The sequence below is a fragment of the Pseudomonas fluorescens genome, assembly GCF_002022275.1.
Classification (GTDB): domain Bacteria; phylum Pseudomonadota; class Gammaproteobacteria; order Pseudomonadales; family Pseudomonadaceae; genus Aquipseudomonas; species Aquipseudomonas fluorescens_AJ.
In genome coordinates, this window is record NZ_MSDF01000062.1 from 1 (window position 1) to 56,812 (window position 56,812).

Annotated in this window: 48 protein-coding genes and 2 pseudogenes (1 of these 50 cut by a window edge); 21 read left to right on the forward strand and 29 right to left on the reverse strand. The window is 60.1% G+C overall.

Annotation, left to right across the window (positions count from 1 at the left end):
• Positions 1-504 precede the first annotated feature (504 nt).
• The 7 genes from BFW87_RS30250 to BFW87_RS32115 form a co-directional block, all read right to left on the reverse strand.
• Complete coding sequence (locus BFW87_RS30250) at positions 505-885, reverse strand: hypothetical protein (RefSeq protein WP_078743378.1); 381 nt, start codon at positions 883-885, stop codon at positions 505-507.
• 13 nt (positions 886-898) lie between these two features.
• Positions 899-2,179 carry a type II and III secretion system protein family protein gene (locus BFW87_RS30255; protein WP_078743379.1) on the reverse strand — a complete coding sequence of 427 codons (1,281 nt, stop codon included), beginning with the start codon at positions 2,177-2,179 and terminating at the stop codon, positions 899-901.
• The gene (sctV, locus tag BFW87_RS30260; protein WP_078743380.1) at positions 2,176-4,314 is read right to left on the reverse strand and encodes a type III secretion system export apparatus subunit SctV; all 2,139 of its coding nucleotides are present in this window, start codon (positions 4,312-4,314) and stop codon (positions 2,176-2,178) included. The genes BFW87_RS30255 and sctV overlap by 4 nt, the downstream gene beginning before the upstream one ends.
• Positions 4,311-4,646: a tetratricopeptide repeat protein gene (locus BFW87_RS30265; RefSeq protein ID WP_078743381.1), complete on the reverse strand. Its 336-nt coding sequence runs from the start codon at positions 4,644-4,646 to the stop codon at positions 4,311-4,313. The genes sctV and BFW87_RS30265 overlap by 4 nt, the downstream gene beginning before the upstream one ends.
• Complete coding sequence (locus BFW87_RS30270) at positions 4,646-5,002, reverse strand: hypothetical protein (protein WP_078743382.1); 357 nt, start codon at positions 5,000-5,002, stop codon at positions 4,646-4,648. Before BFW87_RS30270 ends, BFW87_RS30265 begins: the two co-directional genes overlap by 1 nt.
• 27 nt (positions 5,003-5,029) lie before the next feature.
• On the reverse strand, positions 5,030-5,917 hold the full coding sequence (locus BFW87_RS30275; RefSeq protein WP_078743383.1) for a SctD/MshK family protein: 888 nt from the start codon (positions 5,915-5,917) through the stop codon (positions 5,030-5,032).
• Between the two features lie 142 nt (positions 5,918-6,059).
• On the reverse strand, positions 6,060-6,221 hold the full coding sequence (locus tag BFW87_RS32115; protein ID WP_016969018.1) for a hypothetical protein: 162 nt from the start codon (positions 6,219-6,221) through the stop codon (positions 6,060-6,062).
• 676 nt (positions 6,222-6,897) lie between these two features.
• Between BFW87_RS32115 and BFW87_RS30280 the strand changes: the two genes are divergently transcribed.
• Together BFW87_RS30280 and BFW87_RS30285 are read left to right on the forward strand one after the other, a co-directional pair.
• A complete protein-coding gene (locus tag BFW87_RS30280) occupies positions 6,898-7,374 on the forward strand; it encodes a winged helix-turn-helix domain-containing protein (RefSeq protein ID WP_078743384.1) in 477 nt (158 codons plus the stop codon).
• A gap of 21 nt (positions 7,375-7,395) precedes the next feature.
• Positions 7,396-7,625: pseudogene (locus BFW87_RS30285) on the forward strand (superoxide dismutase family protein); the annotation flags it as partial.
• A gap of 121 nt (positions 7,626-7,746) precedes the next feature.
• On the opposite strand, the gene BFW87_RS30290 reads toward BFW87_RS30285, so the two are convergent.
• Positions 7,747-8,622, reverse strand: a complete 876-nt coding sequence (locus tag BFW87_RS30290) for a Dyp-type peroxidase (RefSeq protein WP_078743385.1) — start codon at positions 8,620-8,622, stop codon at positions 7,747-7,749.
• A 127-nt stretch (positions 8,623-8,749) separates the two neighbouring features.
• Here BFW87_RS30290 and BFW87_RS30295 point away from each other — a divergent pair, with 127 nt between their 5' ends.
• Positions 8,750-10,366, forward strand: a complete 1,617-nt coding sequence (locus BFW87_RS30295; protein ID WP_078743386.1) for an NADP-dependent glyceraldehyde-3-phosphate dehydrogenase — start codon at positions 8,750-8,752, stop codon at positions 10,364-10,366.
• A 153-nt stretch (positions 10,367-10,519) separates the two neighbouring features.
• Complete coding sequence (locus BFW87_RS30300; RefSeq protein WP_078743387.1) at positions 10,520-11,611, forward strand: FUSC family protein; 1,092 nt, start codon at positions 10,520-10,522, stop codon at positions 11,609-11,611.
• 31 nt (positions 11,612-11,642) lie between these two features.
• Here BFW87_RS30300 and BFW87_RS32120 read toward each other — a convergent pair whose 3' ends face one another.
• On the reverse strand, positions 11,643-15,302 hold the full coding sequence (locus BFW87_RS32120) for a hypothetical protein (protein WP_176159850.1): 3,660 nt from the start codon (positions 15,300-15,302) through the stop codon (positions 11,643-11,645).
• A 516-nt stretch (positions 15,303-15,818) separates the two neighbouring features.
• Positions 15,819-16,568 carry a TetR/AcrR family transcriptional regulator gene (locus BFW87_RS30310; protein ID WP_078743389.1) on the reverse strand — a complete coding sequence of 250 codons (750 nt, stop codon included), beginning with the start codon at positions 16,566-16,568 and terminating at the stop codon, positions 15,819-15,821.
• Positions 16,569-16,926: 358 nt separating this feature from the next.
• Between BFW87_RS30310 and BFW87_RS30315 the strand changes: the two genes are divergently transcribed.
• The 4 genes from BFW87_RS30315 to BFW87_RS30330 are packed head-to-tail and all read left to right on the forward strand — an operon-like array spanning position 16,927 to position 21,535.
• Complete coding sequence (locus BFW87_RS30315; RefSeq protein WP_078743390.1) at positions 16,927-17,634, forward strand: ABC transporter ATP-binding protein; 708 nt, start codon at positions 16,927-16,929, stop codon at positions 17,632-17,634.
• Positions 17,631-18,830, forward strand: coding sequence for an ABC transporter permease (locus BFW87_RS30320; protein WP_078743391.1), 1,200 nt, complete (start codon positions 17,631-17,633; stop codon positions 18,828-18,830). The genes BFW87_RS30315 and BFW87_RS30320 overlap by 4 nt, the downstream gene beginning before the upstream one ends.
• Positions 18,823-20,304, forward strand: a complete 1,482-nt coding sequence (locus BFW87_RS30325; RefSeq protein ID WP_078743392.1) for a TolC family protein — start codon at positions 18,823-18,825, stop codon at positions 20,302-20,304. Before BFW87_RS30320 ends, BFW87_RS30325 begins: the two co-directional genes overlap by 8 nt.
• Positions 20,294-21,535 (forward strand): efflux RND transporter periplasmic adaptor subunit, encoded by a 1,242-nt coding sequence (locus tag BFW87_RS30330; protein ID WP_078743393.1) that lies wholly within the window; start codon positions 20,294-20,296, stop codon positions 21,533-21,535. The genes BFW87_RS30325 and BFW87_RS30330 overlap by 11 nt, the downstream gene beginning before the upstream one ends.
• Positions 21,536-21,638: 103 nt before the next feature.
• Here the strand turns inward: BFW87_RS30330 and BFW87_RS30335 are convergent, their stop codons facing one another.
• The 6 genes and pseudogenes from BFW87_RS30335 to BFW87_RS30360 form a co-directional block, all read right to left on the reverse strand.
• Positions 21,639-23,033, reverse strand: coding sequence for an FAD/NAD(P)-binding protein (locus tag BFW87_RS30335; protein WP_078743394.1), 1,395 nt, complete (start codon positions 23,031-23,033; stop codon positions 21,639-21,641).
• Between the two features lie 143 nt (positions 23,034-23,176).
• Positions 23,177-23,833 (reverse strand): annotated as a pseudogene (locus BFW87_RS30340) (hypothetical protein); the annotation flags it as partial.
• Positions 23,834-24,016: 183 nt separating this feature from the next.
• On the reverse strand, positions 24,017-25,396 hold the full coding sequence (locus BFW87_RS30345; protein WP_078743396.1) for an LLM class flavin-dependent oxidoreductase: 1,380 nt from the start codon (positions 25,394-25,396) through the stop codon (positions 24,017-24,019).
• Complete coding sequence (locus BFW87_RS30350) at positions 25,396-25,722, reverse strand: acyl-CoA dehydrogenase (protein WP_078743397.1); 327 nt, start codon at positions 25,720-25,722, stop codon at positions 25,396-25,398. Before BFW87_RS30350 ends, BFW87_RS30345 begins: the two co-directional genes overlap by 1 nt.
• Positions 25,723-25,734: 12 nt before the next feature.
• Positions 25,735-26,931: an SfnB family sulfur acquisition oxidoreductase gene (locus tag BFW87_RS30355; RefSeq protein ID WP_078743398.1), complete on the reverse strand. Its 1,197-nt coding sequence runs from the start codon at positions 26,929-26,931 to the stop codon at positions 25,735-25,737.
• A gap of 154 nt (positions 26,932-27,085) precedes the next feature.
• Positions 27,086-27,649: a helix-turn-helix domain-containing protein gene (locus tag BFW87_RS30360; protein ID WP_078743399.1), complete on the reverse strand. Its 564-nt coding sequence runs from the start codon at positions 27,647-27,649 to the stop codon at positions 27,086-27,088.
• 92 nt (positions 27,650-27,741) lie between these two features.
• On the opposite strand from BFW87_RS30360, the gene BFW87_RS30365 reads away from it, so the two are divergent.
• The 7 genes from BFW87_RS30365 (at position 27,742) to BFW87_RS30395 (ending at position 34,915) form a co-directional block, all read left to right on the forward strand.
• A complete protein-coding gene (locus tag BFW87_RS30365) occupies positions 27,742-28,668 on the forward strand; it encodes a DMT family transporter (protein WP_078743400.1) in 927 nt (308 codons plus the stop codon).
• 207 nt (positions 28,669-28,875) lie between these two features.
• Positions 28,876-31,797: a monovalent cation/H+ antiporter subunit A gene (locus BFW87_RS30370; RefSeq protein ID WP_078743401.1), complete on the forward strand. Its 2,922-nt coding sequence runs from the start codon at positions 28,876-28,878 to the stop codon at positions 31,795-31,797.
• Positions 31,797-32,141, forward strand: a complete 345-nt coding sequence (locus BFW87_RS30375; protein WP_003192163.1) for a Na+/H+ antiporter subunit C — start codon at positions 31,797-31,799, stop codon at positions 32,139-32,141. Before BFW87_RS30370 ends, BFW87_RS30375 begins: the two co-directional genes overlap by 1 nt.
• On the forward strand, positions 32,138-33,820 hold the full coding sequence (locus BFW87_RS30380; RefSeq protein WP_078743402.1) for a monovalent cation/H+ antiporter subunit D: 1,683 nt from the start codon (positions 32,138-32,140) through the stop codon (positions 33,818-33,820). The genes BFW87_RS30375 and BFW87_RS30380 overlap by 4 nt, the downstream gene beginning before the upstream one ends.
• A complete protein-coding gene (locus BFW87_RS30385) occupies positions 33,817-34,305 on the forward strand; it encodes a Na+/H+ antiporter subunit E (protein WP_078743403.1) in 489 nt (162 codons plus the stop codon). Before BFW87_RS30380 ends, BFW87_RS30385 begins: the two co-directional genes overlap by 4 nt.
• Entirely contained in the window at positions 34,302-34,580 is a 279-nt protein-coding gene (locus tag BFW87_RS30390) for a K+/H+ antiporter subunit F (RefSeq protein WP_017527140.1), read from the forward strand. The genes BFW87_RS30385 and BFW87_RS30390 overlap by 4 nt, the downstream gene beginning before the upstream one ends.
• Positions 34,577-34,915, forward strand: a complete 339-nt coding sequence (locus BFW87_RS30395; RefSeq protein WP_016969635.1) for a Na+/H+ antiporter subunit G — start codon at positions 34,577-34,579, stop codon at positions 34,913-34,915. Before BFW87_RS30390 ends, BFW87_RS30395 begins: the two co-directional genes overlap by 4 nt.
• Before the next feature lie 124 nt (positions 34,916-35,039).
• Here BFW87_RS30395 and BFW87_RS30400 read toward each other — a convergent pair whose 3' ends face one another.
• Positions 35,040-35,498, reverse strand: a complete 459-nt coding sequence (locus tag BFW87_RS30400) for an HIT family protein (protein WP_078743404.1) — start codon at positions 35,496-35,498, stop codon at positions 35,040-35,042.
• Positions 35,499-35,703: 205 nt separating this feature from the next.
• Entirely contained in the window at positions 35,704-36,306 is a 603-nt protein-coding gene (locus BFW87_RS32425) for a hypothetical protein (RefSeq protein ID WP_254865977.1), read from the reverse strand.
• 700 nt (positions 36,307-37,006) lie between these two features.
• On the opposite strand from BFW87_RS32425, the gene BFW87_RS30410 reads away from it, so the two are divergent.
• The gene (locus tag BFW87_RS30410) at positions 37,007-37,336 is read left to right on the forward strand and encodes a winged helix-turn-helix transcriptional regulator (protein ID WP_078743406.1); all 330 of its coding nucleotides are present in this window, start codon (positions 37,007-37,009) and stop codon (positions 37,334-37,336) included.
• On the opposite strand, the gene BFW87_RS30415 is transcribed toward BFW87_RS30410, so the two are convergent.
• On the reverse strand, positions 37,333-38,115 hold the full coding sequence (locus BFW87_RS30415; protein ID WP_078743407.1) for an SDR family oxidoreductase: 783 nt from the start codon (positions 38,113-38,115) through the stop codon (positions 37,333-37,335). The two genes, BFW87_RS30410 and BFW87_RS30415, sit on opposite strands and share 4 nt — an antisense overlap.
• Positions 38,112-38,438 (reverse strand): nuclear transport factor 2 family protein, encoded by a 327-nt coding sequence (locus tag BFW87_RS30420; RefSeq protein ID WP_078743408.1) that lies wholly within the window; start codon positions 38,436-38,438, stop codon positions 38,112-38,114. Before BFW87_RS30420 ends, BFW87_RS30415 begins: the two co-directional genes overlap by 4 nt.
• 598 nt (positions 38,439-39,036) lie before the next feature.
• Between BFW87_RS30420 and BFW87_RS30425 the strand changes: the two genes are divergently transcribed.
• The gene (locus BFW87_RS30425) at positions 39,037-39,360 is read left to right on the forward strand and encodes a DUF6124 family protein (protein ID WP_078743409.1); all 324 of its coding nucleotides are present in this window, start codon (positions 39,037-39,039) and stop codon (positions 39,358-39,360) included.
• Between the two features lie 190 nt (positions 39,361-39,550).
• Here the strand turns inward: BFW87_RS30425 and cysS are convergent, their stop codons facing one another.
• A complete protein-coding gene (cysS, locus tag BFW87_RS30430; protein WP_078743410.1) occupies positions 39,551-40,939 on the reverse strand; it encodes a cysteine--tRNA ligase in 1,389 nt (462 codons plus the stop codon).
• Between the two features lie 19 nt (positions 40,940-40,958).
• The gene (locus tag BFW87_RS30435) at positions 40,959-42,659 is read right to left on the reverse strand and encodes a glutamine--tRNA ligase/YqeY domain fusion protein (RefSeq protein WP_078743411.1); all 1,701 of its coding nucleotides are present in this window, start codon (positions 42,657-42,659) and stop codon (positions 40,959-40,961) included.
• A gap of 247 nt (positions 42,660-42,906) precedes the next feature.
• On the opposite strand from BFW87_RS30435, the gene BFW87_RS30440 reads away from it, so the two are divergent.
• Together BFW87_RS30440 and lpxH are read left to right on the forward strand one after the other, a co-directional pair.
• Positions 42,907-43,410, forward strand: coding sequence for a peptidylprolyl isomerase (locus BFW87_RS30440; RefSeq protein ID WP_016977438.1), 504 nt, complete (start codon positions 42,907-42,909; stop codon positions 43,408-43,410).
• Complete coding sequence (gene lpxH, locus BFW87_RS30445) at positions 43,407-44,144, forward strand: UDP-2,3-diacylglucosamine diphosphatase (RefSeq protein WP_078743412.1); 738 nt, start codon at positions 43,407-43,409, stop codon at positions 44,142-44,144. Before BFW87_RS30440 ends, lpxH begins: the two co-directional genes overlap by 4 nt.
• A gap of 129 nt (positions 44,145-44,273) precedes the next feature.
• Here the strand turns inward: lpxH and BFW87_RS30450 are convergent, their stop codons facing one another.
• From BFW87_RS30450 to BFW87_RS30480, 7 genes are all read right to left on the reverse strand, one after another.
• Positions 44,274-45,803 carry a DHA2 family efflux MFS transporter permease subunit gene (locus tag BFW87_RS30450; protein ID WP_078743413.1) on the reverse strand — a complete coding sequence of 510 codons (1,530 nt, stop codon included), beginning with the start codon at positions 45,801-45,803 and terminating at the stop codon, positions 44,274-44,276.
• On the reverse strand, positions 45,803-47,020 hold the full coding sequence (locus tag BFW87_RS30455; protein ID WP_078743414.1) for an efflux RND transporter periplasmic adaptor subunit: 1,218 nt from the start codon (positions 47,018-47,020) through the stop codon (positions 45,803-45,805). Before BFW87_RS30455 ends, BFW87_RS30450 begins: the two co-directional genes overlap by 1 nt.
• A gap of 15 nt (positions 47,021-47,035) precedes the next feature.
• Positions 47,036-48,493: an efflux transporter outer membrane subunit gene (locus BFW87_RS30460; protein WP_078743415.1), complete on the reverse strand. Its 1,458-nt coding sequence runs from the start codon at positions 48,491-48,493 to the stop codon at positions 47,036-47,038.
• The gene (locus tag BFW87_RS30465; RefSeq protein ID WP_078743416.1) at positions 48,490-48,963 is read right to left on the reverse strand and encodes a MarR family winged helix-turn-helix transcriptional regulator; all 474 of its coding nucleotides are present in this window, start codon (positions 48,961-48,963) and stop codon (positions 48,490-48,492) included. The genes BFW87_RS30460 and BFW87_RS30465 overlap by 4 nt, the downstream gene beginning before the upstream one ends.
• 341 nt (positions 48,964-49,304) lie before the next feature.
• Complete coding sequence (locus BFW87_RS30470; protein ID WP_078743417.1) at positions 49,305-52,976, reverse strand: translocation/assembly module TamB domain-containing protein; 3,672 nt, start codon at positions 52,974-52,976, stop codon at positions 49,305-49,307.
• Positions 52,976-54,703: an autotransporter assembly complex protein TamA gene (locus BFW87_RS30475; RefSeq protein WP_078743418.1), complete on the reverse strand. Its 1,728-nt coding sequence runs from the start codon at positions 54,701-54,703 to the stop codon at positions 52,976-52,978. The genes BFW87_RS30470 and BFW87_RS30475 overlap by 1 nt, the downstream gene beginning before the upstream one ends.
• A gap of 64 nt (positions 54,704-54,767) precedes the next feature.
• Positions 54,768-55,418: a GNAT family N-acetyltransferase gene (locus BFW87_RS30480; RefSeq protein WP_078743419.1), complete on the reverse strand. Its 651-nt coding sequence runs from the start codon at positions 55,416-55,418 to the stop codon at positions 54,768-54,770.
• Between the two features lie 170 nt (positions 55,419-55,588).
• Between BFW87_RS30480 and xthA the strand changes: the two genes are divergently transcribed.
• Together xthA and BFW87_RS30490 are read left to right on the forward strand one after the other, a co-directional pair.
• Positions 55,589-56,401, forward strand: coding sequence for an exodeoxyribonuclease III (gene xthA / locus BFW87_RS30485; protein ID WP_078743420.1), 813 nt, complete (start codon positions 55,589-55,591; stop codon positions 56,399-56,401).
• A gap of 188 nt (positions 56,402-56,589) precedes the next feature.
• On the forward strand, positions 56,590-56,812 hold the beginning of the coding sequence (locus BFW87_RS30490; RefSeq protein WP_078743421.1) for a substrate-binding domain-containing protein. 1,109 nt of this gene lie beyond the right edge of the window; the window shows 223 of its 1,332 coding nt (coding positions 1-223); its start codon is at positions 56,590-56,592; its stop codon lies off the right edge, out of view.

The following is a 56,812-nucleotide window of genomic DNA, read 5'->3' on the forward strand; positions in this document are numbered from 1 at the left end:
CCGGGTTAGCCGCGCTGGGCCAAGGATGGCCCATCGCGGCGGCCCACGGATTCAAGCCGGAGTGAGGGCATGCCGAGCCTAGGCGAGGCACCGAGTGGTGGGGCGAAGGCCTTTTGGTTACTTTTGGGCCTTTCCAAAAGTGACCCGCTGTAAGAGCGGAACCATACTCAGCCGTTACCCCAGCAATGGATATGTACTCCAACCAAAAACCTTTAGCGCCTAACACATAGCTTTCGCGAGCAAGCCCGCTCCCACAGTTTGAATGGGGAGTGTCAGGGAGATATGGGTTGGCTGGGAGGGCGCCATCGCAGGCAAGCCAGCTCCCACAGTTTGAATGGGGGGTGTCAGGGAGATTTGGGTTGGCCGGGAGCCAGCTGCCACATTGATCGTTCCCACGCTCTGCGTGGGAATGCAGCCCGGGACGCTCCGCGTCCCAAAGCGTAACGCGGAGCGTCACAGGAGGCATTCCCACGCGGAGCGTGGGAACGATCAAGTCAGGCCCGGTCATTGCTGACCTCCAGTAGCGCCAGCCTTGGCCTCTTGCTGATCCTTACGCCGCTGCAACTGCTCCCGATCAAACCCCTCGATATACACCTGCGCCGCCCGCCCAACCGGTGCGGCCATGGCAGGTCCGGTGGCGCGGCCCTGAGTCAGGTCCTGCTTACGCTCCACCATCTGCATCAAATTCAAATTATTCGCACACCCCAACGGCAACGTCGGTTTGAAATCCTCATCCAACCCGATCGTGTCAGTCGCCGGCGGCTGCTGACACTGAGTCGGCAAACCATCCGCGCGGTACTCGGGTGAGTAATACACCGGCGCCAAGTGAGTCTGGCAGCCCATCAGCGCCAGGGGCAACAGCATCAACACACGCAAAACAGTCATCGCAGGCCCCTCCTCAATTCATGTAGAAACCGAACGCCCCGCCGCTGCGCGGTCCGGTGGCCGCTGCGGTAACCGGCGGTGCGTCCAGAGGCGTGGCGAGGGTGCGACCGCGCACCGGCTCCACGAGATACGGCGTGATCAAAATCACCAATTCGGTTTCATTGCGCTGGAAACGCTTGGAGCGAAACAGGTTGCCCAGGATCGGCAAGTCACCCAGCAAGGGCAGCTTCTCGATGTCCTGGCTGCTCTCACGCTGGAACAGGCCGGCAATGGCAAACGTCTGCCCGCTGCCGACTTCCACCCGGGTATCGGCGCGGCGCACGCTGAACGACGGCACATGGAAGTTGCCGAAATCGACGGTGCCGCCACTGACCACACTGCTGACTTCCGGACGCACTTGCAGGGCAATACGGCCGTTGGGCAGCAAGGTCGGGTTGAACAGCAGCGACACACCGAAGGACTTGTATTCAATGCCCACCAGGTCACGGTTCACCGGTACCGGAATCGCCACTTCACCACCGGCGAGAAAGCTCGCGGTCTGGCCGGTCATGGCGGTGATATTCGGCTCGGCCAGAATCTGCAGCACACCGTTGGCCTGCAATGCGTCAAGCATGCCGTCGATGTTCACATTGCCCGAACCTGTACCCGCCGTGGCCAGGCCCCCGGCAGTCGCCGCCGCCAGGCCGCCGCCGGTGATCAGGCCAAAGGAAAACGTGCCGTTGTTGAACATCGCATTCCAGTTCACGCCGTAATGCAGCAGCTCTGAACGCGACACCTCGGCAAAGCGCACGCGCAGGTTCACCTGGGCAGAACCTGCGTATTCAGTGGTGTTGATCGCGCTTTGAAAGCCCTGGCCCTGAGGGTTGAGCAGCGCGTTAAGGTCTGTCGCTTCAGCCACCGAACCGACGGTGCCCTTGGCGATCAAGCGGTTACCGGCGCCCGTGATCTGCGCGCGGTTGCCCGGGTGCAGTTCCTGCATGGGCGCGGTGACGCCTTGGGTACCGCTGCTGACGGCCAGGTTCAGGCTCGCCAATTGTTTACCGTTTTCACCCAGGGCAATCAGGCTGGTATTGCCCGGTGCCTTGCCAAAAATGTAGAGCGTGCCCGGCGACACCACTTGCAGGTCGGCCACGTTGGGCTCGGCCACCAGCACCGACTCCACCGGCGCAACGAAATGCAGAATGCGCCCTTCACCGGACGCCAGATTAATCGAGCCACCCGCACCCGCGGCAATTTCCTGAGCCTGGCACACACTCGCAAACACACTCAGCAACAGCATACAAAAACGCATCATGAGGCAGACGCCAGGGGGGTGACGGAAGCCGCGGCAGGCGCGCGGCGGTTAGAGATATCGGTAAGGCTTATCGTCACCAGCGCTTGCAGATTGTACTCGGTGGCGAGCTCGCGGAAGGACAGCACGGCCAGCTCGAGCTCGCCACGCAATACCAGGCGGCGCAGGCTGCGGCGCAGTTCCGGGTGCACCAGCAGCACCGCGCTGTTCGCCTCGCGAGTGTTCTCGCAGGCCTGGCGCAGTTGAACGAGCAAGGCGCGGCTGACTTCTTCAGGGATCAATTCACGTTGGGGTTCCTGGCGACGCAGTGAGGCGCGCAATTGGTCTTCCAGACCCGGGGCCAATACCAGCGCGCCGATCACCCGATTGCGGTCGGCGTATTGATGGCTGATCTGCCGCGCCAGCGCCGCACGCAAGTGTTCGGCCAAACGACCGGCATCCGTCTCGCGGGCGCCCCACTCCACCATCGCTTCGAGCAACGCGCGCTGGTTGCGGATCGACACGCCTTCGCCCACCAACAGGCGCAAGGTTTCGGCGACGCGTTGCAGCGGCACCAGGCGCAGGGCTTCTTTGACCAGTTCGCCGTAAGTGGCTTCGGTACGCTCCAGCAGCAAGCGGGTTTCCTGAATGCCGAGGAAGTCAGCGGCATAACGGCGCAGGCTGCGTTCCAGCACGCCACGCAGGACTTCGTCGGGCAGCAGGAAACCGATGCCGGCGTTGCGCAAGGTCTCTTCGTGCTGGCGTTCGATCCAGTGGGCGTTGCGGCCATTGAGCGGCGAATCAGCCTGAAGGGTCGCGATGTCGAGCAGTTGCACATGCACCGGGTCATCCTGCAACAGCAGGCAGTTGACCGGCATCTCGCCTTCGCTCACCGGCACGCCTTCCAGTGACACGCGAAAACCGCCCGGCGGAGCCTTGGTTTCCATGTAAATGCCCGGCACCGGCACGTCCACGCCCAGCTCAGTGCGGATGTCGTGACACAAGGCTTCAATACGTTGGCGCAGCAACTGGCGCGGTGCACTGTGCGACAGGCTGTTGCCGATGGTCAGCAGCACACGGGTGTCGGGCAGCAGGTTGTCATCCAGTTCAGCCTGGACTTCCACCACTGGCTCCGGCAACTCGGCCAGCACTTCCATCTCGCCCTGGGGCAGACCGTTACGGCGGCGATACATCACAAACGCTGCGCCGCCAAAGGCCAAAGACAAACCGAGGAACACCCAGGTCGGAAAGCCCGGCAACAGGCTCACGCCGATCATGATCAAGGCGGTCAAACCCAGCGCGCGGTAGCTGGCGCCCAGTTGCTTGATGATCTCGCTGCCCAAGTCGCCGGCTTCACCGTCGCTGTTGACCCGGGTGACCACGGTACCCGCCGCCACCGAAATCAGCAGCGCCGGGATCTGTGCGATCAGGCCGTCACCCACGGTCAGCAACGAGTAGGTGTGCACCGCCACGCCGAACGGCATGTCACGCTCGATCATGCCGATCATCATGCCGCCGAGCAGGTTGACCGCCAGAATCACCAGACCGGCGATGGCGTCACCCTTCACAAATTTCATCGCGCCGTCCATCGCGCCGAACATCTGGCTTTCACGCTCCAGGCGCGACCGGCGACGACGGGCTTCGGCCTGGTCGATATCGCCGTTGCGCAGGTCGTTGTCGATGCTCATCTGTTTGCCGGGCATCGCGTCCAGGGTGAACCGCGCGGCCACTTCCGCCACGCGCTCGGCGCCCTTGGTGATCACCACGAACTGCGCCACGGTGATGATCAGGAACACCACCATGCCCACCACCACTTGGCCGGCGATCACGAAATCACCGAAGGCCTTGACGATATGGCCGGCGTCGCCGTGCAGCAGGATCAGACGGGTGGTGGTGATCGACAAGGACAAGCGAAACAGCGTGCTCAGCAGGATCAGCGGCGGCAGCGCGGAGAACTCCACGGAATGGCCGATGTAGAACGCGACGATCAGAATCAGGATGCTCAAGGCGATATTGAGGCCGATCAGCGCATCCACCAGGTAGGTGGGCAGCGGGATGATCATCATCACAATCGCCATCAGCATGAACGCGACGATGATCACGTCAGTGCGCTGCGCGGCCATGCGCGCGAGGTTGTTCAAGCGATTCATTGCACTCATGCGCTGGCCCTGCGTGCGGCCAGGTAGCGTTTGAAGCACTGGCGCGCTTCGTCCTTGCGCTCGCCGTACCACAGCGCGCGGGCGCGCAACAGCAACAGGCTGGCGGACTCGCCTTCCAACGCCACCAGGCGGTCCAGCGCACCGAGGGCGCGGGTCGCGTCGCCGCTGTCGGTGAAGGCCAGCACCAGTGAGCGCAACAACACGCCGTCACGCGGCGCAACACTGACGGCGATCAGCAACATCACCAGGGCGCGCTGGGACTGGCCGTTACGCCGGTACAGCTCGCCAATGCCCTTGAGCAGTTGCACGGCGTCGTCGTTATCGCGGGCCATCAGGCATGTACCTCCGAGCGTTGCTGTTCGAGGTTGCGGCGTACTTCGATCTCTTCGCTGATCAAGGCTTGCGCCAGTTCCTTGATTTCCGGCTCGGCGTCCAGCGTCGGCAGGATGTGTTCCATCACGTGTTCCAGCAGCTCCAGGGAACGGGCGCTGCCAAACAGCAGCGAATCAACGCCGGCGGCGCTGGTGAGTTCCTCCAGGTCACTGCGCAGCGAGCGGCGGGTCTGGGTCTTGCGGGTTTTCAGGACCGCTTCGAAGGCGGTCGCCTGGCGCGAGTTGACCGGGCGAATGGCTTCGACCGGCGCGCTGCGCACATCACTGGGAATTAACGGGCGGGGTTCGACTTTCATCCCAGGGCCTTAGCTAAAAAAGCGTGGTCATAGCGTGAAGGTAAAGCGCTCCTCGCCCCTGGCGAGAATCACTTGGTTATTCTCGATGCGCTCCAGCACCCAGTTGTCCGCCAGCGCTGCGCCGGGGTACAAGCGCTTGCCGCTGTCGTTGATCACATAAGGGTTGGTGCCAAACCAGACGGCCTGAAAACGCACACGCGGCCGCGCCGCATCAGCGCGTACCGTGACTTTCGGATTGAGCACGATTTGCTGCCCGTAGCGCTGATCAAAGGCCTGTTGCAACGCTACCCACTGCGGTTTTTGCGAATGTTCGAAGGTTCCGGTGGCGCTGAGTTGGCCGTTAAGATTGCTGACTTTGATGTCATCCAGATGAGCCACTTGAAGCTGCTGCTCAAACCAGGCCCTGGCTTGTTCACGGGAAGGTTTTTTAACCGCAGGCACTTCAACCACGCTGCCCGCTGAAGCCAACGGCGCTTCACCGCGAAAGGCCAACGCGCCTGCACAGAGAAACAATAAGGCGCCCGCCACAATCCACGGCGTCAGTTTGCGCGGTGCGGCGGCGGGTTTTTCTGCACCTTCAGGCAGCGCCAGGCTCACGCCCGCTGTGCCGATGCGTAGTTGCAACGGCAGGCGCGCGCGATGCCCGCTGCCTTGAGGAATACGCACATTGGCGCTCAGCAGCACATCACCGCCCAAGGCCTCGACCGCCACCTGGCCGCCTTCGAAAAACCGCAGGCGCAGGTGCAGGCCGGCAATGCCGGGATCGCTGAGTACCAGGTCGGCCGCGAGGTCCGCGCCGATGGTGTAGACGGGCTGATCGAGCACCAGGGAACTGCCCTGGTGCAAACCGCCGGTCACAGTCAGGGTCGGTGCGCCAATACCGGCGACCGGGCCCAAGGAAATCAAGGCTGTCATATTCGGGTTTGCCCCCTTGAGAATCACAGGCCGCATGCACGCCTGCGTGGATCAACAACGGTGCAACGTGTGTTAAGCAGTGTTTTTTTCAAGCGACAAGCGATGGGTAAACGGGCAGCGCCGGCGCCGCCCGTTTGGCAAATCAGTTCTGCGGACGCTGTTTGGTAGCGTCGAGCTCAGCTTTTTTCGCGGTGCTGATTTCGGTGATCTTGGCCGACTTCTCGATAGCCATGTTGAAGGTCGCTTCCATCTTCGCGATAGCGTCGTCGGCGCCGCCTGCTTTTACTGGTGGGACATCAGCCATGTTCATCTCCTTGCATCGATAGGGAAGTTATTCAGTTGCGCAACAGCAAACTGAAAGTATGCAAACCGGTGAATGCCCAAAACGTCAGACAGTGAGCTTTCGAACCGCCGTTGGTTTGCATGGGTTCCATACTACTCACGATCAAAACGCCTTCGCTGTGAAAGCTTGTGAAACGTTTCAGATACGCGGTGTGAAAGGTTTGGCTCAACCTGGCATTGAGAAAAACTCATCCCTTTGGCAGCGTTGAACTTTTGCCAAAAAATCCAAACACGCCAACACCCAGTGTTTACGGGGCCTACCTGCCAGACCAAAACGAGGCAGTCGGCCCTTCACCTCGGTTTTAGCGCGTGTGGGCACGCCCCTTCAGCGTTTTTTTCGGGTGTGCTTCACATTTTTCGCTAATAGCCCTTTGCCCAACTTTCCAGATATTTCCATTTGTAACAAAAGCGACTTGATCATCGCGTTTGATAGCTCGGCGCGCGGGACCTTAGTGCCTGCGCACAACTAACATGGCATGACTGATTAGTACAGTTGCACTAATAGCCGAAATGTTTAGTTAGCAGCGCCTTATATATGAAAGCACTTGGTTTTGATCAGCAGCATCCCGACTCTCTGGCAGCCCGGCGCAAAAAGGAGCCGCGCCAGGCTGTTTTCCAACGCGAAAAGGTTTAATGACATGACGTACTCGACTCGCAGCCACCTTACCGATGACGCTTCTTTCAAGATTCACTTCGGCCCGTTCCAACTGCTGCCCCAACGTCAACTGCTGCTCAAGCACGGGCAACCCGTGCCCCTGGGCAACCGCGCCCTGACCTTGCTGATCGCCCTCGCCTCGCGGCCGGGCGAATTGCTGGCGAAAACCGAATTGCTCGACCTCGCCTGGCCGAAACTGGTGGTGGAAGAATGCAACCTGCGCACGCAGATCAAGACCCTGCGCCGCGCCCTGGGCGACGATGAGTCGTCATTCATCGCCACGGCCGCCGGCCAGGGCTACCGGTTTGTCGCACCCACCTGGGTCGAGCACGCGCCGGAGCCTCAAGTGAAAGAGCCGGTGGTACTCGGCGTGTATGGCTGCAGCTACTGCCGCGGTGCAGGGATGATGCCACTGTTCAAGCCCATGCCGCTCGCGTGGACAGATAGGCAAAACAGCTGATCTGCCTGGGTTATTCGGGGAAAAGCCGGCAAGCACCTGGGCCCTTATGCAGACGGCCACCTGGGCGACCTGCTCGCGCTGTAGGTGAGCATGGACAGCACTTCCAGCAACCCGCTGCTGGCGCCGCGCTTGAAAACCATCGCCCAGATAAAAGGCCGTGCGCTGATGATCCATGCCGGTGGCGACAACCATTCCGACATGCCAAAACCCTTGGGTGGCGGGGTGAGCGGTTGGTGTGCGGGGTGATCTAAACCACTTTTATCAGGCAACAGAGATCAAATGTGGGAGCGGGCTTGCTCGCGAAGGCGGTGTATCAGTTGATAAAACTCTGACTGATACACCGCCTTCGCGAGCAAGCCCGCTCCCACAGTTTTAGATTTGCGGTGTAACGTCAATCGCACTCAGGTCCAAATGCCCATCCTTCACCGGCGGGCACCAGTAATACCCACCGGTCAACGGCTTGCTGATGCGGTACAAGCCATCGACAATCCCGTCTTCCAACCCGCTCATGCGCCGCAACTGCGCTTCAAACGCGTCGAACGAATGGCCAAACGCAAGAAACATCAACCCCGCCTGGCCGTTCTCGGCCCACGGCATGGAGCGGCGTACCACAAACGCTTCAGGCGTGAAGCTTTCCTGGGCCGTGCGCTTGGTATGGGCGGATTCGGGGGCGTCGTCCAGTTCTTCGTTGTCGCCATGGCGACGGCCGATGATGTGGTCGCGCTCTTGCGCCGGCAATGCAGCGAAGCCATCGAGGTCGTGCTGCCATTGCTGGATCGCGGCGAAGCTGGCGCCGCTGTCGGTCAATGCGGCCTCAACGGCGGCATCGTCGTGGGGGTTTTCGGTGCCGTCTTCGTAGTCAGTGAGGTCGAAACCGGTCTTGTAACGGAAGCCTTCGGTCATCTGTACCAGGCGGAACGCCGGGGCCAAGGCCTTTTCAAACGCGCGACTGCGTAACAGCAACTCACCGCGGTCCACACCGTGCAACCACACCCACAACGCCTGTTGGGTCGATGGGTTATGCGCGCCCGGTCCGCTGACGGCGGGGAACGTGCGCAGCCCGGCAACCTGGGCACCCAGCGCGTTTACCAGCGGCTCACCGAAACCGACCACTGCGGCCGAATCCGTCAACTGCACCAGCGCGTCCAGCGCGGCGGGCACGGCTGCGAGGGAATCGACGGCGAAAAACAGGTGGCGTGCCTGCAACGGCACCGGTGCGGCGAGAATGCCCGGCTGGTACTGACTCATGTGAACTCCTTCTGAAAAGCCGCGCAGTTTAACCGCAGGCGTACAATAAAGCGCGCAAGCCTTGCCATAGAGCCTGTTGTTGGGTGACTCTCTAGTCATGTTTTGCAACTATTCCAGGGGTAGCAACATGACCACCAGTAACCTGCTCTCACAGCTGTTTCCCGCCTCCGCCGCCGAGGTGCCCGCGCAATTCCAGCTGGGAGCGCCAATTGAACAGCGTGATTACCTGGTCGACGGTCAGTTGCAAGTGTGGAACGGCCCATTGGCCAAGGTGCAAAGCCCGGTGCAGTTTGGCGACGAGCGCGTGCATATCGGCAGCACGCCGCTGCTGGATGCCGAAACCGCCCTCACCGCCCTCGACGCCGCCGTGCGTGCCTACGACCGTGGCCAGGGTGAATGGCCGACGATGCGCGTGGCCGATCGAATCCAGCACGTGGAAGCCTTTTTGCGGCGCATGCGCGAACAGCGCGAGGCCGTGGTCAAGCTGCTGATGTGGGAAATCGGTAAAAACCTCAAAGACTCCCAAAAAGAATTCGACCGCACCTGCGACTACATCACCGACACCATCAATGCCCTGAAAGAACTCGACCGCCGCTCCAGCCGTTTCGAGCTGGAACAGGACACCCTCGGCCAAATCCGCCGCGTGCCGCTGGGCGTGGCACTGTGCATGGGCCCCTACAACTACCCGCTGAACGAAACCTTCACCACGCTGATCCCCGCGCTGATCATGGGCAACACGGTGGTGTTCAAGCCGGCCAAACTCGGCGTGCTGTTGATTCGCCCGTTGCTGGAAGCCTTCCGCGACAGCTTCCCGGCCGGCGTGATCAACGTGATTTACGGCAGCGGCCGCGAGACCGTCAGCGCGCTGATGGCCAGCGGCAAAATCGATATCTTTGCGTTTATCGGCACCAACAAGGCCGCCAGCGACCTTAAAAAACTGCACCCAAAACCCCACCGCCTGCGCGCCGCACTCGGCCTGGATGCAAAAAACCCCGGCATCGTGCTGCCCGAAGTCGACCTGGACAATGCCGTGAGCGAGGCCGTCACCGGCTCGCTGTCGTTCAACGGCCAGCGCTGCACCGCGTTGAAGATCCTGTTTGTGCATGAAGACGTGGTCGACAGCTTCATCGACAAATTCAACAAAAAGCTCGCGACGCTCAAGCCCGGCATGCCTTGGGAAGACGGCGTGGCGCTGACGCCGCTGCCGGAAGTCGGCAAGGTGGATTACCTCAACGGGCTGGTGGCCGACGCCGCGCTGTATGGCGCAGAGGTGGTGAATGACAATGGCGGCAGCAGCCGTGGCTCGTTCTTCTACCCGGCGGTGCTGTACCCGGTGAACCCGCAAATGCGCGTGTACCACGAAGAGCAGTTCGGCCCGGTGGTGCCGATCGTGCCGTACCGCGACCTCGAGACGGTGATCGAGTACGTGCTGGATTCGGATTTCGGCCAGCAGTTGAGCATCTTCGGTACCAACGCCGTGGAAGTCGGCCGACTGGTGGACACCTTCGCCAACCAGGTCGGGCGCATCAACATCAACGCCCAGTGCCAGCGCGGGCCGGACACGTTCCCCTTCAACGGGCGCAAAAACTCGGCCGAGGGCACGCTGTCGGTGCATGACGCCTTGCGCGTGTTTTCGATCCGCACCCTGGTGGCGACCAAGTTCCAGGAGAGCAACAAGGCGCTGGTCAGTGACATTCTGCGAAACCGCGATTCAAGCTTTTTGACCACGGACTACATTTTCTAAAGACACTGGAGATCAAAAATGTGGGAGCGGGCTTGCTCGCGAATACGGTGTATCAGTTGATGAATTTGTTAACTGATCCACCGCATTCGCGAGCAAGCCCGCTCCCACACTTGGACCAAGTTAACCCTAACTACCGAGGCCCTTTTAAAAACGATGAACCTGCCCCTCTTCGCCCGGCGCCTGCTGCGCCCTCTGCTTGACCCCTACCGCCGCTACCGCCACGCCAAGCTGATCCACGCCGTGCGCGTGTCCATCGGCCTGCTCGCGACCATCCTGCTCACCACCGGCATCAACCTGCCCCACGGTGAATGGGCCTCGGTGACCATGCTCATCGTGATCGGCGGCTTGCAGCACCACGGCAATATCGGCAAAAAAGCCGTGGAACGCGCCTACGGCACCCTGATCGGCGCCAGCGTCGGGCTGGCGATCGTCGCGCAACAGGCCTGGCTCGGCCAGCCACTGGTGACCTATCTGCTGATGTCCATCGTGTGCGGGTTCTTCTCGTATCACGCCATCGGCAAGGGCGGCTACATCGCGCTGCTGTCGGCGATCACCGTATTTATCGTCGCCGGTCACGGTGACAATCCGATATCCGACGGCTTGTGGCGCACTGTCGACATCCTGATCGGCATCGTATTGGCCCTGGCGTTCTCCTTCGCTCTGCCGCTGTATGCCGTGTACTCGTGGCGCTACAACCTGGCCAGTGCGTTGCGCGATTGCGCGGCCATCTACAGCCGCATCATCAGCGGCCAGTCGGTGACCGATGACGAACACCTCAAACTGCTCAGCCGCCTGAACGCGGCGATGCTGCAACTGCGTTCGTTGATGCCGTCGGTGTCCAAGGAAGTGAAGATTTCCATGAATGAGCTGGATGCGATTCAGCGGCATTTGAGGATGTGTATCAGCACGTTGGAGATTTTGGGCAATACGCGGCCCAATCCTCAGGATGAGCAGGCGATGGCGCGGATGCAGATGCTGTTGAAGGCGGAGCATCGGCAGATTCGGGTGCAACTGGTGGGGATGGCGCGGGCGTTGAAGTCGGGGGTTACTGAAAGGCTGGAACGTAGTGCGGCGACTGTGGCGGATGAGAGTGGGTTGGAGGCGCCGGTGCAGAGTGCGATGGATGGATATCGGATGTTGACGGTGCAGTTGGTGGGGAATGTGGAGGGGATGCGGGGAAAGTTGGCGGACACTTCCGAGCACTGGAAAATTTCAGCGAATAGAAAAGGACAGTTTAACGGCTAAATAAACTGTCCCAGTAACCGGCCTGACGTAATCAGGTTACCCGTAGAACCTGAATTGCATGTATGAAGAAATCATTACCTATACCCGATGCAGTATTATTATAAATTACGATCGGAACTGGACCGGTCGACGGGACCGCAAATCTAGCGCTCAGGGAACTCCATACCTGCTTCGGCAATGTAAGTGCACCGTGGACTAAGACATTATTCACATATATGGACAGGACAGGATCAAATTGATTATACGGCGCACCCGCAGTGGTATTAAGCACCGAAGTCGTTATATAGTACGTATGGCCTGGAGTCAAATCAAAATAGCCTATGAGTATAGCTCCCGCATATGACTCGCCCCTACCATAGTATGTCGTATTCATGTACAACCCCGTGGCGGTCAAAAAGGAATCAGCGGCGCCGGAACCTTTAACCCAAGTCGACAAACCATTGACAAGTTTAATATCCGACGGCACAAAAGAGTCACTAACTACATAGGGCGTCTGCGACAGCAATACCGCTCGCCCCCTATTAGGGCTACCATCATAGGCCAAATAAATATTCAAATAACCCCACGTATTCTTCGGCGCGGCTGTCAACGCGCTGCGAGGAAAGCCAAACCCTGCTATACCATTCGCCTCCACCACCGGCGGAATTGCATAGCCTGCCAATATCGGTATAGTCCTTCCACTGACTGCGAACTCCACCCACACTGTTTGCCCTGTTTTCGCCATAAGCCATTTAGACATCGAATATTTTGTATCCCCAACAATGCGATTCAAATCCAGAGTAGTCTGAGGGCTTTGATTATTGACAATTGCCACTGGATTTCTGACAAAGGCGATCGCACCTACATATACCGTCAAGACATTGGATTGCGTTACTTTTCCATTGCGTGTCAGCGCGTAACGGGCCTGCATCCAGCCCCCTACACAGTTGTGTATTATTTTGTGCGGCGTGAAGTTAAACAGTAATTTCCCGCTTACATTACCAGCCGCTGACAGTTGAGTCGAAACACCACTCTGGGTAGTAACCGTCATCACCACCACATCTGTGGCCAGCATTCCCGGGACCGTCAACGCGAAATTTAAGTTAAATTCAAATGGGGTTGGTTCTATCGTCACTATCTGCGTGGCATGAGCATTTTGAAGTACTGGAAAGCTTAGAGTCTGCGGTAACTGCGCGACAGTATAAGTCCTATCTCCAAACGGAGTCGCGGTCTGCAAAAGAGGGATACCAGGGTAACTTAGGCTGCCGGACAGCTTAATCACTGAACCATCTTTGATTTTGCTAACCGACGTCAATGGCCAATTAATAGAGATATCCTTCCCGACCTCACTGGCTTTGATCTCTCGGGCGATCGCGAGTTGTTCAGTAATTAATACGCCAGTATTTGACGTGTAAATCACATTCAGCCAAAAAAACTGCCCGGCAAGCGCAAATAGCCATGCGGGAACTATTACGTTCACGCTCGTCATTTGGTATAAGGGCAATTCAGAACCGCCTTTGAATCCGCCAACATAAAGAGCTGGCAATTGAATAGGCTTCAGATAAAGAGGTACGGGTTCGAAATCGTACCGGAACGGCCCCCGCTTAAGCCAACCTTTCAACAAGAAGTTATTACCCCCAGGCCTTAACCCCTTTGCAAACACATCAATCGGAACTTGTTCCTTAATCAAGGTTGATCCAGAGCCAACCGCCACCACTTTGGTAAATTGGGCGATACCATACGCCCCTTCTAAGTTAAAAGTAAATTCATCACCTTTCAACGCCTTCGAGAGCGTTGCCTGCAGTTCACCGCCGTTAAGCACAACGGTTGGGTCGATTGACGCTTGGGTAGCTTGGAGGAGCTTCAACGTTTTAAGCTCCACCGGCTCGCCAACACTGAAAATCAAAACCTCCGAGTGGCGAGTTATTGGTAATGCACCCTTAGTAACCACGGCGTAACGAGCAGACACTATTTTATTGACATTCCCCAAAACAACGTCTTCAGGAATAGGAATTTCCAAGTCAGCCAGTTTCAACCCGGCGGTCGAAGCGTCAATTTCAAAACTGTATTTATAAGAGAATTTTGGGCTGGATCCTTCTATGCTAATTTGCACCTCGTCCTTGGGCACCGTGCCCGACCACAGAATTTTTGCAATCAAACCATAACCAGTAAGCTCGGCCGAGTCCAAGTTAAAATTAGTATAGTTCGGCTTAACCAGATCAATATATAACGCAGGTAGCTCTGCCTCACCTTCACCGATTCTGGCAGCCTCTATCTCGGATGTCCGAGGTGGTTTCAGGTTTCCTTGATCAACTTCATAAAGCGCCTCTAAATCGCCCTTACCCTCTAACACCTTCAAGGACTTACTGGTAAAAATCCGTTTATTCTGTTGCGTAGCGGCCAATTGTTTTGACGAGACTACATAAGCCCCGTTGTTATTGCCTTTTGTGCGAAAAATAGCTGTTGCAAGGTTTTTGGCAGCAAAAGGCTGGTACGTTGGAAAGCCAAATTCCACATCTTTATCATGAGGTATCAACCCGCCTGTGAGAGGTTTTATCAGCGGCTTCGGCATCATCTTCTGCTGGCCGATTACGTAGATCAAGTTACTATAAGATTCACCCACCTCTTTTCCGCTGCCAGATATTACCTTGTAGAAAAAACGTACTTTTCCAGGCCCGACTTTATCATTAAAAAAATTACGCTCGAGAAAAATAGACTCACCACCCTGGTTCTTGTCAGGTGTTGCTCCGAGGGTCAGGACTTCAGTGACTCCACCGTCTGGAGTGATTTCGGCATACAGCTGACACGTATGGCGTGGACTGGGAAACGGTTTCGGGAAACGAACAGGATAGACCTTCACAGAGAAATCAAGTGTCGCTTCGTAATCAAGATCGATTTCGAATACCTCGTCTTCATCTGGGCCTTGCGTCACCACAGGCTGGGGAAGTTTGCCAGCTCCCAACTCGCTGAAGAGAGAATAAGGCTTGGAATATTTATACCGGCTCTCGGGTTCGTCGCCCATCACATTGCGCATTTTCATACGAATGCCGAAAGCCCCAGACCTGGTAATCTTGTCAATGATTTCGGGGGGGATTTGCACTCGATAAGCTTCTTTACTGGATGCCTGTTCCGGGCTCACGATATGTGTAAAAGGATTCCCATCAACTTCAATTATATTTTCATCATTCTGACGTATATTGACATACGGGTAGATCCACCACCAAAGCTCTGCAGCATTAGCCGGTGTAATGATTCCGCCTTCCGGTATACCGTCAAGCCATCCTAACAGCCCGCTGTGATAAGGCTCATTTTCGTTAGGATCATTTCCTGAAGGAATTGTCGTTAGAACCTGAACTTCTTCAATGTCCGAGCGGCTCTCCTGACCTGAAAACCTTACAACTCGGGTGAAGTATTTTACAACTTTGTCTATATTATCATCTCCCTGAAAAGCAAGATGATAAAAGGGCAAGTCCTCAGTCACAACACCAGAGGCTTTTGGTTGAGTAAGGTCCTCAAAGCGCATGGCGTAATAATCAAGATTTTTCTTATTAGTCCAACTTGATACGCCCCAGTATGACCAAGGCACTAAGGCTCGACGTCCCAAACCTTTTTTTGCTGGTTCCGGATATTTTTTCGTGGTCAGGTCTATGAATCCAGTTACTGGGTAAGCCGGGTCATCGAGCTTGTCAAAGTCATCAGGAGGAGTAGACATATCCATCACCTTACTGGGTTCAGGCGCGCGGGAATGGCGCGACGGGCAAGGTAAATAAGGCGCTTGGGGCGATAGTTGAATCTACTGTCAGAATTGACAGTGGCGACGAGTGGTAGCAATACGAGGCACATCAGACGCCTATGCAGATAATGGCGAATCTCCCATCACCCACCCTTTTTCCTACATTTTTTTCACGATTTATTCACATGCCGAGCCGTAGGGTGAAGCCTCATCCGTTACAAACGTTGCACATCAAGCCCGCCGCCCCAGCGGGCTTTTTTTTGGCTGGGGTTTAATGCCGACGAGGATGCTCAAAGCGCCCTCAGTGGCGAGCGGGCTTTTGTGGCGAGCGGGCTTGCCCGCGTTGGGCTGCGCAGCAGCCCCCGTGGCAGGAACAGTGGTGTTTATCGAGAGCTTTTGGGGGGCTGGTTTTGGGGCTGCTTCGCAGCCCAACGCGGGCAAGCCCGCTCGCCACAAGGGAGCCCTCTGGTCAGGGGGATTGGGGCAAGCCTTTAATCACGCCTTGGCGGTCGCGGGAGTGGAAGTTTTTTCGCGGATGGCGCGCTGAGTGTCCAGCACCTTGGCCAACGCGGTTTCCGCTTCCGGGCTTTGTTGCGGTACGCGAATCGCCGCCGACACCAGGGTGATCAACTTGGCCATCACTTCAGCATCCGTCGCCGGCCTGCCCAGGCTCATGGAGTTCATCAGCAAGCGCAGTTCCGTCCCCGCCATGACCCCGGATATCGCCTTGAGCGCAAATTGCAGGCGCACCCCCAGCTCATTGCGCGGCAAATCCGGCAGGGCCAGGGCAAACGCTTCGAAGAAGCGTTGAAACACCGGCTGGTAATGCACCTTGAGGTATTCCTGGATAAACGGTGAGGTGTCGCTGTACACGCGGCCGAGGAAACGGATGAAGGAGCGCCCTTCCCCGCTGGCCGGGTCGCTGCGTTCCAGGCCCATGGCCGGGGCGAACAGCACGCCGAGCAAGGTGTCGCAATCGAGTGGCGCGTCGGACTCGGCTTCGCAGCGCGCGAGCAATTCCAGGCGCTGCTCGTTGAGCGGCTCCAAGCGTTGCATCAGCAGGGTTTTCATCAGGGAGTCCTTGTCCCCAAAGTGGTAGTTCACGGCGGCCAGGTTCACCTGGGCACGCTCGGTAATCTGCCGGAGCAGCACGGCGTCGTAGCCGTATTTGATGAAGAGAGCCTCTGTCGCATCCAGCAGTCGAGTCTTGGTAACGTTTGGAGCGCTGAGTTTCTTCGCGACCATAAAAAGTTCCACGGGGGAAATATTGTTTTAAAAAATAATTTGATTTTTTATACCGGGGCGGCCTGTTGAAAGCAAGTAGTGACACAGCGCCATATGATCAAAACCCCGTATAACCGGGCGTGTGGAGGCCGGCCAAAGGCTTTTTCAAACGCCTGAACCGCACCGGTGGAGATTCGTTTCAAAGGGTAAAACCGCTCTACATCCACGGCTGGCGAAGCGCAGTGAACGCGGGTACTATTCAAACAATATTTTAAAAACAAGAAATAAAACCAGTCCGTGACGCGTACCCGCTAGCTCCCGAACTTGTTACAAAGCTTTACCGGGGCATGAGGGCAGCGTCGAGACTGCAGGCGTAGTCATGATGACAGACACCCCCGCGCACCCAGGCTTGATCTCCCTGCAAGGCATCGGCAAAAGCTATCAGTTGGCCGGGCAACACCTGCCCATTTTCAATGACGTGTGCCTGACCATCAGCCGAGGCGACAGCTGCGGCATTCTCGGCGCGTCCGGCTCCGGCAAAAGTACCCTGCTGAACATTCTCGGCCTGCTGGACTTGCCCAGTGGCGGCCAGTACCACTTCGCCGGGCACGACATTTTCAATGCCACCCCGGATGAGTTGGCGGCGATCCGTAATCAGCAGATCGGCTTCGTGTTCCAGAGCTTCAACCTGTTGCCGCGCCTCAGCGCGCTGGACAATGTTGCGTTGCCGCTCAGTTATCGCGGGGTGTCGCGCCATGAATCGGTGGAGCAGGCACAACGCATGCTCCAACAGGTAGGCCTGGCCGAGCGCGCCCACCACCGCCCTGCCGACCTGTCCGGCGGCCAGCGCCAACGCGTGGCGATTGCGCGCGCCCTGGTGGGCCGACCGTCGGTCATCCTGGCCGACGAACCCACCGGCAACCTCGACAGCACGACCGCCCAGGACATCATGGATTTGCTGCTGGCGCTGAACCGTGAGCAGTCGGTCACGCTGATTATCGTCACCCACGACCCGCACATTGCCGAGCGCCTGGAGCGCAAGATTCTGGTGCGCAATGGTGTGGTGCAAGAGGCCGGGCGCCTATGAGCCTGCGGGTCGAACAGAGCCTGAGCCAGTTGCTGCATGAAGCCTTCGTCAGCCTGCGCACCCTGGGCAAACGTTCGGTGCTGGCGCTGTTGGGCATTGTAATCGGCAGCTCATCGGTGGTGGCGCTGATTAACATCGGCCATAACGCGGCGGTGGATGCCGCGATGATTTTCAAGGACATGGGCACCGACACCCTGGTCGCCCAGTTCCCGCCCAAGGGCAACAGCACCGCACCGATGCGCGCCAGCCTCGACCTTGAGGCAGTGCGCCGGGCGGTGCCGGGCATCGCGCATATCGGCGCACTCACGCAGTTCAGCGGGCCCATCGTGTTCAATGGCCGCACGGTCAACGCCACCTTTGTGGGCAGCACCCCGGACCTCAAAAGCGCCATGCGTCTGGCCGTGCGCGAGGGGCGTTTTTTATCGCCGTTTGATGCCAACGACACCTACGGCGTGATCGGCGACCAGATCGCCCAGGCCCTCGGCTCGCCCGGCGCCCCGCTGAAACTGGGCGACCGCGTGCGCATCAACGATTACCTGTTCCTGATCGTCGGCATCCTGCACAGCCAGCCCCGGGCCATGCTGATGCCGGTGCAAGCCAACGATTCGCTGTTTATCCCGGCGCAGGGCATGCGCCGCATCTACCCGACTCCGCAGATCGGCAACGTGGTGATCCGCGCGGCGCCGGGCGAGGACATGGAACGCATTGCCCGCGAGGCCGCCAACGCCTTGGGCCAGCAACTGATCGAGCATGATGTCGACATCCAGGTGCCCCAGCAAATGATCGATGGCATGACCCGGCAAAGCCGTACCTTCGCTTATCTGTTATTGGCGTTGGGTGCGATCTCCCTGGTGGGCGGCGGTGTCGGGGTGATGAACGTGATGTTGATGAACGTGTCGGAACGCCGCCGTGAAATCGGCATCCGCATGGCCTTGGGCGCGCGCCAGCGGGATATCCGCAACCTGTTTTTGCTCGAAGCCGTCACCCTCACCGCCGTCGGCGCGCTGTGTGGCGCGGTGCTGGGCATGACCGCCGCGTGGCTTTATGCGTGGCTGTCGGGCTGGGCGTTTGCGTTGGCGGCCGCCGCCCTGCCGTTGGGCGTGGGCAGCACCTTGCTGGTGGGCTTGTTCTTCGGCATCTACCCGGCGGTCTCGGCCTCGCGGCTGCAACCGGTGGAGGCCTTGCGCGATGAATAAATGGCTCGTGTGGCTCGCGCTGGTGAGCCTGCCTGTGGCGGCGGCGGACGTGGTGATCAACCCGTCGGCGCCGAGCACCACGCGCAGCGGCTACGACCGGGGCGTGTCGTTCAACGCCCAGGCCACCACCCTGACGCTGGGCGACGCGGTGTACCTGGGTTTGCGTAACAACCCGGCGATCCGCAGCGCCTACCTGCAACGCGTGGCGCAAAAATTTGACCTGCGGGTGGCCGAAGACGTGTTCAACCCCAAGCTGACGCTCAACAGCTATTACCGCAACAGCCGAGGCTCGGCCGATAACTCACGCAATGCCAACCTCGCGCCCAACGCGACCTTGCTCGGCGAATACGGTACCCGCCTGAGCATGGCCTGGACCCAACAACTGAACAACGCCGACCGCGCCGGCCGCTACCGCAGCGACGGCCTCGACCTGGCGCTGATCCAGCCGCTGATGCGCGGCGCCGGGTGGGACGCCACCACCGCGCCGCTGCGCCTGTCGCGTTTGTCGGAGCAGGCCAACCGCTTGAACCTCAAGGCCACTGTGGCGCAGACCATCAGCCAGATCATCGCCACCTACCGCGAGTTGCTGCGCGCTCAGGAGCAGTTGAGCATCGTGCAGGATGCGCTCAAGCGCTCCGGCACCTTGCTGGAGGTGAACAAGGCGCTGATCGCCTCGGGGCGCATGGCCGAGTTCGAAATCGTGCAGACCGAGGCCGACATCGCCACCCAGCAACTCGGCGTGGAAGAAGCCCAAAACCAACTGGACACCAGCCGCCTGGCGCTGCTGCGCCTGCTGGCCCTGGACTTGTCAACGCCCATCCGCGCCAGCGAGGCACTGGAGGCCAAGCCGATGACAATCGACAAGCGCCAGGCCTTCAACCTGGCGCAAACCCAACAGCCGGAATACCTCGCCGCCCTGCTCGGCAGCCAGCAGGCCGACCTTAACCTGGTGATCGCCAAGGACTCCGGCCGCTGGCAGGTGGACCTGGTGGCCGGCGCCAACCAGATCCGCGATGCCTACAGCAACAACGACAACGGCAACAACAATAACCGCACGTGGAACAGCTATGCCGGGGTGCAGGTGCAGATTCCCATCGGCGACATCAGCACGCGCCAGGCCGAAGTGCGCGCGCGGGTAAATGTGGAGGATCAGGAGGTGCGGATCACCGATGCGCGCCAGGAGCTGGAACGCAACGTCAACGACGTGGTGCGCGACCTCGGCACGCGCTGGCGCCAGTATGAAATTTCCCAGCGCGCCGTGGAGCTGTCGCGGCGCAAGATCGAGATCGAGCGGGAAAAACTCAGCGCCGGGCGCTCCACCAACTTTCAGGTGCTGAGTTTCGAGACTGACTTGCGCAACGCCGAAAACGCACAGCTGAACGCGCTGATCGCTTATTTGAACGCCCAGACCCAGCTCGACTTGACCCTGGGCATGACGCTGGAAAGTTGGGAAATCGCCCTCAATGACTACTAATAGAAAATACCTGTTGGGTGCCTTGCTGGTCGTGCTGCTGGCGGGCGCGGCTATCACCCTGCGCAGCCCCGCCACCGGCCAGGCGCCTGCGGCCGAGCAATGGCTGGCGGTGAAACTCGACCCGTTGGTGCATCAGATCGGCTTGGTGGGCAAGATCGAGCCGGAAAGCACCTTGATCCTCACCGCGCCGTTTGACGGCAATGTATTGGCCAATCTGGTGGAGCAAGGCCAGCGGGTCGACGCCGGGCAGGTATTGCTGCGCATGGACCCGGCCACCCTTGAAATACAACTGCGCGACGCCCTGTCCGCCCAGCTCAAGGCCCGGCGCACCGTGCAGGAGATGCAGGACTGGGACAGCGGCCCCACGGTCAGCCGTGCACGCCGCAGCCTGCGCACCACGGAGATGACCGCCGGCAACACCCAGCGCAAACTCACCGAAAGTGAAAACCTGTTCAAACGCGGGATCATCCCGCGCAATGAACTCGATGACCTCAAGCAACAGACCCAGCAGCAACAGCTCGACCTCGCCGCTGCACGCAGCGAGCTGCAACAGGCGCTGGATCAGGGCAAAGGCGAGTACCGCCAGATCGCCGAGATGGAGCTGACCAACACCACCGTGAAATACGACGCGCTGCGCACATTGCTCGACGGCAAGGAGGTCAAGGCACCGTTCTCCGGCATCGTGGTGCCTGCGCCCGGCGGTAACGTATCGCCGGCCGCGGGCAACACCAGTACGCCGGTGCAGGCAGGCAGTAAAGTGAGCCAGGGCCAGGTGTTGTTCGGGCTGGCAAATATCGAGCGGCTGAAAATTGTCGCCAGGGTCTCGGAGCTGGACATCAACCAGTTGCATCAGGGCCAGGCGGTGGAAGTGATGGGTGATGGCTTTGATGGCGAACGCTTGCACGGCTCTGTCAACGTGGTCAGCGGCCTGGCGATTGCCAGCGACAGCCAGGGCAGCGCGCAATTTCCGGTGACCCTGTCGATCCCCACGCTCACGCCGCAGCAGTTGCAGCGGGTACGGCTGGGGATGAGCGCGCGGTTGACCATCGTGACGTACAACAATGAGCAGGCGATGGTGGTGCCCGCGCAAGCGATCAGTGGGGGTGAGGTGGAGTACCGAGAGGCGATGGATAAAGCCGTGGAACGGATAAAGGTGACAACCGGGCAATCGACGCCGCAGGGCGTCGAAGTCTTCGGCCTCAAACCCGGCTTTGTGAAAATTGGAGGTTGAAACACCAATCCCCTGTGGGAGCTGGCTTGCCCGCGATAGCGGTGGGGCAGCCATTATTGTGTTAGCTGACAGTCCGCCATCGCAGGCAAGCCAGCTCCCACAGTTAGAGGTGTGTGAGTTTGGCGGCGAGTGCCTTGGCTTGCAGCGCCACATCCGTGACAGCAGTACTTTCCCACCACACCCCGCGCAACGGCGGGCCCATGGCAAACAGTCGCCCGCTCACCTGACCTTGAGCATCAACGACCGCCCCCGACTTATCCGCCGCAATCCCCAACGCCAACGGCCCAGGCCTGATCAACCCGCGCTTGAGCAACTGCTGCGGCAACGGTTTGGCCACACGGCGCCAGTCATATTCAATACCGCTGGAGTTGATCAGCGCCGCGCCCGACACCTCAACCACCGCCTGCTCGCCGCGATGCCGCAAACGGATACTCACCCCCTCCTGCGAGGGCACCAAGCCCTTGAACGACGCCGCCTGAATCCGCAGCCGCCCTTCCCCGTGCAGCCGCGCGACCAACTGCGCGCTCAACGGCGGCGAGCGGTGGTGATGGCTTTCCCACCAGGGCCGGACATGGCGCACGAACTGGCGTTTTTCGGCTTCACTGGCCTGGCTCCACAAGCGCCCGATGTGCGCGCGCACGGTGTCCAGCGGTGCTTGCCAATCGATGCCTTGTTCCTGCGCGATTCGGCATTGCCGGCGGACTTCGCGCAGCAGTTGCCGAGGGCTGCGCAGGCTGTGGTCGTCAGCGAGAAAGTCGACCCAGCCCGGTGGCTGGCGACGCACATGGGGCAACAGGCCGTGACGCGAGAAAATCTCGATGGGCCCGCGATGGCCAGCCTGTTCCAGGGACACCACGGCATCCACCATGGTCAGCCCGGAACCGATGATCAGCACCGTCGCCTGTGGGTCGATCTGCGCCATGGTGTTGACGTCCCACGGGTCCACCGCCGCCGCATTCAAGCCGCTGGATTCGGTCTGTGGCGTGCGCGCCGCCGGGAACATGCCGGTGGCCAATACCGCGTGTGCACCACGCAATTGCTCACCGTTATCGAGCGTCAGCTCGATGGACGTCTCGTCCACTTGCAGGTCAACCACTTCGGCGCGGATGTGCTCGACGGTGGATGCGGACGACACCTTGGCCTCGGCCAGGCGCTGCTGGGCGTACACACCGAAAATTCCGCGTGGCGGGAACAGCTCGCTGATCGGCACGTGCTGTTGGTCCGACTCCGGCCAACCTCCCGCGCCAATGTAATCGGTGAGCCATTGGGTCAGATCATCGGGGTTGTCCGGGTCAACGCTCATGCGCGCCGCGTTGCCATTCAGCGTATGGCCCAACTCGACCGCGCTGTAGGCCTCGCCACGGCCAAGCTCGGCGCGCGGTTCGATCACCAGAATCTGCCGTTTGCCAGGGGAACGCAGCAATTGCACGGCCAGCATCGTGCCGCTCAGGCCGCCGCCGATGATCAAGACATCAGCGTTGCGGGTGGATTCAGTCATGCAGGTTCGCCCTTACTGTTTACCCAGATAAATATCATGCACATCGTTCCATCCAGTATCCCGCAAGCCGCCTCAGGATGCATAGCCGAGCGCGACACCTAGCTCAAACGTTTAAAACCCGGCAGCCCGTTGAATAACTTGCGCAGCCTGCTGGTCGCCACTTCACTGTGATCACGTTGCGCCGAAGCCGGGCTTTGCGGAAACGCCAAGCCTTGGCCGCTGCTCAGCCACTGATCGATCACTGCTGCCAAGCCGCCGCGCCAGTGCGTGCCCTCTTCGCTCCACAACAGCGTTTCGCCGTAAGGTTGCCACCAGCGCTGCCGATGTTCCGCCGGGTCTGTGGGGCCGAGTAACCCGGCAAAATCCACCCGATTGGCGGCGTGCCAGTGACGCACCTGCTGAGGGTTCTGCACATACGAATGCGTGGGACGAATACGCCATAGCTGCTGGTAAAGCACCTCCGGCTCAAGGTCATCGGCCAGGGTCAGCGCCTGCCCGCCAACGACCTGGGCCGCGAGCGCCAGCAGCAACAGATTGGGTTCAAAGGCACCGCTGAGCGCAAGCCGCGATTGCTCGTTGAAGCCTTGCTGGCGCAGGCCATCGGCGAGGCGTTCGACATCACGCAACACATCGATCCAGCGCCATGCATACCACTGGCCCTGTCGCTTGTGGCGCAGCGCCGTGTGCAGCGGCGTGATCTGCGCCCAGTGGTGCAGGTGTTCCAGGGCCTGTGGCAGGTTTTCGAGCAATTCGGCAGGCCATTCCAGGACCAGCGGGCGTTTGAGTTCGTGCACGCGCATAGGGGTGATGCTCCTATTGGGTAATGGGGCGTGCGGTGGTCCGCTGGCTGGATTATTTGGATCAACACCGGGCCAATGTGGGAGCTGGCTTGCCTGCGATGGCAGTCTTCCAGTTGACACTTTTGTAGCTGACAGGCCGCTATCGCAGGCAAGCCAGCTCCCACATTGACCGAGGTGTTTCAGTTAGAGCGTGGTGGCCTTAAGGTCGCGGTAGCCGGCGCCCGGGTGGTTCGCGCCCAGTCGCGCGCCTTCGCCGAATAGCTTCTCGCGTAACGTGCCCTGAGCATACTCAGTCTTGTACACACCACGCTTCTGCAACTCGGGCACCAACAAGTCCACGGCGTCGATAAAGGTCTCATGGGTCAACGCGTAAGCCAGGTTGAAGCCGTCCACGTCGGTCTCTTCGACCCACTCCTGCAAGAGGTCCGCGACCGTTTCCGGGCCGCCGACAAACAGCGGGCCAAAGCCGCCAATACCTACCCAGTCGGCCAGTTCATTCGGCGTCCAGACCTTGTTCGGGTCGGCGGTGGAAAACGCTTCCACCGCCGATTGAATGGCGTTGGTGTGCACGTGCTTGAGCGGCTCGTCCGGCTTGAACTGGCTGAAATCGATACCGGTCCAGCCGGAGATCAACGCCATCGCGCCCTCGTAGCTGACGTAGGATTTGTACTCTTCAAACTTGGCTTTGGCCTTGGCATCAGTCTCGCCGACGATCACCGTCTGCAAATTGAAGATCAGGATTTTCTTCGGATCACGCCCGGCCTCGGCGGCGCGGCGGCGGATGTCGGCGACGGTCTTTTTCAGCAGAACCTTGGACGGTGCGGCGACAAACACGCATTCGGCCTGCTCGGCGGCGAACTGCTTGCCACGGCTGGACGCGCCGGCCTGGTAGAGCACCGGCGTGCGCTGCGGCGAGGGTTCGCACAGGTGAATGCCGGGCACCTGGAAGTGTTTGCCGACGTGGCGGATTTCGTGGATTTTGCTCGGGTCGCTGAAAATTCGGCGCTCACGGTCACGCAGTACCGCGCCCTCTTCCCAACTGCCTTCCCAGAGTTTGTAGCAGACCTCCAGGTATTCCTCGGCGTAGTCATAGCGCGCGTCGTGCTCAGTCTGGGCTTTCTGGCCGAGGTTCTTGGCGCCGCTTTCCAGGTAAGAAGTGACGATGTTCCAGCCGATGCGGCCTTTGGTCAGGTGGTCAAGCGTGGAAAGCCTGCGGGCAAACGGATACGGATGTTCAAACGACAGCGACGCTGTCAGGCCAAACCCCAGGTGTTCGGTGACCAAAGCCATCGGCGCGATCAGCGACAGCGGGTCGTTGACCGGCACCTGGGTCGCCTGGCGAATCGCCGCGTCGCCATTGCCGTTGTACACGTCATAAATGCCCAGCACGTCGGCGATAAACAGGCCGTCGAACTTGCCGCGCTCAAGGATTTTGGCGAGGTCGGTCCAGTATTCCAGGTCCTTGTACTGCCACGAGCGGTCACGCGGGTGCGCCCAGAGGCCGGGGGATTGGTGGCCGACACAGTTCATGTCGAAGGCATTCAAGCGGATTTCACGGGACATCAAAGCACTCCGTTGAGGTGGTAGTTGCCGACGACCTGGTATTTGTGGCGCAACGGATCATCCAGCGTCGGCGGCAGCGCGGTGCGCTGCCCGGTCAATTCGAATTCGGTGGCGCTGGCGAACAGCAAGGCTTCAGCGGCGGCGATTTGCGCTTCTATGGCTGCGACCGGGCTCGGCTGGGTTTCAGCGCGTTCCAACAAGGCGGCGGCGACATCGACACGGATCTGCCAGTCGCCGAAGCGGCTGATCACATAGGGGTCATCGCTTTTGCCGACATGGCGCAGGGTGTTGTCCAGCAGTTGGCGCGCGAGGTTGAGTGGGGTCATGAATAAGGTTCCTCAGTTCCAGGCATGGCGCGCAGGCTTCACGCCGTTGAGCACGAAGTTGCCGATCAGGTGGTATTTCCAGCGCGCCGGGTCGTGCAGGGTGTGGGTGCGCGCGTTGCGCCAGAAGCGGTCGAGGTTGTGCTTGCCGGTGACCGAACGGGTGCCGGCCAGTTCGAAGAGTTTGCTGCTGGCGAGCAAGGCGGTTTCGGCGGACAGCACTTTGGCTTGAGCGACGACGAAAGACGCTTGGGCGACGGTGTCTTCGCTGGGTTCGGCGAGCGCACGGTCCACGGCTCTGCCGGCCTTGGCGAGGATGGCTTCGGTGCCGTGCACGCGCCATTCCAGGTCGCCGATGGCCGCGATGGTGAACGGGTCCTGCCAGCCGTGATCCTGCTGGCTGTCGATCCACGGGCGCGCCTGGCGGGCGTAAATCTTCGCCTGTTCGAGCGCGCCGAGGGCGATGCCGGTGTCGACAGCGGCCTGGATGATTTGTGAAATCGGGCCGTTGGCGGTGGGTTGGTCGAACGCCTGGTGAGCCGGAATAACCGCGCTCAGAGGCACGCGCACGCCATCGAGGGTCACGCCGCCGCTGGCGGTGGTGCGCTGGCCGAAGCCGTCCCAGCTGTCGATCACGTTGAGCCCTGGCGCATCGCGTTCGACGAAAGCGATAAACGCCTGGTCGTTTTCGTTATTGCCGACGGTGGGCACGATGTGCGCGAACAGTGCGCCGGTGCAGTAGAACTTTTCGCCGTTGATGTGTGCGGTGTCACCGTCAAAACGAATCTGCGTGTCGAACGTGCCGGCGTTTTTGCTGTTGGCTTCGGAGAAGGCGTTGCCGAAGCGGTAGCCCTGCAGAACTTTGCCGAAATAATGCTGCTTTTGTGCTTCGGTCGCGGTTTGCAGGAGGATGTCCACTACGCCCAAGTGGTTCTGCGGAATCTGCCCCAGTGATGGGTCGGCGGCGGAGATCAGCTTGATCACCTCGGCTACCGTCACGTAAGAAACTTCGGCGCCACCGTAGGCTTTGGGAATGGTGATACCCCACAGGCCGCTGGCGGAAAACTCGTCGAGTTCGGCTACCGGCAAACGACGCTCGCGGTCTCGCACGCTGGCGTCGACGGCAAAGCGTGCGGCCAGGCGGGTCGCCACCTCGATGGCTTCGGCGTCCGAGCGGATGATATGGGCAGGGTGTTGAGGGTGGGCTGACATGGGCCGACTCCAGGCTCCGAGGGAATACCGGAGTGGTTGCAGGAGTCGTGCCTGAAGTTAATCGTCAGTAAAATCAGCGGGTTGCTGGCAATTCAATGCAGTAGAGCGCGTTTCAAACCAGCAAAGTGTCCATCCACTGTTGCCGGGCGAACAGTTAGATCACCACGTTGCGTACAAAACGCACAGGCCCATCGCCGTCGTTGCGATAGCCATGGACGTGACGGCTGGCGAACATATAAAACTCACCGGCGGCGACATGCTTTTCTTCCTCGCCCACCAGCAGTGTGAGGCAACCCTGGAACACAAACAGCTGCACGCTCCAGCCATCCGGGTCGGGATCAGGGCTGTAGCGATCGCCGGGTTCCAACTGCATCTCCCACAACTCGACTTCACGCCGTGCATTGGCCCGGGCCAGTAATACCGCCTTGCTGCCGGGAATCTCACCGGCCCAGGCCAGCTCATTGATACGGCTATGGTCGGGCGCGTCCGGGGCCTGGATCAGGTCGCTGAACGCCACGTCCAGGGCTTCGGCGACACGGTCCAGGGTCGACAGGCTGACGTTCTTTTCACCCGCTTCGATGGCCACCAGCATGCGCCGGCTCACCCCGGATTTTTCCGATAGCGCGGTCTGGCTCAGGTCCGCAGCATGGCGCAGCCGCCGGACGTTCTGACTGACGTGTTGCAGGACCGAAGCGCGTTGTGGATTTTCTTTGTGCACTATATTGCTCAATGGGTGGGTGTGCGCAGTATACTGCCCAGCGTGCCCCGCATTGTGCGGTCCGTACCTTTCCCTTGCAAGACCGAGCCGCCATGACCACCCCGAATTCCCCGTCGCGTTTCAACCGTTTCAGCAAAGCCGAGTGCATCCTGGTGGTGATCACCATGATCTGGGGCGGCACCTTTTTGTTGGTGCAGCACGCGATGACCGTCAGCGGCCCGATGTTTTTTGTGGGCCTGCGCTTTGCCGCGGCGGCGATTGTGGTGGGTTTCTTTTCCTTGCGCACATTGCGCGACTTGACGCTGTTCGAATTGAAAGCCGGGATGTTTATCGGTGTGGCGATCATGTTTGGCTACGGCCTGCAGACGATTGGTTTGCAGACGATCCTGAGCAGCCAGTCGGCGTTTATTACCGCGCTCTACGTGCCGTTTGTGCCGCTGCTGCAATGGCTGGTGCTGGGCCGTCGCCCGGGGTTGATGCCGAGCATTGGCATCATGCTGGCGTTTGCCGGGTTGATGCTGCTGACCGGGCCTGCGGGGGCTTCGCTGAATTTCAGCCCGGGTGAAATCGCGACCTTGATCGGCGCGATCGCGATTGCCGCCGAGATTATTTTGATCAGCGCGTTCGCCGGGCAAGTGGATGTACGCCGGGTGACGGTGGTGCAATTGGCAACCGCTTCGGTGCTGTCGTTCATGATGGTGGTGCCGATGGGCGAGCAATTGCCGGGGTTCTCGTGGCTGCTGCTGTTCAGCGCAGTGGGCCTGGGGCTGACCAGTGCGGTAATTCAGGTCGCGATGAACTGGGCGCAGCAAAGTGTTTCGCCGACCCGCGCCACGTTGATTTATGCCGGTGAGCCAGTGTGGGCTGGCGTGGTCGGGCGGATCGCCGGGGAACGTTTCCCGCCGATTGCGATGGTCGGGGCGGCGTTGATTGTGGCGGCGGTGATCGTGAGTGAAATGAAGACACGCAGTCAGCGCGATGCCGCTCGGTCTTCCGAGCTGGAACGAGAAACCCTCTAACTGATCGCACGAACTGGAGTCCTGCGCCAGGGTGACGCAGAGCGTCACGGGATACATTCCCACGCAGAGCGTGGGAACGATCTGAGCTGAAACAATGCCAAATGGGAAGTTTCGGCCTACCTTGTAGGATCCTGCCACATGTTGCCGTTTGGTGATCGAGAAAGCGGCACGTATGATGCATCCCAAACTCCCGCAGATTAGAAGCCTATGTCCCTGATAGTTCTACTGCTTCTGCCATTCGTTGGCAGCTGTCTGGCGGCCATGCTGCCGCACAATGCACGTAACACCGAATCCCTGTTGGCCGGCCTTGTGGCCCTGGTCGGCACCCTTCAAGTCGCCCTGCTCTACCCCCAGATCGCCCACGGTGGCGTGATCCGCGAAGAATTCATGTGGTTGCCCAGCCTCGGTTTGAACTTCGTGTTGCGCATGGACGGTTTCGCCTGGCTGTTCTCGTTGCTGGTGCTGGGCATTGGCACGCTGGTGTCGTTGTATGCGCGCTACTACATGTCGCCGGACGATCCGGTGCCGCGCTTCTTCGCATTTTTCCTGGCCTTTATGGGCGCCATGCTCGGGCTGGTGATCTCCGGCAACCTGATCCAGATCGTGTTCTTCTGGGAACTGACCAGCCTGTTTTCATTCCTGCTGATCGGCTATTGGCACCACCGCGCCGATGCGCGACGCGGCGCCTATATGGCGTTGATGGTCACCGGCGCCGGCGGTTTGTGCCTGCTGGCGGGTGTGATGTTGCTGGGGCATATTGTCGGCAGCTATGACCTGGACCAGGTGCTGGCAGCGGGCGATCAGATTCGCGCGCATTCGCTGTACCCGGTGATGTTGGCTTTAGTGCTGATTGGCGCCTTGAGCAAAAGTGCGCAGTTCCCGTTCCACTTCTGGCTTCCCCACGCGATGGCGGCCCCCACGCCGGTTTCGGCGTACCTGCATTCGGCGACGATGGTGAAGGCCGGCGTGTTCCTGTTGGCCCGCCTGTGGCCATCGCTGTCCGGCAGCGAAGAATGGTTCTATATCGTCGGCGGCGCCGGCGCCATCACCCTCCTCCTCGGCGCTTACTGCGCCATCTTTCAGAACGACCTCAAAGGCCTGCTGGCCTACTCCACCATCAGCCACCTTGGCTTGATCACCCTGCTTTTGGGCCTCAACAGCCCGCTGGCCGCGGTCGCTGCGGTGTTCCATATCCTCAACCACGCGACCTTCAAGGCTTCGCTGTTCATGGCCGCCGGGATCATTGACCACGAAAGCGGCACCCGCGATATCCGCAAGCTCAGCGGGTTGGTGCGGTTGATCCCGTTTACCGCCACCCTGGCAATGGTCGCCAGCGCCGCCATGGCCGGCGTGCCGCTGCTGAACGGTTTCCTGTCCAAAGAAATGTTCTTCGCCGAGACGGTATTTATCTCGTCCACCGCCTGGGTGGAATTCGCCCTGCCGGTGGTCGCGACCATCGCCGGCACGTTCAGCGTGGTCTATGCCCTGCGGTTTACCGTTGACGTGTTCTTCGGCCCTACCGCCACCAATCTGCCGCACACCCCGCATGAGCCACCGCGCTGGATGCGCGCGCCGGTGGAATTGCTGGTGTTCACTTGCTTGCTGGTGGGCATTTTCCCGGCCCAGGTGGTCGGCTCGATTCTCGCCGCCGCGGCCTTACCGGTGGTCGGCGGTGTGCTGCCCGAATACAGCCTGGCCATCTGGCACGGCTGGAACGCGCCGATGATCATGAGCCTGGTGGCCATGAGTTGCGGTGTGGTGCTGTACCTGCTGCTGCGCAAGCAACTCAAGCGCGGGCGCTTCAAATACCCGCCGCTGATCAGCTACTTCAACGGCAAGCGCGGTTTCGAGCGCTGCCTGGTGGTGATGATGCGCGGCGTGCGCAAGATCGAGAAGCGCATCAGCACCAAACGCCTGCAAACCCAGTTGTTCCTGCTGGTGCTGGCGGCGGTGATCGCAGGTTTGATTCCGATGCTCAACAGCGGCCTCAGCTGGGGCGACCGGCCGAAGATTCCGGGCTCCATTGTGTTCGTCACTCTGTGGCTGCTGGCCATCGCTTGTGCCTTGGGCGCCGCCTGGCAAGCCAAGTACCACCGGCTGGCGGCCCTGACCATGGTCAGCGTGTGCGGCCTGATGACCTGCATTACCTTTGTGTGGTTCTCGGCGCCGGACCTGGCGCTCACGCAATTGGTGGTCGAAGTGGTCACCACCGTGCTGATCCTGCTCGGCCTGCGCTGGCTGCCACGGCGGATCGAAGAAGTGTCGCCACTGCCCAGTTCGCTGCGCAAGGCGCGCATTCGTCGCCTGCGTGACTTTCTGTTGTCGACCGTGGTCGGCGGCGGCATGGCGTTGTTGTCTTATGCGATGCTGACGCGCCAGACACCCAACGACATCTCCTCGTTCTACCTGAGCCGCGCCCTGCCTGAAGGCGGCGGCAGCAACGTGGTGAACGTCATGCTGGTGGACTTCCGCGGCTTCGACACCCTCGGCGAAATTACCGTGCTGGGCGCCGTGGCGCTGACGGTCTATGCCCTGCTGCGCCGCTTCCGCCCGTCCAAAGAAAGCATGCAGCTGCCGGCGCAACAACGCCAATTGGCACCGGACGTGGCGACCGATCTGGTCAACCCGCGCCAGGCCAGCGACACCGCGCTGGGCTTCATGATGGTGCCGGCGGTGCTGGTGCGCCTGCTGCTGCCGATTGCGCTGGTGGTGTCGTTCTACCTGTTCATGCGCGGCCACAATCAACCGGGCGGCGGTTTTGTCGCCGGGCTGGTGATGTCAGTGGCGTTTATCCTGCAATACATGGTCGCCGGTACGCAGTGGGTCGAGGCGCAGATGAGCCTGCGGCCGATGCGCTGGATGGGCTTTGGTCTGCTTTCGGCCACGCTGACCGGGCTTGGCGCGTTGTTCGCCGGGTACCCGTTCCTGACTACCCACACCTGGCATTTCAGCGTGCCGCTGCTGGGCGATATCCATATCGCCAGCGCCTTGTTCTTCGACGTCGGCGTGTACGCCATGGTCGTCGGTTCCACGCTGCTGATGCTCACCGCCCTCGGCCACCAATCCGTGCGGGCCCACAAACCGAGCAACCAGGCCAAAGCCGTTGCCGCTACGGAAGGAGCCGCCTGATGGAAGAAGTCATCGCAATTGCCATTGGGGTCCTGGCGGCCTCCGGCGTCTGGTTGATCCTGCGGCCACGGACGTTCCAGGTAGTAATGGGCCTGTGCCTGCTGTCATACGGGGTCAACCTGTTCATCTTCAGCATGGGCAGCCTGTTTATCGGCAAGGAGCCGATCATCAAGGACGGCGTGCCGCAAGACCTGCTCAATTACACCGACCCACTGCCCCAGGCGCTGGTGCTGACGGCGATCGTGATCAGCTTCGCCATGACCGCGTTGTTTCTGGTGGTGCTGCTGGCCTCCCGCGGCCTGACCGGCACGGACCATGTGGACGGTCGGGAGCCCAAGGAATGAATTGGGTCAACCAACTGATCGTCGCGCCGATCCTGCTGCCGCTGCTGACTGCCGCCTTGATGCTGATGCTGGGCGAAAAGCGCCGTCCCCTTAAGGCTCGGATCAATCTGGTCTCGAGCATGCTCGGCCTGGGCATCGCGATTCTGTTGCTGTACTGGACGCAAAAAGGCGGCCCCGGCTCGATTGGCGTGTACCTGCCGGGCAACTGGCAAGTGCCGTTCGGGATTGTGCTGGTGGTGGACCAACTGTCGGCGCTGATGCTGGTGCTGACCGGGATCATCGGTGTGAGTGCGCTGCTGTTTGCGATGGCCCGCTGGGACCGTGCGGGCACCAGTTTCCATGCGCTGTTCCAGATCCAGATGATGGGGTTGTACGGCGCCTTCCTGACCGCCGATCTGTTCAACCTGTTCGTGTTCTTCGAGGTGCTGCTGGCGGCGTCCTACGGCCTGATGCTGCATGGCTCGGGGCGCGCGCGGGTGTCGTCGGGGCTGCATTACATCGCGATCAACCTGTTGGCGTCGTCGCTGTTTCTGATTGGCGCGGCGATGATCTATGGCGTGACCGGCACGCTGAACTTCGCTGACCTGGCGCTGAAAATCCCGCTGGTGCCGGAGGCTGACCGTGGCCTGCTGCACGCCGGTGCGGCGATCCTCGCCACCGCATTCCTGGCCAAAGCCGGCATGTGGCCGCTGAACTTCTGGCTGGCGCCCGCCTATTCCTCGGCCAGCGCGCCCGTGGCGGCGATGTTTGCGATCATGACCAAAGTCGGCGTGTACACCGTGCTGCGGTTGTGGACGCTGCTGTTCTCCGGCCAGGCTGGCGCCTCGGCGCTGTTTGGCGGCGACTGGCTGGTGTACGGCGGCATGGCGACGATTATCTGTGCGGCATTGGCGATGGTGGCGGCGCAAAGGCTGGAGCGTATGGCCAGCCTGAGCATTCTGGTGTCGGCCGGGATTTTGCTGTCGTCAGTCGGTTTCGCGCAGCCCAGCCTGACCGCTGGCGCCTTGTTCTATCTGATCAGCTCGACGCTGGCACTGAGTGCACTGTTCCTGCTGGCCGAGCTGATCGAGCGTTCACGCTCGGCCAACGATTTGCCGCTGGATGAAGAGATCGATGCGCTGCCCAAAGCCATGGAATCCCTGCACCCGCGTCCCGGCGTGAACCTTGATGATGAGCAGAAAGCCGTGGTCGGCCAGGTGATCCCGTGGACCATGGCGTTCCTAGGTTTGAGCTTTGTCGCTTGCGCGCTGCTGATTATCGGCATGCCGCCGCTGTCCGGGTTTATCGGCAAGCTCAGCTTGTTGAGTGCGCTGGTCAATCCCATGGGCTTGGGCAATGCCGTGGATGAGCCAATCCGCCCCGCCGCCTGGGGGCTTGTGGCGCTGCTGATTCTGTCAGGCCTGGCCTCGCTGATCGCGTTTGCGCGGCTCGGCATTCAGCGCTTCTGGACCCCGGAGGAGCGCCCATCGCCACTGCTGCGTCGTTATGAGTGCGTGCCGATCTTCTTCCTGCTCGGCCTCAGCGTGCTGCTGACGTTCAAGGCCGAACCGTTGATGCGCTACACCCAGGACACTGCCCAGAGCCTGAACAACCCCGAGAACTACGTGATGGCGGTTATGGCAACGCGCCCGGTCCCGAGCCCTGAAGCCAAGGCCGCGGCGCTGGAGGTGCAGCCATGAAGCGCCTGTTCCCTGCCCCGTGGCTGTCGCTGGCATTGTGGCTGTTGTGGCTGGTGCTGAACCTGTCCATGAGTCCTGGCAACGTATTACTCGGCGCGGTGCTGGGCTTTCTCGCCCCACTGCTGATGGCGCCGCTGCGGCCGTTGCCGATCCGCATCCGTCGTCCGGGGGTTATCATTCGCCTGTTCTTCAAGGTTGGGCGTGACGTGATCATTTCCAACCTCGCCGTGGCCTGGGGCATCCTGACCTGCGGCTCGCGCCCGCCGCGTTCCGGCTTTATCAAAATTCCCCTGGACCTGCGCGACGCAAACGGCCTGGCCGTGCTGGCGATGATCACCAGCGTTACGCCGGGCACGGTCTGGTCGGAACTCGCCCTGGACCGCAGTATTCTGCTGCTGCACGTGTTTGACCTGGAGGATGAAGCGCAGTTTATCCAACACTTTAAACACGACTACGAACGGCCCCTGATGGAGATCTTCGAATGAGCGCCCTGCTCGCCAATGCGATCCTGTTCAGCCTGTTCCTGTTCTCCCTGGCCATGGTGCTGACACTGGTGCGCCTGTTCAAAGGCCCGTCGGCCCAGGACCGGGTTCTGGCGCTGGATTACCTGTACATCCTGGCCATGCTGATGATGCTGGTGCTCGGCATTCGTTACGCCAGTGACACCTACTTTGAAGCGGCGCTGCTGATTGCGCTGTTTGGCTTCGTCGGCTCGTTTGCCCTGGCGAAATTCCTGCTGCGTGGCGAGGTGATTGAATGATGCCGTTATGGGTGGAAGTGATCGTCGCGGTGCTGCTGGTGCTGAGCAGCGTGTTTGCGCTGATTGGCGCGGTAGGGTTGTTGCGCATGAAGGACTTTTTCCAGCGCATGCACCCCCCGGCACTGGCCTCGACACTGGGCGCATGGTGTGTGGCGCTGGCGTCGATTATCTATTTTTCCGTGCTCAAATCCGGCCCGGTGTTGCACGGCTGGTTGATTCCGATTTTGCTGTCGATCACCGTGCCGGTGACCACGTTGCTGCTGGCGCGTACGGCGCTGTTTCGCAAGCGAATGGCGGGGGATGATGTGCCGGCGGAGGTCAGCAGCCGCCGCTGAGCCCTGAAGTAAACACTGGCAACTGTGGGAGCTGGCTTGCCTGCGATAGCGGTGGGTCAGCCAACATTTTCGGTGACTGACACACCGCTATCGCAGGCAAGCCAGCTCCCACAGTTGGTTTGCGCTAGGCGAAGGACCGGATGTGCGCCGCCAATTCCGCCAACCCGGCATCGTCCGCCCGCACATGATCATGGGACGAAATATAGCCCTCATACGCCTCGAAGAACTTGTCCACCTTCGAACTCAACGGCTTGAACGCACTGTCCGAGCCCGTCCCATGCATGGGAAACAACTTCGCATGCAAGTGGTCCACCCCATACCCCTCCAGCATCATCCCTGTACGCGCCACATCGGGAAACGCGCGGTCAATTTGCAGCGCGGTTTTCTTGGCCGCCACCGCAAGCCCGGCGAGCACTTCATCCGACTGTGCAAACGCATAGCTGCCGTAGTGTTGCTTGGGGATTACCACGCTGAAACCCGGGGTGTTGGGGAAGATCGAGAGGAAGGCCATGTGCTGGTCGTCTTCCCACAGGATGTGGGCTGGGGAGGTCTTTTGAACAATGCTGCAAAAAATACAATCCATTTAAATTACCGCCAGTTTCATCATGACTTAGGTCGTGGCGACCATCTAAAGCTACGATTCACGCTGCGTCAAAATAATTGGGTATTTTGGGTAGTGTTCGCCCTTCATAAATCAGGAAAAAGAATTTGCATCGTGAACATCACACGCTCCGTCTTGATAAACGCCCCGAACCGGCCGGGGCGTAAACGGTCAGGCTAATCCGCTATCAAATCAACGCCAATGCATTTGCGTAAATGTTGGTTGGCGGATGGCCGCCTTGCCTGCCCCACACTTCTTCGCGCCCATTAATCACGGCGAGGGAATGCCCCACCATCTGGCCGTTGACGGGAACGCCGTGAGTCACAACGCCCAATTGGCCCCTCGCAAGGTTTGCGACACTGGTTATCTGAATGTGAGCTTTGAGACCCAGGCGCAGTAAGCCATTCGCTCGATCAGGTTCGCTGTCGTTGATGCTGTATAACGCATGGCCAAAGCTCTTTCTGGCATAACCGTCGTTATTTTCCCATTGCGCCCGTTTGGCGCTGGCGGCATACAGAAAATGCGCATCAGCCAGCATCGCCGCGTCGCTCCCCTTGAATTCAGATACGTTTGCGGCCTGCGCCAACTCGCTTTTGGACAGGTGAAGCCGGAAACCATCGCGCATTTCTACGTCGTAGCCATCCCCCGCTACCCTCACCTGATTGAAAATGTCGGCAGGTTTCTGGCCAAACTTCATCATCGCAGCCTTTATGGCCGCAACCGTGATGCAGTTCCCCTTGGTCGGCCCCTGACTGAATCCACTCCAGATATTGCCGGCTTCGTTGCCCACACCGGGTCTCCTGCCAGGACTGCTCTGGGTGGTGTAATAATCATGTTGGCTGACAGGTTGAGTGGGTGCCGGATTATACGTACGCCCTGGATTCTGAAGTGTGTGCTGGTTGAGCGTACGACCATGGTGAGCACCGCGCGAATGACCTTGATCGTGCACCCGTTGCGCCAGGGTGTGACGGCCAGCGGCGTGAGACGCTATTGAGTCGTCCAAGGCATGAATCAGTTTATTCAGTTCATTCCTGGAGGCGCCGCCATCCATCTTCTCCCTGAGCAATTTCAACCGGCCGGACAAGTGTTGAGCCGTTTGCGTACTGGAGCCTGGCCTCGCGTGAGATAGCTCATTCACCAGCTGTTTCACTGCAGCAACATCGGCCGCAAGCGTAGCAGGCGCCGGTTGCGCCTTGACTGGCGCGTAAAACGCGCCTCCACTCACCGCCACTCCTGGATTCCACATCTTCAACACTCTCCACTGATTGACGAAGCCCACAGGGCCCTGACTCGCTCAGTGGTAAAGCAGACGCGGAACGTTCCATACTTTGTGTAGGCTCATAGCTGTCTCAGTCGCGGGAGTTTTTCCCGACACATCAAACTTCAAGCTGAAATAACATCCAGAAAACATCCGCCAGATCGTTCCGACGCCCCGCGAGCGAAGGATCAAAATAAATGGCAACTTTCTAAAATACCCAAGGATGTACCCGATGAGCAAAACCTACACCCCTGTCGCGGCAGCCGCTGACGTCGAAACAACGCTTAACTGGCTCGATGGCCGCTGGAAGCTGATCATTCTGTTCCACCTGTTCGGCGGCCAGGTGCAGCGCTATTCGGACCTTGAGCGGTTGATCCCGGATATCTCTCAGAAAATGCTGGCACAGCAACTGCGCCAGCTTGAAGCCGATGGCTTGGTGCATCGCACGGTTTACCCGGTGGTGCCGCCAAAGGTGGAGTACCGAATGACCGAGTGGGGCCAGAGCCTGTGCCCGGTGCTGGACGGCCTGCTCAAGTGGCACACCGCCAAGCCCGTGAACTAGACCGTGGGGACGGTGCCACCGTCGATCACATATTCAGTGCCACTGATCGAAGCGGCGCGCGGCGATACCAGGAAGGCGATCAAGTCGGCGACTTCCTCTGGCTTGGCGGGACGCCCGAGAGGAATGCCCCCCAGCGACTTCATGATGATCTGTTTGCCACCCTCGTAATCAGTGCCTGCCTCCTGCGCCAGGCGTTCCGCCAGTGCAACCGCCGAGTCGGTTTCCACCCAACCTGGGGAGACGCGCACCACCCGCACACCTTTGGGCGTGACTTCTTTCGACAAGCTCTTGCTGTAGGTTGCCAACGCGGCCTTGGCAGCGGCATACGCCGTGGTCGACTCCGGCAACGGCAATTCGCGCTGAATCGAGGTGACATGAATAATCACCCCTGCCCCACGCGCCAGCATCCCCGGCAACAACGCCCGGTCCACCCGCACCGCTGCCAGCAGGTTCTGGTTCAGCGCACTCGACCACTGCTCATCGTCCAGCGCCGCAAACCCGCCGCCTGGCGCGCTGGAGCCGCCGAGCACGTTGACGATGATATCGACACCACCGAAATCAGCCTGGATGGCGTCGGTCGCACGTGTGCAACCGTCCGCCGTACCCAAGTCAGCCGCGATAAAGTGCACACCGTTAGGCGCTGAGTCCGCCGCCGAGCGCGCGACTGATATCACCTGCACGCCCTGGTCATGCAACACGGCCACCACCGCAGCGCCGATGCCTTTGGTACCGCCTGTCACCAATGCGCGAAGGCCTTTTAGGCCGAGGTCAAAGCTCATACCAGAATCTCCAGTGAAGCGATCTTGTCGCCTTCCAGACCAAAGAAAAAACGCAGGTCCAGCGAGCTGCCGGGGAAGTCACCCACCAAATGGCTGGTTACCAATATCCTGGCGTCTATTACTTCGCAGGCAAACGGCTCGCTGGTGTAGGTGTACTGGCTGACAGTGCCGGCCTTCCAGGCCCGAATCGCGGACAAACCGGTGTAGGTATGGCCCTCGTCCTTGACCACGGCGTTCGGGGTAAAGCATTGAGTCAAGTCGGCGCCCTCCGTGGCGTCTGCGGCAAAGTAACGGGCGATGGGCGCGGGGAGCGTGAGGGCCATGAGCGGTGTTCCTGAATGATCGGTAGGTACTCAGGATAGGAACGGCGCGGACAGCCTACAAGAACGCACGAAAAGGTTATGGGCTTACTGAAAAGTAAGTGCTTGAATTCAGCGGGCTGGCTGCAGATCGACAATGCAAAGATTTTTTCGGCATTTTAAAACGAGCAGTACATAAGCGAGCCCGTTCCCACATGTGGATGTGATCTCTGAGACGAGACTCAAGCCCTGCGCAGGGGTGACGCGGAGCGTCATGGATGCATTCCCACGCAGAGCATGGGAAAGGTCAATGTTAAAGCATTGACTCCCTGAAATTTCCGACAGTATTTTAGGGTTGCTCGTCGGAAGATGGCCCCCTAATCTTCGGCGGTCGCTGCAAATTCAGCGACCGGGTTTCGCAGCCCGGTTAAACTCTAGACGCACAGCGTCCACCTAAAGATAGCGGGCGCTTTTTTATGCCTGATGTTATGGCGGCTGTGCGCGGGATACCTTCGGGTATGCCGGGTGCCTAGAGTCCCGGTCTGCGAACCTGCGTACAGCTGCCACCCGGGTATCGTTTCGCAGCGATGGGTAGTGGCTCCAACACTCTAGGAGCTTCGCCATGATTAAAGACAGTCCGAATCCGCCGCTGGATTCATCCTCGCTTCACGCCGCAGCTCATCGAGCGATCAACTATTATCTGAATTCGTCCGAGAAACTAGAGCCGTCTGCTGAGGGCTACGGCGTGTTTACTGTGCGTGAAGGATTAGACGTCGAGACACTGTTGGTCAACGCATCGGATGATCTTGCATCCGTACAAGCGCTGGCAAGCCATCTGGCTTTTGAGATTGACGGCAATCCTCGCAGCGTGGCGCTGGGGATTTCCCGAATGCTGGAGGGGATCCAGTTATTGGTCGAGAAGGCACTGACCCTCAATCAGGCCTGAAGGCGAACAAGGTAAAAAAATGTGGGAGCTGGCTTGCCTGCGATAGCGGTCTATCAGCCAGCCTTTTGGTGACTGGCACACCGCTATCGCAGGCAAGCCAGCTCCCACAGTGGATAGAGTGAGCCGTTAAAGCGGTGCACAAAAAAACGCCCCGAACCAGTCGGGGCGTTTTTTATTCAGCGTCTACCGATCAGGCTTGATCAGCCAACCGCCACGTCGTCCCACCCTTCCCGTCTTCCAACACCACACCCATCGCGGTCAGTTGGTCACGAATCCGGTCAGACTCCGCCCAGTCCTTGTTCGCCCGAGCAGTCAAACGCGCCTGAATCAACGCATCCACTTCAGCCGAATCCACACGCCCTTCAGCGCCGGCTTGCAGGAAGTCATCGGCTTCCATCTGCAACACACCCAGCACGCTCGCCAGTTCTTTCAAGCGGGCAGCAAGGCCAGCGGCCGCGTCGAGATCACTCTCACGCAACCGGTTGATCTCACGCACCATCTCAAACAGCACCGCACACGCTTCCGGCGTACCGAAGTCGTCGTTCATCACCTGGGTAAAGCGCTCAATAAACGCCTCACCGCCCGCCGGCGCCACGGATGGCAGGCCTTTCAACGCATGGTAGAACCGCTCCAGAGCGCCTTTGGCGTCCTTGAGGTTATCTTCCGAATAGTTGATGGCGCTGCGGTAGTGGCTCGACACCAACAAATACCGCACCACTTCCGGGTGATACTTTTCCAGCACGTCGCGAATGGTGAAGAAGTTGTTCAAGGACTTGGACATCTTCTCGCCATTGATGCGGATCATGCCGCAGTGCATCCAGGCGTTGGCGTAGGTCTTGCCGGTGGCGGCTTCGCTCTGGGCGATTTCGTTTTCGTGGTGCGGGAACTCGAGGTCGCTGCCGCCGCCATGAATGTCGAAGGTCTCGCCCAGGCAGCAGGTGGACATCACCGAGCATTCGATGTGCCAGCCCGGACGCCCGGCGCCCCAGGGCGACTCCCAGCTCGGCTCGCCCGGCTTGGTGCCTTTCCACAGCACGAAGTCGAGCGGGTCTTGCTTGGCTTCGTCGACTTCGATCCGTGCGCCGATGCGCAGGTCTTCGATTTTCTTGCGCGACAGCTTGCCGTAGCCCATGAACTTGGCGACGCGGTAGTACACGTCGCCATTGCCCGGGGCGTAGGCGTAACCCTTGTCGATCAGGGTCTGGATCATCGCGTGCATGCCCGGAATGTGATCCGTGGCGCGCGGTTCCATGTCCGGCTTGAGGATGTTGAGGCGCGCCTCGTCCTCGTGCATCGCCGCAATCATGCGCTCGGTCAGTGCGTCGAACGACTCGCCGTTTTCATTGGCGCGATTGATGATCTTGTCGTCGATGTCGGTGATGTTGCGCACATACGTCAAGTCATAGCCGCTGAAGCGCAACCAGCGGGTCACCAGGTCGAAGGCAACCATGCTGCGGCCGTGGCCGATGTGGCAGTAGTCGTACACGGTCATGCCGCACACGTACATGCGCACCTTGTTGCCATCCAGCGGCTTGAAGACTTCTTTGGTCTTGCTGAGTGTGTTGTAGATCGTTAGCACGACAATTCCTTAGACTGAATCACTGGCCCCACGAATCACGCAAGGTCACGGTACGGTTGAATACCGGCTGACCAGGTTTCGAGTCCTTGATATCCGCGCAGAAGTAACCTTCGCGCTCGAACTGGAAACGGTCTTCCGGCTGTGCGTCGCCAAGCGATGGCTCGGCACGACAACCAGTGAGTACTTGCAGGGAGTCAGGGTTGATGTTGTCGAGGAAACTTGCGCTGTCTTCGGCCTTTTCAGGGTTCGGCGAGCGGAACAGGCGATCGTACAAGCGCACTTCACACTCGATGCTGGCAGCGGCCGGCACCCAGTGAACCACGCCTTTGACCTTGCGGCCCTCAGGGTTCTTGCCGAGGGTTTCCGGGTCGTAGGAGCAGCGCAGTTCGACGATGTTGCCATCGGCGTCCTTGATCGCTTCGTCGGCGCGGATCACGTAGCTGCCGCGCAGGCGCACTTCGCCGTTCGGCTCCAGGCGCTTGTAGCCCTTCGGCGGCTCTTCCATGAAGTCATCACGGTCGATGTAGATTTCACGGGCAAACGGCAGCTTGCGCACGCCGAGTTCTTCTTTCTGCGGATGACGCGGCAGTTCGAGGTTTTCGACCTGGTCTTCCGGGTAGTTGGTGATCACGACTTTCAACGGACGCAGCACGCACATGGCGCGCGGCGCGTTCGCGTCGAGGTCCTGGCGGATGCTGAATTCGAGCATGCCGAAGTCAACCACACCATCGGAGCGGTTGGTGCCGACCATGTCGCAGAAGTTGCGGATCGACGCCGGCGTGTAGCCACGGCGGCGGAAGCCCGACAGCGTCGACATGCGCGGGTCGTCCCAGCCAAACACGTGTTTCTCATCAACCAACTGCTTGAGTTTGCGCTTGCTGGTGATGGTGTAGTTCAGGTTCAGGCGGCTGAATTCGTACTGACGCGGGTGCGCCGGTACCGGCAGGCTGTCCAGGAACCACTCGTACAGTGGGCGATGGCTTTCGAACTCCAGGGTGCAGATGGAGTGGGTGATGCCTTCGATGGCGTCCGACTGACCGTGGGTAAAGTCGTAGTTCGGGTAGATGCACCACTTGTCACCGGTTTGATGGTGATGGGCGTGGCGGATGCGGTACATGATCGGGTCGCGCAGGTTCATGTTCGGCGAGGCCATGTCTATCTTGGCGCGCAGCACACGAGCGCCGTCCGGGAACTCACCGGCGCGCATGCGGGCGAACCAGTCGAGGTTCTCTTCTACCGAACGGTCGCGGAACGGACTGTTCTTGCCCGGCTCGGTCAGGGTGCCACGGTATTCCTTGGCCTGTTCCGGGCTCAGGTCATCGACGTAGGCCTTGCCGGCCTTGATCAGCTCGACGGCCCAGTCGAACAACTGGTCGAAATACTTGGACGCATAGCGCACTTCACCGGACCATTCGAAGCCCAGCCACTTGATGTCGCTTTCAATGGCGTCGATGTATTCCTGGTCTTCCTTGGCCGGGTTGGTGTCGTCGAAACGCAGGTGCGTGACGCCACCGAATTCCTGGGCCAGACCGAAGTTCACACAGATCGACTTGGCGTGACCGATGTGCAGGTAGCCGTTGGGCTCTGGCGGGAAGCGGGTGACGATCTGCGTGTGCTTGCCCGAATCCAGGTCCGCCTGGATGATCGGGCGCAGGAAATTGACCGGGACAGCAGGTCCGGCCTTGGAATTCGAGGTAGGGTCGACAGTGGGCTTGCTCATAGGATCCTTGAACAGACAGGTTCGTGGCCGGTTGGGGCCAGATAAAACAAAGGGCTTATCATAGCCGAAGCTGTCAACCGCCTGACAGAGCGCGGCCGAAAACTGCTGCATTTAATGCACCGGCGGTAAAAAACCACCTCGAAATTCCTGCCGGGCACGCTAAACTGCGCCCCTTGGCTGAAGTTTCGCCAAACCGGTAAGGCGCTTCGGCGTCCACACCCACGAATTCCTTGAAAGAGAAACGACCATGACTCAAGTCAAACTGACCACCAACCACGGTGACATCGTCATCGAACTGAACGCCGAGAAAGCGCCGATCACCGTCGCCAACTTCATCGAGTACGTGAACGCCGGCCACTACGAAAACACTGTTTTCCACCGTGTGATCGGTAACTTCATGGTCCAGGGCGGCGGTTTCGAGCCTGGCATGAAAGAAAAGAAAGACAAGCGCCCAAGCATCCAGAACGAAGCGGACAACGGCCTTTCCAACGACAAGTACACCGTCGCCATGGCCCGTACCATGGAGCCGCATTCGGCCTCCGCGCAGTTCTTCATCAACGTGGCCGACAACGCCTTCCTGAACCACAGCGGCAAGAACGTGCAGGGCTGGGGCTACGCGGTATTCGGTAAAGTCACCGAAGGCCAGGACGTCGTTGACAAGATCAAAGGCGTACAGACCACCGGTAAAGCCGGTCACCAGGACGTTCCGGTAGAAGACGTTATCGTCGAGAAAGCCGAGATCGTTGGGTGATATTACTGATTTCAGATTTGCATCTGGAAGAGGAGCGCCCGGACATCACCCGGGCGTTTCTGGATTTGCTCCACGGCCGCGCCCGTGGCGCCCAGGCGTTGTACATTCTGGGGGACTTCTTTGAAGCCTGGATTGGCGACGATGGGATGACACCGTTCCAGCGTTCGATTGGCGCAGCTCTACGCGAGCTGAGCGACAGCGGCACCCCGATTTTCATCATGCATGGCAACCGAGACTTCCTGATCGGCAAGGCGTTCTGCAAAGCAGCAGGCGCGACCTTGCTCAAGGACCCGAGTGTCGTGCAGTTGTATGGCGAGCCCGTGCTGTTGATGCACGGCGACAGCCTCTGCACCCGCGACGTCGGCTATATGAAGCTGCGGCGCATTCTGCGTAACCCGCTTGTACTGTTTATCCTGCGCCACCTTCCGCTAAGCACCCGCCACAAACTGGCGCGCAAGTTGCGCAGCGAGAGCCGTGCGCAGACACGCATGAAAGCCAACGACATTGTCGACGTGACGCCCGAGGAAGTGCCGCGGGTGATGCAGCAGTTCGGCGTGCGTACGCTGGTCCACGGCCACACCCACCGCCCGGCCATTCATAAGTTGCAGATTGGTGACCAGGCGGCCAAGCGCATTGTGCTGGGGGACTGGGATAAGCAGGGCTGGGCGTTGCAGGTGGATGAGCAAGGGTTTCAGTTGGCGGCGTTTGACTTCGCTCCCCTTCTACTGAACTGATCGTTCCCACGCTCCGCGTGGGAATGCATCCTGTGACGCTCCGCGTCACGACCCTCAAGAGCGGACGCAGAGCGTCCCGGGTGGCGTTCCCACGCGGAGCGTGGGAACGATCATTGCAAACTTGATTGATCAGTGGCCAGAGGCCTCCGGCCCGGCCTTGGCACCGAACGGCGGTTTCGCCAGCCACACCAGCAACATCAAGCCCATGAACATCCACCCCAGCAGCGTGAAGTAATCCACGGTGGACATCATGTACGCCTGGCTGGTGAGGATTTGATCCAGCTGCGCATACGCCTTCTGCCCCGCACCACCCAGCGCCTGCAAGGCATCGCGGGTCGCCGAGTCGTAGGTGGTCATGTTCTCGCTCATATACGCATGGTGCTGGTCCGCCCGGCGAATCCAGATCCAGGTGGTGAGCGACGCCGCAAAGCTGCCGCCCAGGGTCCGCAGGAAGGTTGCCAGGCCCGCACCGTCGGCAATCTGCGCCGGTGGCAGGTCGGACATCAGGATGCTCAAGGTCGGCATAAAGAACAGCGCCACGCCGATCCCCATGAAGAGCTGCACCAGGGCGATGTGCTGGAAGTCCACCTGATTGGTGAAGCCCGCTCGCATAAAGCAGCTCAAACCAATCGCCAGGAAGGCCAGGCCTGCCAGCAGGCGCAGGTCGAACTTGTGCGCGTACTTGCCGACAAACGGCGACATCAGCACCGGCAGAATGCCGATCGGCGCCACTGCAAGGCCAGCCCAGGTGGCGGTGTAGCCCATCTGGGTTTGCAGCCATTGCGGCAGGATCAGGTTGATGCCGAAGAACCCCGCATAACCCAGAATCAACACGATGGTGCCGATACGGAAGTTGCGATACGCAAACAGGCGCAGGTTGACCACCGGGTGCTTGTCGGTCATCTCCCAAATGATGAACACCGCCAGGGCAACCACCGAAATTGCCGCACCGATGATGATGAAGTTGGATTCGAACCAGTCCAGGTCGTTGCCCTTGTCGAGGATGATCTGCAAGGCGCCGACACCCACGATCAAACTCAACAGCCCGACGTAATCCATCGGCTGGTAACTGGTAACCACCGGGCGTTTTTTCAGTTGCGAACGCACCACCATAACCGCAAAGATCCCAATGGGCACGTTAATGAAGAAAATCCACGGCCAGCTGTAGCTGTCGGTGATCCAGCCGCCAAGAATCGGCCCGGCGATCGGCGCCACCACCGTGACCATCGCCAGCAACGCCAGGGCCATGCCACGCCTCGCGGGCGGGTAGACCGCGATCAGCAAGGTCTGGGTCATCGGGTACAACGGCCCCGCCACCAAGCCTTGCAGCACCCGGAAGCCGATCAGCTCGGGCATCGAGGTGGAAATACCACAGAGAAACGACGCCAGTACAAACAGTATCGTCGCCCACAGAAACAGCTTCACCTCGCCGAACCGGCGGCTCAACCAGCCGGTCAGCGGCAAGGCAATGGCGTTACTCACCGCAAACGAGGTGATGACCCAGGTGCCCTGCTCCGAACTCACGCCCAGGTTGCCGGAAATGGTCGGCAGCGCCACGTTGGCGATGGTGGTGTCGAGCACCTGCATAAAGGTCGCCAGCGACAGGCCAATAGTGGCCATCAACAGGCTGGGTGGCGTGAAGGAGGCGTTATTGCTCATTAGCGTTGCGCAGCCTTGGGAGCCACGGCACTGCTGTTGTCATGAATCAACTGCGTGATCATGGCGTCGGCTTCGGCCAGTTGGCGGTCATACACATTGGTGGTGAACGACGCTTTCTGCGGCGCCTGTTGTGCCAGCACCGGGCCGCTCTGGTCGTGCAGGTCAACCTTGACCACCGTGCTCAAGCCCACGCGCAGCGGGTTCTTGGCCAATTCATCAGCATTCACGTGGATGCGCACCGGCACCCGTTGCACGATCTTGATCCAGTTACCTGTGGCGTTCTGCGCAGGCAGCAGGGCAAACGCGCTGCCGGTGCCGGCGCCGAGGCTGTCGACGGTGCCGGTGAACTTCACGTCGCTGCCGTAGATGTCGGCTTCGATGTCCACCGGCTGGCCGATGCGCATGTCGCGCAGTTGGGTTTCCTTGAAGTTGGCGTCGATCCACAGCTGGTTCAGCGGGATCACCGCCATCAGCGCGGTACCCGGCTGCACACGCTGGCCCAATTGCACGGTGCGCTTGGCCACATAGCCGGTCACCGGCGCGATCAAGGTGCTGCGCGCGTTGGTCAGGTAAGCCTGACGCAGTTGCGCAGCGGCCGCCTGCACATCCGGGTGCGACGAAATCACCGTGTCATCCACCAATGCATTGGTGGTTTTCAATTGTTGCTCAAGGTTGGTCAACGCATTCTTCGCCGCCGTCAGGCTGTCACGGGCGTGGGACAGTTCTTCCTGGGAAATCGCCCCGCCCTGGGCCAGGGTTTTACGCCGGTTGAAATTGTCCTGGGCGGTTTGCACGTCGGCTTTCTGTGCATTGACCTGGGCTTTCATGCCATCGACGTTGCTGTACAAACCACGTACCTGACGCACGGTGCGCGCCAGATTGGCCTGGGCACTTTGCAGGCCGACTGCGGCATCGTTCGGGTCGAAATTGATCAACACCTGGCCTTCATGGACCAGGTCGCCATCATCCGCGCCGATGCTGACCACGGTGCCGGTAACCAGCGGCGTGATTTCCACCACGTTGCCGTTCACGTAGGCGTCGTCGGTGCTTTCGCTGAAGCGCCCGTAAAATTCATACCAGCCCCATACGCCCACACCGCAGAGGATGACGATCAGCGCCAGGCCGATCAGCAGGACCTTGCGTTTACGCGGGTTGCTGTCTTCTTTGGGTTGCTCTTTCGGTTGTTCGTTTGTTTTGTTGCTGTCGGCAGTGGCCATGACAAATACCTCAAATTATTCCGTACGGGTGGCGGGACGGGTCGTGGTCACAGCCACGTTATCGGCGTTAAAGCCGCCACCCAGTGCTTGCATCAATTGAATCGACAGATCGATTTGCGCGGCATTCAGCGTCGCCAGCTGACGCTGGGCCTGCAGCAATTGCTGCTCGATGCTGAGCACGTCCAGGTAGTTACCGATGCCTGAGCTGTAACGCTGCACGCCGGTGTCGTAGGACTGCTGGGCGATGTCCGCGGCATGTTGTTGCGCCTGGATTTGCCGCCCGGTTTCGCGCAACTGCACCAGGCTGTTGCCGATATCACCCAGGGCTTGCACCAGGGTCTTGTTGTACTGCGCCACGGCCAGGTCGTAATCGGCATCGCGCGCATCGAGGTCGGCACGCAGGCGGCCACCGTCGAAAATCGGCAACGAGATGGTCGGCGCAATGCTGAAGAAGCGGCTGGCCGAGCCAAACATCGCATCACCCAACAAAGACTCCGCCCCGGCGCTCGCGCTCAGATTGAGGTTGGGGTAGAAGCGGGTTTTGCTCGCAGCGACGTTTTTGCTCGCCGCCTCCACGCGCCAACGTGCGGCGATCAGGTCCGGGCGACGGCCCAGCAACTCGGCGGGCAGTACCGACGGCACCGCTACGGCGCTCGGTTTCAGCACGTTCGGGCGCACCAGCTCACTGCCACGGTCCGGGCCTTTGCCGAGCAACACGGCCAAAGTGATCTTGGCGCTCTGCAGCTGTTTCTCTGCGTCGATCAGTTGCGACTGAGAGCTGGCTTCCAGGCTTTCGGTCTGCTGGTACTGGTATTCGCTGTCGATGCCGGAGCTCAGGCGACGTTTGCTCAAATCGAGCATCTGACGGGTGCGCTTGAGGTCGTCATTCGCCAGGTCACGCACGATATGCGCCTGACCCAAATCGCTGTAGGCCTTGGCCACGTTGGCGGCCAGGGTCAGGCGTGCGGCTTGTTGATCGACTTCGGCTGCGCGGGCCTCGCCCAACGCCGCTTCCCAGGCAGCGCGCTGGCCACCCCAGAGGTCGAAGTTGTAATTGAAGCTGGCGCCAATGTTACGCACGGTGGCGTAGGCGTCGCCCTGCCCCAACGGGTCCTGATCCTTGGCGAGGCGCGAACGGCTCACGCCGGCGCTGGCGTCCAGTGTCGGCAGGCGTGCGGCGTTGGCGGCATAGGCGGCGGCTTCGGCCTGATGGGCACGGGCGCTGGCGACTTGCATGTCCGGGCTGTTTTGCAAGGCTTCGGCGATCAAACTGTCGAGCTGCGGGTCGCCCAGGCTTTTCCACCAATCGGCGCTCGGCCAGGCCGCGTTCGACAGCGTCACGCCGCTCAAGGACTTGCCGGTTTGCAGGGTATTGGCGTCGAGGCGTTTGCCCTGGGTATCGAGGCCGCTGAAGTTGGCACAACCGGCCAGCGTCATCGCCACCAGCACCAGGCTGAGTGCGCGTGTGTTCATTGATTACCTACCCGCTGGATGACGATGGCGTCACCGGCAGCTACCAGAATTTTCGTGAGGATGGCTTCCAGGGTTTGCAACTCACCGGGCGCCAGGGCACCGGCCAACTCGTTCATCGACTGCGCGCCGATGTGCGGCAGCATGTCTGCCAGGCGTTGGCCGTCTGAGGTCAGCACAAGTTGCACTTGGCGTCGGTCTGACTCGGAACGTTTGCGCGCCAGCAGGCCCTTTTGCTCCAGTCGGTCGAGCATGCGCGTCATCGAACCGCTGTCCAGGGACAGGTTGCGGCACAGCTCGGCCGGGGTGTCGATGTCGAACTGGGAGATGATGATCAACACCTTGAACTGCGCGGCGGTGACGCCGTGGGGTTCCATATGGGTGTCGATAATGCGGTCCTTGAGCAGCGCCGCCCGGCCCAGCAACAGGCCGAGGTGGCAATCGCGGAAGCTGTCAGGGGTGTAGTGAGTCATCGGAAGTCACCTTATTACTGCCTAGGCAGTGAATGTATGACAAGATGTTACTGCTTAGGCAGCGAATGTCAAATGGAATTATTAGCTTGCTTGCTAATTTCACGACAAGTGGCTTGGAGCACAAACAAATGTGGGAGCTGGCTTGCCTGCGATAGCGGTCTTGTTGCTCGTTCCCACGCTCTGCGTGGGAATGCCGCCAGGGACGCTCCGCGTCCCGCCAGCCGCATAGGTTTCAAGCCTTGTGCATGCGACGCGGAGCGTCACGAGATGTATTCCCACGCAGAGCGTGGGAACGATCAACTGTGGCTTGCCAGCTCCCACCGTTTTATCGGGTGCGGAGGCTAGAAATCGCGTTTGTAGAAGATATCCAGCGAACTGGCCACACCGGTAGCCACTTCCAGGTACACCTTCTTGCTCAGCAGGTAACGCAAGGCAATGGTGTTGGCCGGCTCGAACACCCCTACCCCATATCGCAGGCTGAGTTTTTCGTTGATCTTGCCGCTGGCCACCACGGCGGTGCTGTTGCCACTGCCCTGGGTGTCAAGGTCGAAATCCTGGATGCCCAGCTTGTTGGCAATGTCTGAGGTCACCCCGGCACTGCCCATCAACCCCAGGCCCAATGCGGCTTGGGCGAGCATGTTGTTGTCTTCACCGGTGGAGCTCAGCGGACGGCCCAGCACCAGGTAAGACAGCGCCTGCTCCTGGCTCATCGCAGGTTCCGAGAAGATCTGCGTAGTAGGCTGCTCGGCACTGCCGCTCAGACGAATACCCGCGGTGACATCGTCGGTCTTGCGCACGGCTTCGATGTCCAGGTACGGCTGGTCGAGCGGCCCGGCAAACAGCAGGCGCGCACGGCGTACATCGAGTCGTTGGCCGTAGGCACGGTAACGACCATCGTTGAGCCACAACTCGCCACGGGTGTCCATGTTGTCGCCGATATGCACATGGCCCTGTACCTTGGCGGTCAGGCCAAAGCCTGAGAAGTTGAGCTTGTCTTCACCCACTATCACGTCGATATCCATAGCCATCGCCATGGGCGGCTTGCCTTCCTCGGTCTGGCTGCCGACGATCACGGTGTCATCCGAGACCTTGACGGTCGACGGCGGCAGCTCGCGCACGGTGATGTCACCGCGCGGAATCTGCACCTTGCCAGCAATCGCCAGTTTGTCGTTCTTCAAGCTGATCTTCAGGTCGGGCGCCACTTCCAGCACTGCGTAAGGCTCAACTGTGACCGGCAATTGCGAGCCTTGCAGGCTCAAATCCACCACCAGCGCCTGGCCCCAGTCCATCTGGCCTTTAAGGCTGCCCTGCCCAGCCTTGCCACTGCGCCAGGCGCCGTTGAGCTGCACGCTTTCGCCGGCAATCAGCGCCTGCACGTTCAAACCTTCGAGGCTGACCGGCAGCTCGGGACCGGAGACTTCTCCACCCACCAGGTTCACGCTGCCATTGACCTGCGGCGCCAAGAGCCCGCCGGAGATGCGGCCACTGCCATTGAGTTTGCCGTTGAGCTTTTCCACCATTGGCACAAACGGCCGCGCCACGGCGAGGTCGAGGCCATTGAGGGTGAAATTGCCGGTGATCGGCTTATTCTTCGGCAGCGGGTTGATCTGCGCCTGCACCAGCAACTCCCCAAGCTTGCCGCCACGGAAGGTGAGCTGGGTGTCGATACGCTTGGGATTAAGTGTGGTTTCCAGTTTCAGGGTGTCGTAGGGGAAGTCCACCCACTGGGCCTTGTCCTTCACACGTAAGGTGCCGCCGCTGGCGTCCACCGCAATCACGCCCTTGGGGCCGCTGTTTGGCAGGTCGAGTTGCACGTCGGCGTTAAGCTTGCCTTGCCAGGCGAAGTCTTTGGGCAAAAAGGCCGCCAGGCTATCGATGGGAAATTGCTTGAGGTGGTAACGCAGCTTGGGTTCGGGCATCAGACGCTGGTCTTCGCCGCACAGGCTGGCGGGGCCGGACACCCAGCAGTGCGCAGCAAAGGTCAGCTTGCCGTCGGCCAGACGTTCGATTTTTGCCGGAGCTTGCAGTTTCCAATCCTGCCCACCGGCCTGTACATCCCCACTGGCCAGTCGGCCGCGCCAGTTGCCTTTGTCGAGGTTGCCATCAAGCGCAAGGGCCAGTTTGACCAACGGGCCGACCAGGTCGAGTTGGACCTTCTGACTTTTGATATCGCCCTGGGCGCTGGCGGTCAGGGTGCCAACCTGGGTTTCACCCGCCTGGATGCCGCTGCCCTTGAGGTCGATCTTCGCGCGCTGGGCGTTATCCAGCGTGGCGTCGAGGGTGAGGTTTTGCAGTTGATTATCGGCGAATGCCAGTTGCTGGCCCTTGAGGTCGAGCTTGCCTTGGGGCGCTTTCAGGCTGCCGGCCACGTCGACACGGCCATTGATTTGCCCACGTAACTGCGGCCACAACTGGGCCAGACGCGCCAGCTTGATATCGATTTGCCCGGCCAGCCGTTGTTGCAGGCTGCCACTGCCATTGATGCGGTTGTCGCCCAGGCGGATATCCAGATTGGCCAGGGTCCACTGCTCGCCCGCGCCTTCAGCCTTGGCCGCCAGCACGGCGGTCTGGCCGCGCAAACGGCCCTTGAGGTCGAGGTCGGCGTTGAGTTTGAGCTGTTCGTTTTTAAATTCGCCCTTGCTGCGCAACGGGCCAGCCAGAGTGCCCGGCAGTTCAGCGACCCAAAACGCCGGGTTCAACGCCGACAGGTCCAGCGCCGTATCCCAGGCGATGCCATCGGCAAATTGCACATTCAAATGGCCTTCGGCCTTGCCTTGGCCGGCGGTCAATTTCAGCTCGGGCAGGAAGATTTGCTTGAGATCGCCACTGAACGGTGTCACCACGTTGAACTTGCCAGCCGGGCCGTCGAGGTCGGCATTCAGGTTGCCGAGGTAGTTACCGTCCTTGTAGGAGATCTCGCCATTGAAGGTACGCAAGGTAACCTGAGGCTCGTCGATCAACGGGTAGAGGCGATGCCAGGGGAAATCCAGCCAGGCAATTTTCGCGTCGGCGCTGAAGCCTTGCTGCCAGTCCAGGTTGGCGCTGAGCTTGAGGCTTTGTTTGTCACCGGCGTTCAAGTCCAGGCCGGCAATTTGCGCGCCCTTGGCGTCGACCTTGCCTTGCAGCAGCAAATCCACCGGGCCTTTTTCTGCCGGTAATACAGCCTTGCCCAGCAGTTGATAACCGTTTTTCAGGTCGCCTTTGGCAGTGAGATCCAGCCCGTTGAGTTGCAATGTGTCGGGCAGGTCAGCGCTGGGGTTGAAGCTGTCAGAGGTGATGTGCAACTGCGCGGGCAGGTTTTCCACCAAGGGTTGCAGTTCGCCAGTAAGGTTGGCGGGCAAATAGCCACTGCTGTCGGCATCAAGCTTGAGCGTCTTGAGCAGGTCGCCCTCAACTTTGAGCGCCACTTTCCACGGCGCGCCGCCGGGAGCGTAAGGCAAACTCAGGTCGCCGGTGGCGTTGAGCGGCCAGTCTCCGGTGGGCTGCAGCAGACCGTTGAGGTCCAGCACTAGGCCGTCACGTTGCAGGTGCACCGAGTCAATCTGCATGCCGGCGGCCGTCCAGTGCGCCGCCAGCTGCAGGCCCTTGAGTTCTTCACTGCCGTTAAACAGCAGGCTGCCGACGCGAACGTCGCCCAACTGGATGGCAACCGGCAGCTTCAATGTTGGCAATTGAATCGGTCCGCTGCTCTCCTCGGTACTCGGCGGAAATTGCAGGCTGACCTGTTCAACATCCAGCTGGTTGATGCACACCGTCATGCGCAACAGGCAGGCTGGTGACCAGTCAAACTTCGGCGCGTTGAGCTCGACCCGACTGGCGTCTTGCTGCCACAGCAGATGATCGGCGCTCCACTGGCCACCCAAATGACCCTGGAAATTGTCGACCGTGAGCCCCGGCACCTGGCTCAAGGCCCAACGGCTGCCCGCTTGCGTGCCGAGCACGGTCCACAGCGCCAGTACCAACAAGGCGAGGACGGCCACCACGGCCAGCCCCGCTATTTTCAAACCACGCATCACAGCTCAGGCCCCATGGAAAAGTGCAATCGAATGCCGCCCGGGTCTTCCAGGGCATGGGCCAAATCAAGGCGAATAGGACCGACCGGCGACACCCAACGAACGCCGACGCCAACGCCGGTTTTCAGGCTGGGCAGGTCGAGGTTATTGAAGGAATTGCCCTGGTCGATAAAGGTCGCAATCCGCCATTTATCGGTAATGGAATATTGATACTCAGCGCTCAAGGCCACCATGTAACGGCCGCCGATGCGGTCACCGCGATCGTTCTCGGGCGACAGGGTCTGGTACTCGTAGCCGCGCACGCTCTGGTCGCCCCCGGCAAAGAAGCGCAACGAAGGCGGTACGGATTGGTAGCCATTGGTAGCGCTACCGCCGAACTGCGCACGGCCAAGAAAGCGGTGGTTATCCCACAAGGTGGTCAACCCTTTGATCGTGGCCGTGCCGTAGAGCAGGTTGGTGTCGGAGCCGAGGCCTTCCTTGGCGACCTTGGCGTCGAATGCCAGCCGGTAGCCGTTGTGTGGGTCGATGCGGTTGTCACTGCGCAGGTAGGAATAATTGATACCCGGCATGACCAGGTTGCTCAGGCCCGAGTCGTTGCCCTCGCGATATTCTTCGCGCTGGTATTTGAGCGAGATGATGCGGGTCCAGCCGCTGGGCAGTTTGCTGTGCCATTCAGGGCCAAGGGTGAGCAATTTACTCAGCGTGTCGCTGTTGGCCAGTTCTTCATTCTGATAGCCGCCGGCGAAGCGCAGTTTGTCGGTGAGTGGCGGGTCGAGCGGGATGTCGTACCACAGGCCGACGTTCTGCCGGGGCGCCGACAGTTCGGCTTCCCAGCCATAGCTGTGGCCTTGGGGGTTGACCCAGTGCCGCGTCCAGTTGGCTTTGCCGCGCGGGCCGACGTCGGTCGAATAGCCCAGGCCCAGGCCCATTGTGCGTGGCTTGCGTGTTTCCAGTTGCACGGCCACCGGAATCACATCGTGGGTGGCGGCAACGGGCGAGGCGTCCACGCGCACGCCTTCGAAAAAGCCGCTGGCTTGCAGGTTCTGGTTAAGTTCGGCGATCAGTTCAGAGTCATAAGGTGTGCCGCTTTTGAACGGCACCATGCGTTGCAGCAGGTCTTCATCAAAGGGTGTGTCGCCGGTAAAGCTGACTGCGCCCATGGTGTAGCGCGGGCCGCTGTCGTAGACAAGTTCGATATCGGCCACACCCGCCTGCGGGTCGACCGAGAGTTTCTGGCGGGTAAAGCGCCCGCTGAAAAAACCGTAGCGCGAGGCCTGGTTCTGAATCAGACGCTTGGCGTCTTCGTAATTGCCGTGATTGAGCACGGCGCCGGGCTTGAGGCCGTCACCGGCAGGCACGCGAAAGGATTTGAGGTCGGCAGCCTGGCCATCGACCCGAATGGTCACGTCGCGCAAATGCACCGGTTCGCCGGGGTCGATGGTAAGGGTCAGGCGCGGGTTCTTGCCGCCCTTCACATCGCTCTCGATCAGTGGCTGATAGAAACCCAGGGCCTGGGCGGCCTTGCGCGCCTGCTCCTCGGCGCCACGGCTGAACCGCAGCAGGGCTTCTTCATCACGATCGCCTACCCCGCCGATATAGCCTTCGATGTTGGCTTTCAACGCGTCGTTTGAGGGTTTGATGCGCACGTCCAATTCGCTTTGCGCCAAGGCGGCGCAGCTTGTGAACAGCAGCATCAAGCCGCTGGTGTATCTTCCTGGAAACTTCATAGGCGCGGATGCTACACGAGCTTGGGAGGCTGTTTGAACCCGGAATTGTCTGAATAATTCTGTCTCAAACCGTTGCAGCCTGTAACGCCTGGGGGTTGGGATGAAAAAACACGTGTTCCAGGACAGGTCCTACGGCAACTTCACCGATTTCCTCGTAACCCTGACGCTTGTAAAACTCCAGGTAGCGCGAGTTGCCGGTATCGAGCACTACGCCGGACGAATGCGGGTCTTCAGCGCACCAGTTGTGCACCGCCTCCAGCAGCTGCTCGCCATAATGCTTGCCCTGGAATTGCGGGTGTATGCCCAGTAACGGCAGCACGTGCACCGACTCCCCCGGCAGGCAGGCGAGCACCGCGTGATGGTATTCAAGGTATCGCCGCGTGCCGCGCACGCCGGTGCTCAGCCACATACGAATCTGCCACGCCCAGCTTTCGGTAATCCCCAGGCGCCGTTGCGGCGGCGCGATCAGCGCGATACCGATCAGCCGGTCGTTGACGAACAAACCGATTGCGGGAAGTTTCTGGAAGAAGTGTTGCTTGACCAGTTCACGCACCGTGGCCCGCACTCGTTGTTCGTAACCTGGGCGCTCCGCTTCAAAAATGTAGGCAAACGTCGGCTCATGCCGGTAGGCCTGGTACAGCAGCGAGCGGGCTTCGCGGGAATAGCCGCTATTGAGCAGACGAATTTCGGCAATGGCAGTCGGCGTGTCAGGCATACGGTCAATCTCCCTGGGCGCCATTGAAAAAGATGGCGTTCTAATTAGGTACGAACTCACGCAGCACGCGTCGTTCCCAGACATTAGCAGCGCATGCGCCCTGCCGCCACGCTGGCCCCCGTCCGACTTGTCGGCTAGCATCGCCCTTTTGCCAGACTGGACTGCCGACCATGAAAATCGTCTCCTTCAATATCAACGGGCTGCGCGCCCGCCCTCATCAGCTGGCAGCACTGATCGAAAAACACCAGCCGGACGTAATCGGGCTGCAGGAAACCAAGGTCCACGATGATCAATTCCCGCTGGCCGAGGTAGAGGCCCTGGGCTATCACGTGTACTACCACGGGCAGAAAGGCCACTACGGCGTGGCCTTGCTTTCGCGCAAACCCGCGTTGAGCCTGCACAAAGGTTTTGCCAGCGACGAAGAAGACGCCCAGCGCCGTTTTATCTGGGGCACGTTCGCCGATGAGCACGGCCAACCGGTCACCGTGATGAACGGCTACTTCCCCCAAGGCGAAAGCCGCGACCACCCGACCAAATTCCCGGCCAAGCAGCGCTTCTATGAAGATCTGCAGCAATTGCTGGAAAGCCAGTTCAGCAATGACCAGGCGCTGGTGGTGATGGGCGACATCAATATTTCGCCGGAAGACATCGACATTGGTATCGGCGCCGACAATGCCAAGCGCTGGCTGAAAACCGGCAAGTGCAGCTTCCTACCGGAAGAGCGCGAGTGGATGGCCCGCCTGAAGAACTGGGGTTTGGTCGACAGTTTCCGTCACTTAAACCCTGAGGTAGCCGACCGTTTCAGCTGGTTCGACTACCGCAGCCGCGGGTTTGAAGACGAGCCCAAACGTGGGCTGCGCATTGACGTGATTCTGGCGTCCAACGGGTTGGTGTCGCGGGTCAAGGATGCCGGTGTGGATTATGAATTGCGCGGTTTGGAAAAGCCTTCGGACCATGCACCGATCTGGCTCGAATTGAGCTGACAACATCACTCCGTGTGGGAGCTGGCTTGCCTGCGATGACTGTCTATCAATAAATTATCTGTTGCCTGACACACCGCTATCGCAGGCAAGCCAGCTCCCACATTTGAACGAATTGTGTGTCAGTCACAATGCTGACATGCAACTGACTTAATCTCCCGGCACTCCCTTTGGCTTAAGAAGGTGCCGGCATGATGCTGCGCGTTCTGTTCCTGCTGGTCCTTTTTCCGCTTTACGCGCTCTCCGCCCCCCTACCCGTTCCCGAGCAAGGTCCCGCACTTCGCATTCAGGGCTCCAACACCATTGGCGCGGCGCTCGGGCCTGCGCTGGTCAAGGGCTTGATGGAGCATCAGGGGTTGCAGACCGTCCACAGTGAAGCCGGGGAAGGCGCCAATGAGCAGCGCGTGGTCGGCA

What these genes read in the sequence shown, in the direction of transcription:
- BFW87_RS30250 (WP_078743378.1), bottom strand. Translation starts at nt 885, where the DNA reads ATGACTGTTTTGCGTGTGTTGATGCTGTTGCCCCTGGCGCTGATGGGC.
- BFW87_RS30255 (WP_078743379.1), bottom strand. Translation starts at nt 2,179, where the DNA reads ATGATGCGTTTTTGTATGCTGTTGCTGAGTGTGTTTGCGAGTGTGTGC.
- sctV (WP_078743380.1), bottom strand. Translation starts at nt 4,314, where the DNA reads ATGAGTGCAATGAATCGCTTGAACAACCTCGCGCGCATGGCCGCGCAG.
- BFW87_RS30265 (WP_078743381.1), bottom strand. Translation starts at nt 4,646, where the DNA reads ATGGCCCGCGATAACGACGACGCCGTGCAACTGCTCAAGGGCATTGGC.
- BFW87_RS30270 (WP_078743382.1), bottom strand. Translation starts at nt 5,002, where the DNA reads ATGAAAGTCGAACCCCGCCCGTTAATTCCCAGTGATGTGCGCAGCGCG.
- BFW87_RS30275 (WP_078743383.1), bottom strand. Translation starts at nt 5,917, where the DNA reads ATGACAGCCTTGATTTCCTTGGGCCCGGTCGCCGGTATTGGCGCACCG.
- BFW87_RS32115 (WP_016969018.1), bottom strand. Translation starts at nt 6,221, where the DNA reads ATGGCTGATGTCCCACCAGTAAAAGCAGGCGGCGCCGACGACGCTATC.
- BFW87_RS30280 (WP_078743384.1), top strand. Translation starts at nt 6,898, where the DNA reads ATGACGTACTCGACTCGCAGCCACCTTACCGATGACGCTTCTTTCAAG.
- BFW87_RS30290 (WP_078743385.1), bottom strand. Translation starts at nt 8,622, where the DNA reads ATGAGTCAGTACCAGCCGGGCATTCTCGCCGCACCGGTGCCGTTGCAG.
- BFW87_RS30295 (WP_078743386.1), top strand. Translation starts at nt 8,750, where the DNA reads ATGACCACCAGTAACCTGCTCTCACAGCTGTTTCCCGCCTCCGCCGCC.
- BFW87_RS30300 (WP_078743387.1), top strand. Translation starts at nt 10,520, where the DNA reads ATGAACCTGCCCCTCTTCGCCCGGCGCCTGCTGCGCCCTCTGCTTGAC.
- BFW87_RS32120 (WP_176159850.1), bottom strand. Translation starts at nt 15,302, where the DNA reads ATGTCTACTCCTCCTGATGACTTTGACAAGCTCGATGACCCGGCTTAC.
- BFW87_RS30310 (WP_078743389.1), bottom strand. Translation starts at nt 16,568, where the DNA reads ATGGTCGCGAAGAAACTCAGCGCTCCAAACGTTACCAAGACTCGACTG.
- BFW87_RS30315 (WP_078743390.1), top strand. Translation starts at nt 16,927, where the DNA reads ATGATGACAGACACCCCCGCGCACCCAGGCTTGATCTCCCTGCAAGGC.
- BFW87_RS30320 (WP_078743391.1), top strand. Translation starts at nt 17,631, where the DNA reads ATGAGCCTGCGGGTCGAACAGAGCCTGAGCCAGTTGCTGCATGAAGCC.
- BFW87_RS30325 (WP_078743392.1), top strand. Translation starts at nt 18,823, where the DNA reads ATGAATAAATGGCTCGTGTGGCTCGCGCTGGTGAGCCTGCCTGTGGCG.
- BFW87_RS30330 (WP_078743393.1), top strand. Translation starts at nt 20,294, where the DNA reads ATGACTACTAATAGAAAATACCTGTTGGGTGCCTTGCTGGTCGTGCTG.
- BFW87_RS30335 (WP_078743394.1), bottom strand. Translation starts at nt 23,033, where the DNA reads ATGACTGAATCCACCCGCAACGCTGATGTCTTGATCATCGGCGGCGGC.
- BFW87_RS30345 (WP_078743396.1), bottom strand. Translation starts at nt 25,396, where the DNA reads ATGTCCCGTGAAATCCGCTTGAATGCCTTCGACATGAACTGTGTCGGC.
- BFW87_RS30350 (WP_078743397.1), bottom strand. Translation starts at nt 25,722, where the DNA reads ATGACCCCACTCAACCTCGCGCGCCAACTGCTGGACAACACCCTGCGC.
- BFW87_RS30355 (WP_078743398.1), bottom strand. Translation starts at nt 26,931, where the DNA reads ATGTCAGCCCACCCTCAACACCCTGCCCATATCATCCGCTCGGACGCC.
- BFW87_RS30365 (WP_078743400.1), top strand. Translation starts at nt 27,742, where the DNA reads ATGACCACCCCGAATTCCCCGTCGCGTTTCAACCGTTTCAGCAAAGCC.
- BFW87_RS30370 (WP_078743401.1), top strand. Translation starts at nt 28,876, where the DNA reads ATGTCCCTGATAGTTCTACTGCTTCTGCCATTCGTTGGCAGCTGTCTG.
- BFW87_RS30375 (WP_003192163.1), top strand. Translation starts at nt 31,797, where the DNA reads ATGGAAGAAGTCATCGCAATTGCCATTGGGGTCCTGGCGGCCTCCGGC.
- BFW87_RS30380 (WP_078743402.1), top strand. Translation starts at nt 32,138, where the DNA reads ATGAATTGGGTCAACCAACTGATCGTCGCGCCGATCCTGCTGCCGCTG.
- BFW87_RS30385 (WP_078743403.1), top strand. Translation starts at nt 33,817, where the DNA reads ATGAAGCGCCTGTTCCCTGCCCCGTGGCTGTCGCTGGCATTGTGGCTG.
- BFW87_RS30390 (WP_017527140.1), top strand. Translation starts at nt 34,302, where the DNA reads ATGAGCGCCCTGCTCGCCAATGCGATCCTGTTCAGCCTGTTCCTGTTC.
- BFW87_RS30395 (WP_016969635.1), top strand. Translation starts at nt 34,577, where the DNA reads ATGATGCCGTTATGGGTGGAAGTGATCGTCGCGGTGCTGCTGGTGCTG.
- BFW87_RS30400 (WP_078743404.1), bottom strand. Translation starts at nt 35,498, where the DNA reads ATGGATTGTATTTTTTGCAGCATTGTTCAAAAGACCTCCCCAGCCCAC.
- BFW87_RS30410 (WP_078743406.1), top strand. Translation starts at nt 37,007, where the DNA reads ATGAGCAAAACCTACACCCCTGTCGCGGCAGCCGCTGACGTCGAAACA.
- BFW87_RS30415 (WP_078743407.1), bottom strand. Translation starts at nt 38,115, where the DNA reads ATGAGCTTTGACCTCGGCCTAAAAGGCCTTCGCGCATTGGTGACAGGC.
- BFW87_RS30420 (WP_078743408.1), bottom strand. Translation starts at nt 38,438, where the DNA reads ATGGCCCTCACGCTCCCCGCGCCCATCGCCCGTTACTTTGCCGCAGAC.
- BFW87_RS30425 (WP_078743409.1), top strand. Translation starts at nt 39,037, where the DNA reads ATGATTAAAGACAGTCCGAATCCGCCGCTGGATTCATCCTCGCTTCAC.
- BFW87_RS30435 (WP_078743411.1), bottom strand. Translation starts at nt 42,659, where the DNA reads ATGAGCAAGCCCACTGTCGACCCTACCTCGAATTCCAAGGCCGGACCT.
- BFW87_RS30440 (WP_016977438.1), top strand. Translation starts at nt 42,907, where the DNA reads ATGACTCAAGTCAAACTGACCACCAACCACGGTGACATCGTCATCGAA.
- BFW87_RS30450 (WP_078743413.1), bottom strand. Translation starts at nt 45,803, where the DNA reads ATGAGCAATAACGCCTCCTTCACGCCACCCAGCCTGTTGATGGCCACT.
- BFW87_RS30455 (WP_078743414.1), bottom strand. Translation starts at nt 47,020, where the DNA reads ATGGCCACTGCCGACAGCAACAAAACAAACGAACAACCGAAAGAGCAA.
- BFW87_RS30460 (WP_078743415.1), bottom strand. Translation starts at nt 48,493, where the DNA reads ATGAACACACGCGCACTCAGCCTGGTGCTGGTGGCGATGACGCTGGCC.
- BFW87_RS30465 (WP_078743416.1), bottom strand. Translation starts at nt 48,963, where the DNA reads ATGACTCACTACACCCCTGACAGCTTCCGCGATTGCCACCTCGGCCTG.
- BFW87_RS30470 (WP_078743417.1), bottom strand. Translation starts at nt 52,976, where the DNA reads ATGCGTGGTTTGAAAATAGCGGGGCTGGCCGTGGTGGCCGTCCTCGCC.
- BFW87_RS30475 (WP_078743418.1), bottom strand. Translation starts at nt 54,703, where the DNA reads ATGAAGTTTCCAGGAAGATACACCAGCGGCTTGATGCTGCTGTTCACA.
- BFW87_RS30480 (WP_078743419.1), bottom strand. Translation starts at nt 55,418, where the DNA reads ATGCCTGACACGCCGACTGCCATTGCCGAAATTCGTCTGCTCAATAGC.
- xthA (WP_078743420.1), top strand. Translation starts at nt 55,589, where the DNA reads ATGAAAATCGTCTCCTTCAATATCAACGGGCTGCGCGCCCGCCCTCAT.